The sequence below is a fragment of the Chromobacterium sinusclupearum genome, assembly GCF_002902845.1.
GTDB lineage: Bacteria > Pseudomonadota > Gammaproteobacteria > Burkholderiales > Chromobacteriaceae > Chromobacterium > Chromobacterium sinusclupearum.
Genome location: NZ_PPTF01000068.1, coordinates 59,525 through 113,879, shown reverse-complemented (window position 1 = coordinate 113,879; position 54,355 = coordinate 59,525). Strand labels below are relative to the sequence as shown.

The 54,355-nt window shown below is 62.9% G+C and carries 62 protein-coding genes (1 of these 62 only partly in view); 34 read left to right on the top strand and 28 right to left on the bottom strand.

Features of this window, described 5'->3' with window-relative positions; translation table 11 throughout:
• Nucleotides 1-622 carry the final stretch of an alanine/glycine:cation symporter family protein gene (locus C2134_RS14500; protein ID WP_103320865.1) on the top strand. The gene continues 794 nt to the left of window position 1, outside the view, so the window shows 622 of its 1,416 coding nt (coding positions 795-1,416); its start codon lies beyond the left edge, outside the window; the stop codon is at nt 620-622.
• A 33-nt stretch (nt 623-655) separates the two neighbouring features.
• Here C2134_RS14500 and C2134_RS21580 read toward each other — a convergent pair whose 3' ends face one another.
• Both C2134_RS21580 and hemN read right to left on the bottom strand, forming a co-directional pair.
• Nucleotides 656-2,671: a methyl-accepting chemotaxis protein gene (locus C2134_RS21580; protein WP_103320864.1), complete on the bottom strand. Its 2,016-nt coding sequence runs from the start codon at nt 2,669-2,671 to the stop codon at nt 656-658.
• A gap of 269 nt (nt 2,672-2,940) precedes the next feature.
• Nucleotides 2,941-4,347: an oxygen-independent coproporphyrinogen III oxidase gene (gene hemN / locus C2134_RS14490; RefSeq protein ID WP_103320863.1), complete on the bottom strand. Its 1,407-nt coding sequence runs from the start codon at nt 4,345-4,347 to the stop codon at nt 2,941-2,943.
• A 106-nt stretch (nt 4,348-4,453) separates the two neighbouring features.
• Between hemN and fnr the strand changes: the two genes are divergently transcribed.
• On the top strand, nt 4,454-5,200 hold the full coding sequence (fnr, locus tag C2134_RS14485; RefSeq protein WP_103320862.1) for a fumarate/nitrate reduction transcriptional regulator Fnr: 747 nt from the start codon (nt 4,454-4,456) through the stop codon (nt 5,198-5,200).
• Between the two features lie 79 nt (nt 5,201-5,279).
• Here fnr and mnmA read toward each other — a convergent pair whose 3' ends face one another.
• From mnmA to C2134_RS14470, 3 genes are read right to left on the bottom strand one after another with little or no spacing between them, the layout of a single operon-like run.
• Entirely contained in the window at nt 5,280-6,356 is a 1,077-nt protein-coding gene (gene mnmA, locus C2134_RS14480; RefSeq protein WP_103320861.1) for a tRNA 2-thiouridine(34) synthase MnmA, read from the bottom strand.
• Entirely contained in the window at nt 6,353-6,949 is a 597-nt protein-coding gene (locus C2134_RS14475) for a hypothetical protein (protein ID WP_103320860.1), read from the bottom strand. Before C2134_RS14475 ends, mnmA begins: the two co-directional genes overlap by 4 nt.
• 20 nt (nt 6,950-6,969) lie before the next feature.
• Nucleotides 6,970-7,437 carry an NUDIX hydrolase gene (locus tag C2134_RS14470; RefSeq protein ID WP_103320859.1) on the bottom strand — a complete coding sequence of 156 codons (468 nt, stop codon included), beginning with the start codon at nt 7,435-7,437 and terminating at the stop codon, nt 6,970-6,972.
• 59 nt (nt 7,438-7,496) lie between these two features.
• Here C2134_RS14470 and C2134_RS14465 point away from each other — a divergent pair, with 59 nt between their 5' ends.
• A complete protein-coding gene (locus tag C2134_RS14465) occupies nt 7,497-7,697 on the top strand; it encodes a (2Fe-2S)-binding protein (RefSeq protein ID WP_103320858.1) in 201 nt (66 codons plus the stop codon).
• Nucleotides 7,698-7,802: 105 nt separating this feature from the next.
• A complete protein-coding gene (gene bfr, locus C2134_RS14460) occupies nt 7,803-8,279 on the top strand; it encodes a bacterioferritin (protein WP_043624334.1) in 477 nt (158 codons plus the stop codon).
• A 66-nt stretch (nt 8,280-8,345) separates the two neighbouring features.
• Here the strand turns inward: bfr and C2134_RS14455 are convergent, their stop codons facing one another.
• Nucleotides 8,346-9,932, bottom strand: coding sequence for a YdgA family protein (locus tag C2134_RS14455; protein WP_233196463.1), 1,587 nt, complete (start codon nt 9,930-9,932; stop codon nt 8,346-8,348).
• Between the two features lie 160 nt (nt 9,933-10,092).
• On the opposite strand from C2134_RS14455, the gene C2134_RS14450 reads away from it, so the two are divergent.
• The 5 genes from C2134_RS14450 (at nt 10,093) to C2134_RS14430 (ending at nt 15,369) form a co-directional block, all read left to right on the top strand.
• Entirely contained in the window at nt 10,093-11,274 is a 1,182-nt protein-coding gene (locus C2134_RS14450) for a DesA family fatty acid desaturase (RefSeq protein WP_103320856.1), read from the top strand.
• A gap of 166 nt (nt 11,275-11,440) precedes the next feature.
• Nucleotides 11,441-12,277: a class I SAM-dependent methyltransferase gene (locus C2134_RS14445; protein ID WP_103320855.1), complete on the top strand. Its 837-nt coding sequence runs from the start codon at nt 11,441-11,443 to the stop codon at nt 12,275-12,277.
• 108 nt (nt 12,278-12,385) lie between these two features.
• The gene (locus tag C2134_RS14440; RefSeq protein WP_103320854.1) at nt 12,386-13,756 is read left to right on the top strand and encodes a pyridoxal-phosphate dependent enzyme; all 1,371 of its coding nucleotides are present in this window, start codon (nt 12,386-12,388) and stop codon (nt 13,754-13,756) included.
• Nucleotides 13,757-13,826: 70 nt separating this feature from the next.
• Nucleotides 13,827-14,969, top strand: coding sequence for a trans-sulfuration enzyme family protein (locus C2134_RS14435; protein WP_103320853.1), 1,143 nt, complete (start codon nt 13,827-13,829; stop codon nt 14,967-14,969).
• A 52-nt stretch (nt 14,970-15,021) separates the two neighbouring features.
• Nucleotides 15,022-15,369: a RidA family protein gene (locus tag C2134_RS14430; RefSeq protein ID WP_103320852.1), complete on the top strand. Its 348-nt coding sequence runs from the start codon at nt 15,022-15,024 to the stop codon at nt 15,367-15,369.
• A 108-nt stretch (nt 15,370-15,477) separates the two neighbouring features.
• Here the strand turns inward: C2134_RS14430 and C2134_RS14425 are convergent, their stop codons facing one another.
• Together C2134_RS14425 and C2134_RS14420 are read right to left on the bottom strand one after the other, a co-directional pair.
• Nucleotides 15,478-16,398 (bottom strand): DUF1853 family protein, encoded by a 921-nt coding sequence (locus C2134_RS14425; RefSeq protein ID WP_103320851.1) that lies wholly within the window; start codon nt 16,396-16,398, stop codon nt 15,478-15,480.
• Nucleotides 16,388-17,149, bottom strand: a complete 762-nt coding sequence (locus C2134_RS14420; RefSeq protein ID WP_071109336.1) for an RNA methyltransferase — start codon at nt 17,147-17,149, stop codon at nt 16,388-16,390. Before C2134_RS14420 ends, C2134_RS14425 begins: the two co-directional genes overlap by 11 nt.
• A gap of 145 nt (nt 17,150-17,294) precedes the next feature.
• On the opposite strand from C2134_RS14420, the gene C2134_RS14415 reads away from it, so the two are divergent.
• From C2134_RS14415 to C2134_RS14365, 11 genes are all read left to right on the top strand, one after another.
• Nucleotides 17,295-18,086 (top strand): inositol monophosphatase family protein, encoded by a 792-nt coding sequence (locus tag C2134_RS14415; protein WP_103320850.1) that lies wholly within the window; start codon nt 17,295-17,297, stop codon nt 18,084-18,086.
• A 135-nt stretch (nt 18,087-18,221) separates the two neighbouring features.
• The gene (locus tag C2134_RS14410; protein WP_103321007.1) at nt 18,222-19,700 is read left to right on the top strand and encodes a multicopper oxidase family protein; all 1,479 of its coding nucleotides are present in this window, start codon (nt 18,222-18,224) and stop codon (nt 19,698-19,700) included.
• Nucleotides 19,701-19,755: 55 nt separating this feature from the next.
• Complete coding sequence (locus tag C2134_RS14405; protein ID WP_103321006.1) at nt 19,756-20,082, top strand: metal-sensitive transcriptional regulator; 327 nt, start codon at nt 19,756-19,758, stop codon at nt 20,080-20,082.
• Between the two features lie 11 nt (nt 20,083-20,093).
• Nucleotides 20,094-20,537 (top strand): hypothetical protein, encoded by a 444-nt coding sequence (locus C2134_RS14400; RefSeq protein ID WP_103320849.1) that lies wholly within the window; start codon nt 20,094-20,096, stop codon nt 20,535-20,537.
• Entirely contained in the window at nt 20,534-20,839 is a 306-nt protein-coding gene (locus C2134_RS14395) for a hypothetical protein (protein WP_103320848.1), read from the top strand. Before C2134_RS14400 ends, C2134_RS14395 begins: the two co-directional genes overlap by 4 nt.
• Nucleotides 20,840-20,995: 156 nt before the next feature.
• The gene (gene rpsF, locus C2134_RS14390) at nt 20,996-21,370 is read left to right on the top strand and encodes a 30S ribosomal protein S6 (RefSeq protein ID WP_071109338.1); all 375 of its coding nucleotides are present in this window, start codon (nt 20,996-20,998) and stop codon (nt 21,368-21,370) included.
• 18 nt (nt 21,371-21,388) lie between these two features.
• Nucleotides 21,389-21,688, top strand: coding sequence for a primosomal replication protein N (gene priB, locus C2134_RS14385; RefSeq protein WP_071109339.1), 300 nt, complete (start codon nt 21,389-21,391; stop codon nt 21,686-21,688).
• Between the two features lie 5 nt (nt 21,689-21,693).
• Nucleotides 21,694-21,921: a 30S ribosomal protein S18 gene (gene rpsR, locus C2134_RS14380; RefSeq protein WP_011137185.1), complete on the top strand. Its 228-nt coding sequence runs from the start codon at nt 21,694-21,696 to the stop codon at nt 21,919-21,921.
• 22 nt (nt 21,922-21,943) lie between these two features.
• Nucleotides 21,944-22,393: a 50S ribosomal protein L9 gene (rplI, locus tag C2134_RS14375; RefSeq protein ID WP_043624291.1), complete on the top strand. Its 450-nt coding sequence runs from the start codon at nt 21,944-21,946 to the stop codon at nt 22,391-22,393.
• Between the two features lie 127 nt (nt 22,394-22,520).
• Nucleotides 22,521-23,429 (top strand): MarR family winged helix-turn-helix transcriptional regulator, encoded by a 909-nt coding sequence (locus tag C2134_RS14370; protein WP_103320847.1) that lies wholly within the window; start codon nt 22,521-22,523, stop codon nt 23,427-23,429.
• Between the two features lie 88 nt (nt 23,430-23,517).
• A complete protein-coding gene (locus C2134_RS14365; protein ID WP_103320846.1) occupies nt 23,518-24,828 on the top strand; it encodes an anaerobic C4-dicarboxylate transporter family protein in 1,311 nt (436 codons plus the stop codon).
• A gap of 1 nt (nt 24,829) precedes the next feature.
• Here the strand turns inward: C2134_RS14365 and C2134_RS14360 are convergent, their stop codons facing one another.
• The 3 genes from C2134_RS14360 to C2134_RS14350 form a co-directional block, all read right to left on the bottom strand.
• On the bottom strand, nt 24,830-25,159 hold the full coding sequence (locus tag C2134_RS14360) for a DUF2322 family protein (RefSeq protein WP_103320845.1): 330 nt from the start codon (nt 25,157-25,159) through the stop codon (nt 24,830-24,832).
• Between the two features lie 363 nt (nt 25,160-25,522).
• Nucleotides 25,523-26,074 (bottom strand): hydrolase, encoded by a 552-nt coding sequence (locus C2134_RS14355; RefSeq protein WP_103320844.1) that lies wholly within the window; start codon nt 26,072-26,074, stop codon nt 25,523-25,525.
• A gap of 78 nt (nt 26,075-26,152) precedes the next feature.
• Nucleotides 26,153-26,482, bottom strand: a complete 330-nt coding sequence (locus C2134_RS14350) for a DUF7709 family protein (protein ID WP_103320843.1) — start codon at nt 26,480-26,482, stop codon at nt 26,153-26,155.
• Between the two features lie 95 nt (nt 26,483-26,577).
• Here C2134_RS14350 and C2134_RS14345 point away from each other — a divergent pair, with 95 nt between their 5' ends.
• The 4 genes from C2134_RS14345 to C2134_RS14330 all read left to right on the top strand — a co-directional run bounded on the left by C2134_RS14345 (nt 26,578) and on the right by C2134_RS14330 (nt 28,936).
• The gene (locus tag C2134_RS14345) at nt 26,578-27,321 is read left to right on the top strand and encodes a helix-turn-helix transcriptional regulator (RefSeq protein ID WP_158248776.1); all 744 of its coding nucleotides are present in this window, start codon (nt 26,578-26,580) and stop codon (nt 27,319-27,321) included.
• 93 nt (nt 27,322-27,414) lie between these two features.
• Nucleotides 27,415-27,939, top strand: coding sequence for a GNAT family N-acetyltransferase (locus C2134_RS14340; RefSeq protein WP_103320841.1), 525 nt, complete (start codon nt 27,415-27,417; stop codon nt 27,937-27,939).
• The gene (locus C2134_RS14335; RefSeq protein WP_103320840.1) at nt 27,936-28,442 is read left to right on the top strand and encodes a GNAT family N-acetyltransferase; all 507 of its coding nucleotides are present in this window, start codon (nt 27,936-27,938) and stop codon (nt 28,440-28,442) included. The genes C2134_RS14340 and C2134_RS14335 overlap by 4 nt, the downstream gene beginning before the upstream one ends.
• On the top strand, nt 28,439-28,936 hold the full coding sequence (locus C2134_RS14330; RefSeq protein WP_103320839.1) for a GNAT family N-acetyltransferase: 498 nt from the start codon (nt 28,439-28,441) through the stop codon (nt 28,934-28,936). The genes C2134_RS14335 and C2134_RS14330 overlap by 4 nt, the downstream gene beginning before the upstream one ends.
• Before the next feature lie 126 nt (nt 28,937-29,062).
• Here the strand turns inward: C2134_RS14330 and C2134_RS21730 are convergent, their stop codons facing one another.
• Nucleotides 29,063-29,221, bottom strand: a complete 159-nt coding sequence (locus C2134_RS21730) for a hypothetical protein (RefSeq protein ID WP_199153156.1) — start codon at nt 29,219-29,221, stop codon at nt 29,063-29,065.
• Nucleotides 29,222-29,396: 175 nt separating this feature from the next.
• Between C2134_RS21730 and C2134_RS14325 the strand changes: the two genes are divergently transcribed.
• The gene (locus C2134_RS14325) at nt 29,397-30,296 is read left to right on the top strand and encodes a LysR family transcriptional regulator (protein WP_103320838.1); all 900 of its coding nucleotides are present in this window, start codon (nt 29,397-29,399) and stop codon (nt 30,294-30,296) included.
• A gap of 84 nt (nt 30,297-30,380) precedes the next feature.
• Here the strand turns inward: C2134_RS14325 and C2134_RS21725 are convergent, their stop codons facing one another.
• The 11 genes from C2134_RS21725 to purM all read right to left on the bottom strand — a co-directional run bounded on the left by C2134_RS21725 (nt 30,381) and on the right by purM (nt 40,523).
• Nucleotides 30,381-30,557 carry a hypothetical protein gene (locus C2134_RS21725; RefSeq protein ID WP_199153158.1) on the bottom strand — a complete coding sequence of 59 codons (177 nt, stop codon included), beginning with the start codon at nt 30,555-30,557 and terminating at the stop codon, nt 30,381-30,383.
• Nucleotides 30,558-30,760: 203 nt separating this feature from the next.
• Entirely contained in the window at nt 30,761-32,005 is a 1,245-nt protein-coding gene (locus tag C2134_RS14320; protein WP_439646997.1) for a uracil-xanthine permease family protein, read from the bottom strand.
• Nucleotides 32,006-32,041: 36 nt separating this feature from the next.
• Nucleotides 32,042-32,680, bottom strand: coding sequence for a hypothetical protein (locus tag C2134_RS14315; RefSeq protein WP_103321004.1), 639 nt, complete (start codon nt 32,678-32,680; stop codon nt 32,042-32,044).
• Nucleotides 32,681-32,756: 76 nt separating this feature from the next.
• Complete coding sequence (gene upp, locus C2134_RS14310) at nt 32,757-33,389, bottom strand: uracil phosphoribosyltransferase (RefSeq protein ID WP_103320837.1); 633 nt, start codon at nt 33,387-33,389, stop codon at nt 32,757-32,759.
• Nucleotides 33,390-33,507: 118 nt separating this feature from the next.
• Entirely contained in the window at nt 33,508-34,293 is a 786-nt protein-coding gene (locus C2134_RS14305; RefSeq protein WP_103320836.1) for an EAL domain-containing protein, read from the bottom strand.
• 164 nt (nt 34,294-34,457) lie between these two features.
• Nucleotides 34,458-34,769: a Grx4 family monothiol glutaredoxin gene (gene grxD, locus C2134_RS14300; RefSeq protein WP_103320835.1), complete on the bottom strand. Its 312-nt coding sequence runs from the start codon at nt 34,767-34,769 to the stop codon at nt 34,458-34,460.
• 68 nt (nt 34,770-34,837) lie between these two features.
• Nucleotides 34,838-36,166, bottom strand: a complete 1,329-nt coding sequence (locus C2134_RS14295; protein ID WP_158248775.1) for a chloride channel protein — start codon at nt 36,164-36,166, stop codon at nt 34,838-34,840.
• A 177-nt stretch (nt 36,167-36,343) separates the two neighbouring features.
• Complete coding sequence (locus C2134_RS14290; protein WP_199179951.1) at nt 36,344-37,603, bottom strand: RsmB/NOP family class I SAM-dependent RNA methyltransferase; 1,260 nt, start codon at nt 37,601-37,603, stop codon at nt 36,344-36,346.
• The gene (locus C2134_RS14285; protein ID WP_103320832.1) at nt 37,599-38,747 is read right to left on the bottom strand and encodes a DUF3108 domain-containing protein; all 1,149 of its coding nucleotides are present in this window, start codon (nt 38,745-38,747) and stop codon (nt 37,599-37,601) included. The genes C2134_RS14290 and C2134_RS14285 overlap by 5 nt, the downstream gene beginning before the upstream one ends.
• The gene (gene purN, locus C2134_RS14280; RefSeq protein ID WP_103320831.1) at nt 38,748-39,389 is read right to left on the bottom strand and encodes a phosphoribosylglycinamide formyltransferase; all 642 of its coding nucleotides are present in this window, start codon (nt 39,387-39,389) and stop codon (nt 38,748-38,750) included.
• Nucleotides 39,390-39,485: 96 nt separating this feature from the next.
• Complete coding sequence (gene purM, locus C2134_RS14275; protein ID WP_103320830.1) at nt 39,486-40,523, bottom strand: phosphoribosylformylglycinamidine cyclo-ligase; 1,038 nt, start codon at nt 40,521-40,523, stop codon at nt 39,486-39,488.
• Between the two features lie 238 nt (nt 40,524-40,761).
• Between purM and hda the strand changes: the two genes are divergently transcribed.
• From hda to C2134_RS14250, 5 genes are all read left to right on the top strand, one after another.
• Nucleotides 40,762-41,436, top strand: a complete 675-nt coding sequence (gene hda, locus C2134_RS14270; protein WP_103320829.1) for a DnaA regulatory inactivator Hda — start codon at nt 40,762-40,764, stop codon at nt 41,434-41,436.
• Nucleotides 41,433-42,122, top strand: coding sequence for a histidinol-phosphatase (locus tag C2134_RS14265; protein ID WP_103320828.1), 690 nt, complete (start codon nt 41,433-41,435; stop codon nt 42,120-42,122). Before hda ends, C2134_RS14265 begins: the two co-directional genes overlap by 4 nt.
• 311 nt (nt 42,123-42,433) lie before the next feature.
• Nucleotides 42,434-43,321, top strand: a complete 888-nt coding sequence (locus C2134_RS14260; RefSeq protein ID WP_103321003.1) for an ATP-binding protein — start codon at nt 42,434-42,436, stop codon at nt 43,319-43,321.
• Between the two features lie 78 nt (nt 43,322-43,399).
• Complete coding sequence (locus C2134_RS14255; RefSeq protein ID WP_103320827.1) at nt 43,400-44,332, top strand: Nudix family hydrolase; 933 nt, start codon at nt 43,400-43,402, stop codon at nt 44,330-44,332.
• Nucleotides 44,329-44,763, top strand: a complete 435-nt coding sequence (locus C2134_RS14250) for a hypothetical protein (RefSeq protein WP_103320826.1) — start codon at nt 44,329-44,331, stop codon at nt 44,761-44,763. Before C2134_RS14255 ends, C2134_RS14250 begins: the two co-directional genes overlap by 4 nt.
• A gap of 122 nt (nt 44,764-44,885) precedes the next feature.
• Here C2134_RS14250 and C2134_RS14245 read toward each other — a convergent pair whose 3' ends face one another.
• From C2134_RS14245 to apbC, 5 genes are all read right to left on the bottom strand, one after another.
• Nucleotides 44,886-46,121, bottom strand: coding sequence for a dicarboxylate/amino acid:cation symporter (locus C2134_RS14245; protein WP_103320825.1), 1,236 nt, complete (start codon nt 46,119-46,121; stop codon nt 44,886-44,888).
• A gap of 403 nt (nt 46,122-46,524) precedes the next feature.
• Entirely contained in the window at nt 46,525-46,803 is a 279-nt protein-coding gene (locus tag C2134_RS14240; RefSeq protein WP_233163873.1) for a barstar family protein, read from the bottom strand.
• Nucleotides 46,794-47,237 (bottom strand): ribonuclease domain-containing protein, encoded by a 444-nt coding sequence (locus C2134_RS14235; RefSeq protein ID WP_103320824.1) that lies wholly within the window; start codon nt 47,235-47,237, stop codon nt 46,794-46,796. Before C2134_RS14235 ends, C2134_RS14240 begins: the two co-directional genes overlap by 10 nt.
• A gap of 69 nt (nt 47,238-47,306) precedes the next feature.
• Entirely contained in the window at nt 47,307-48,086 is a 780-nt protein-coding gene (murI, locus tag C2134_RS14230; protein ID WP_103320823.1) for a glutamate racemase, read from the bottom strand.
• Nucleotides 48,087-48,094: 8 nt separating this feature from the next.
• Nucleotides 48,095-49,246, bottom strand: a complete 1,152-nt coding sequence (gene apbC, locus C2134_RS14225; RefSeq protein ID WP_103320822.1) for an iron-sulfur cluster carrier protein ApbC — start codon at nt 49,244-49,246, stop codon at nt 48,095-48,097.
• A 267-nt stretch (nt 49,247-49,513) separates the two neighbouring features.
• On the opposite strand from apbC, the gene C2134_RS14220 reads away from it, so the two are divergent.
• The 4 genes from C2134_RS14220 to C2134_RS14205 all read left to right on the top strand — a co-directional run bounded on the left by C2134_RS14220 (nt 49,514) and on the right by C2134_RS14205 (nt 54,276).
• On the top strand, nt 49,514-50,773 hold the full coding sequence (locus C2134_RS14220; protein ID WP_103320821.1) for an MFS transporter: 1,260 nt from the start codon (nt 49,514-49,516) through the stop codon (nt 50,771-50,773).
• A 133-nt stretch (nt 50,774-50,906) separates the two neighbouring features.
• A complete protein-coding gene (gene metG, locus C2134_RS14215) occupies nt 50,907-52,976 on the top strand; it encodes a methionine--tRNA ligase (protein WP_439646996.1) in 2,070 nt (689 codons plus the stop codon).
• A gap of 374 nt (nt 52,977-53,350) precedes the next feature.
• Complete coding sequence (locus C2134_RS14210; RefSeq protein ID WP_043624213.1) at nt 53,351-53,536, top strand: hypothetical protein; 186 nt, start codon at nt 53,351-53,353, stop codon at nt 53,534-53,536.
• Nucleotides 53,537-53,655: 119 nt separating this feature from the next.
• Nucleotides 53,656-54,276: a VC0807 family protein gene (locus C2134_RS14205; RefSeq protein ID WP_103320819.1), complete on the top strand. Its 621-nt coding sequence runs from the start codon at nt 53,656-53,658 to the stop codon at nt 54,274-54,276.
• Nucleotides 54,277-54,355 lie beyond the last annotated feature (79 nt).

Sequence of the window (54,355 nt, the reverse complement as noted above, 5' to 3'; positions counted from 1 at the left end):
GATGCTGGGCATCAAGCGCGGCTTGTTCTCCAATGAGGCGGGCATGGGCTCCGCGCCCAATGCCGCGGCTACGGCGGCGTCGCGCCACCCGGCCAGCCAGGGCGCGATCCAGATGTTCGGCGTGTTCATCGATACCATGGTGATCTGCACCGCCACCGCCGCCATCATTCTGCTGTCCGGCGTGCATGACCAGGGTTTGAGCGGCGTGGCGCTGACTCAAAAGGCCATCGAATCGCAATTCGGTCCGCTGGGCGTATCGTTCCTGGCGGTGGCGATGTTTTTGTTCGCCTTCACGTCCATTCTGGGGAATTACGCCTACGCCGAAGGCAATGTCGAGTTCATTCTCAACAGCAAGCGCGGTCTGCTGGCCTTTCGCTTGCTGGTGCTGGCGATGGTGCTGTTTGGCGCGCTGGCCAGCCTGCCGCTGGTGTGGGACATGGCCGATCTGGCGATGGGACTGATGGCGCTGATCAATCTGGCCGCCATCCTGTTGTTGTCGCGCTATTTCTTCATCGTGCTCGGCGATTACCAACGCCAGCTGAAGGCCGGCGTGGCGGTGCCGGAATTCAAGGCGGAACGCTACCCCGAGTTGGCCGACAAGGTGGAGAAGGGCATCTGGTAAGCCAAATCCCGCCGGCTTTTCGATTCGACGCGGCTACACGGTGAAGCGGCCGGCCACGCCGAGCAGCCGCGCCGAAATCGTCTGCAGCTCGCCGGCGGTTTCGGCGCTGGCCTTGACCGCCATCGTGTTCTGCTCGGACATCTTTGAGACCTGCTCCACATTCTGCGCCAGCGTCTGGCTGGCGTGGCTCTGTTCGCGCAGCGAATCGGTGATCTGATGGATGCTGGCCAGCACGTCGGTGATGCGTTGGCGTATTTCATTCATGCTGTTGCCGGCCGCCCGCGCGCGCTGCTGGCCGTCCATGATGGCGCGCATGCCCACCTGCATGCTCTGCGTGCCGCGTTGCGCCGTGCTCTGGATCTGGCTGACGATGTTGCTGATTTCGGTGGTGGACAGCGCGGTGCGTTCGGCCAGCTTGCGCACCTCGTCCGCCACTACGGCAAAGCCGCGTCCCATTTCGCCGGCTCGCGCCGCCTCGATCGCCGCATTCAGCGCCAATAGATTGGTCTGCTCCGCCACGTCGCGGATCACATCGACGATGCCGACGATGGATTCGGACTGTTTCCCCAACTCGCCTATCGTGTCCGACACCGTGGACACGTCGCGTACGATGCCGTCCATGCTGCTGCTGGTGGCGGCGATCACCTTGTCTCCCTCGCCGGACTCGTGGACGGCGTCTGTGGAGAGCCGATCCGCTTGTTCCGATTGTTCCGCGCAAACCGACAGACTGGTGCTCAGCTGCTCTATCGCGGCGGCCATGCTGGCGGCGGCCTCGTTCTGCTGGCAGCTGCTGGAGGTGATGCTTTGCGCGCTCTGCGCCATCAGGGATGCCGCGCCGTTGACTTCGTTGGCGGTGGAGATCAATTGGGATACGGTTTCCCGCAGCTGATTGCGCATGCTGCGGATGGTGGCGAGCAAGCTGGATTCGTCCTTGTCGCGCAACTGGATGCGGGTATCCAGCCGGCCGGAGGCGATCTGCTCGACGACTTCCTGCACGTAGAAGGGCTCGCCGCCCAGTTGCAGCGTGATCGACAGATACAGTTGCTGGAACAGGAAGATGGCCAGCAGCATGGCGGCGAAGCTGATGCCGATATAGGTGTCGCGCTGCAGGGCGGTGCGGTCTATCCGGGCTTGCAATAGATCGCTGAGCCTAGCCAGCCCGCTCGACATGTAGGCCGAGATGGCCTGGACGTTTTCGGCGGTATGGCCGGCGATCTTCAGCCCGCTGGCGCCGGTCTTGCCGGCGACGGCGTCGTCTATGCCCTGGCCCTGGTTTTTCAGGATGGCGGCCAGCTTGTCGCCCAAGGGCGCAAGATCGGCTTTCAATCCCGCGTTGTAGGCGAAGGCCTTGCCGACGTCGCTGACCAGGCCGTCGCTGGCTTCTCCGATCAGCGGGCGCAGTTCGACCAGCCTGTCTCGCTGTCCGGATTCCAGCGGATGATTGGCCTCTGCCAGCGCGGCGACGGCATGCGCTTCGCCCAGGTGGATCAGCAAGGTCGGCAGCTTGGAGGTCGCGGCATCCATCAGATAATAGGTATCGATGTCCGGGTCCAGCGTCAGGTTGGAGTTGTCGCTGATGGCGCCGATCAGGTTGTTCAGCTTGTCGTTGAAGGCGGCGTAGGCGGCAATCTGCTGCGCAGGCGCAGCATTGCCGGCGGCCTGCAAAGCGTTCCAGCCGGCAAGCGTGTCTTTCCAGGCGCTGTCGCTGTTCAGCGTGCCGCCAATCTGATCGTTGACCGTTTTCAAGGCCTGCCATTTGGTCTGCAGTTGCCGAGTCGCATCGCTCAGGCCGCTGCGGGCCTGGCTGTCGCCCAGCGCGGCGCGCACCGCCAGCTCTTGCTGCAACTGCACGGCGGCCAGGCAGGCGGTCAGCGGCTGCATATAAACGACGCCGATTTTTTCCTTGTTGGTGAACTCGATGTTGTCCTGATTGGTTCGATACAGGGCGTAGACCAAGTAGAGCAGCGCGAAGGCGAACAACAGTCCGATGACGGCAAAACGCTTGGGATAGCTGAGGCGTTGCATCAGCCGGACGATGGGGGTGGTCATGGCGATACTCCTTCCGTATTGCCCGCGCAGGAACGCTGGAGGGCAAAACGTGGCGGAATGAAGTTCCCTATCCTTGAACTGTATAAGTGGAATTGCTTAATGCAAGTCTAAATGATAGTGATTTACAGACGGGCAGCTATCGCATGGGAGACAGCATTGGATGGTGCAGGCCATGAAAGGACGGCGGCCGGCTGCGCGCGCCTTGCCGCTTGTGTTCCTGCAAGGCGCGCAGGCATGAAATCTCGCGCCGGAGGCGCGAGGGGGATCGATCAGATGGTTTTGGAATAACGGGCGTGGGTCTGCCGTTCGCGCAGATGCCGGTCAAAGATCATCGCGATATTGCGGATCAGGAAACGGCCCTTGGGCTCCACCATCAGGAAGTCGCCGTCGAAGGACAGCAGGCCCTGTTGCTGGAAAACCCGGATCTGCGGCATTTCTTCGGTGAAGTATTGGGCGAAATTGATGCCGTAAATTTCCTCGATGGCCTCCACCGACAGCGAGAAGCGGCACATCAGGCCCTGGATGATGGTGCGGCGCAGCACGTCGTCGTTGTCCAGCGTCAGGCCGCGCACCACCGGCAGCTTTTTCTGATCCAGCGCGGCGTAATAGCCTTCCAGCGTCTTGTCGTTCTGCGTGTAACAGGCGCCGATCTTGCCGATGGATGACACGCCGAATCCCAGCATGTCGCAGTCGGCGTGGGTGGAATAGCCCTGAAAGTTGCGTTGCAGCCGGCCCTGGCGCAAGGCGACGGCCAGCTCGTCGTCCGGCTTGGCGAAATGATCCATGCCGATGAACACATAGCCGGCATCGGTCAGCATCTTCACCGCGTCCTGCAGGATGTCCAGCTTGACGCCGGCAGGCGGCAGGTCGGCCTCATGGATGCGGCGCTGCGGCATGAATACCGTCGGCAGGTGGGCGTAGTTGTACAAGGCCAACCGGTCCGGATCGAGCGCCAGCGCGGTTTCCAGCGTGCGCAGCATCGATTCGCGCGTCTGCAGCGGCAGGCCGTAGATCAGGTCCAGGCTGACCGACTGGATGCCGGCCGCGCGTCCGGCCTCGATCACGGCGCGGGTTTCCTCTTCGCTCTGAACGCGGTTGACCGCCTTCTGCACGGCCGGCTCGAAGTCCTGCACGCCGACGCTGATGCGATTGAAGCCATATTCCGCCAGTTTTTGCATCGTTTCGCGCGAAACCTTGCGCGGATCGATCTCTATGGAATATTCTCCATCTGGCATGAATTCAAAATGGGTGGAGAGCATACCCATCAATCGTTCAAGCTGGGCATCGGACAGGAAGGTGGGGGTGCCGCCGCCAAAGTGCAGCTGGATGACTTTTTCGCGGCAACCGAGCTGCTCGGCCACCAGGCGGATTTCCTTCTCCAGATAGTCCAGATAGATGTCGGCCTTGCTCTTGTCCTTGGTGATGATCTTGTTGCAAGCGCAGTAGAAACAGACCGTGTTGCAAAACGGTATGTGCACGTAAAGCGATAAGGGCTTGCGGTTGGCGCCGATGCGGCGCTGCTTCAAGCGAAGCAGATAGTCGCTTTCGGAAAAATTGGATGTAAAGCGATCCGCGGTCGGGTACGATGTGTACCGCGGCCCTGAGCCATCCAGTCGTTCGATCAGCTCGCGATCAAACTCAAAATGAGCGGGAGAATAGGGATGGGTGGTTTTCATGTCGTTTTCTGATGGAAAAACTTCTGGTGTACTGGTAAATTTGCGGAAAACCCGTGAACTCAGTATTGATAAGGGTCAACCTTTACCGGCTTGCAGCCCATACAGCATGTCAGAACACAATCACATACCCCTGCATAGTTTAAAAGTCTCTTGCTCCAGCTGTAGTTTGCGCGAGCTGTGTCTCCCGGTTGGCCTCAATCGCGAGGAGATGAGCCAGCTCGATACGGTGATTCGGCAGAGCCGCCGTCTGAAGCGAGGCGAGTACCTGTTCCATAGCGGCGAGTCTTTCAAGTCGCTGTTCGCCGTGCGCACCGGCTTCTTCAAAACCTGCGTCGCCAGCCAGGACGGCCGCGAACAAGTCACCGGTTTCCAGATGTCCGGCGAGCTGATGGGTCTGGACGGCATTTCCACCGGCAACCACAGCTGCGACGCCATCGCGCTGGAGGACAGCGAGGTGTGCGAGCTGCCGTTCAACCGCATGGAGACGCTGAGCCGCGACATCCCCAGCCTGCAGCACCATTTCTACCGGCTGATGAGCCGCGAAATCGTGCGCGACCAGAACGTCATGCTGCTGCTGGGCAATATGAAGGCGGAGGAGCGCATTGCCGCCTTCCTGCTGAACCTGTCGCAGCGCCTGTCCACCCGCGGCTTCGCCGCCAACGATTTCATCCTGCGCATGAGCCGCGAGGAGATCGGCAGCTTCCTTGGCCTGAAGCTGGAGACCGTCAGCCGCACGCTGTCCAAGTTCCAACAGCAGGGCTGGATCGCCGTCGATCACAAGCATATCCAGCTGGTGAAAGTGGACGATCTGAAGAACCTGATCTCCGGCTGTTCCCACGCCAACGGCCACTGAGTCCGGCTTGAAGGAAAAGCGAAAGGCAGGTCATTGACCTGCCTTTTTCATGTCCGCGGATGATGGCCGACGCCAGGGCTTACTGGATGATGCCGCCGCCCAGGCAGATGTCGCCGTGGTACAGCACAGCCGATTGGCCTGGGGTGACAGCCCATTGCTTCTCCTGGAAGCGCAGGCTGGCCTGGCCATCGACAATGGAAGACAGCGAGCAGGCGGCATCGGCCATGCGATAGCGGTTCTTGGCGCTGTAGTCGCCTGGCGTCGGCGCGTCCGGCAGCGTCCAGCTCAGGTCGGCCATGGACAGCGTCGGCTTCAGCAGCAGCGGGTGGTCGTGGCCTTGCACCACGATCAGCTTGTTGCCCGGGATATCCTTGCCGGCGACGAACCACGGCTCGCCGTTGCCATCCTTGCTGCCGCCGATCGTCAGGCCCTTGCGCTGGCCCAGCGTGTAGTACATCAGGCCGATGTGCTCGCCCACGACTTTGCCGTCCGGCGTCACCATCTGGCCGGGCGAAGTGGGCAGGTAGCGCTGCAGGAACTCGCGGAACGGCCGCTCGCCGATGAAGCAGATGCCGGTGGAGTCTTTCTTGGCGGCGGTGGGCAGGCCGGCTTGTTCCGCCAGCTGGCGCACTTCGGTCTTCTTGATGTCGCCCAGCGGGAAGATGGCCTTCGCCAACTGATGCTGCTGCAAGCGGTACAGGAAGTAGCTCTGGTCCTTGGTGTGGTCCACCGCCTTCATCAGGTAATGGACGCCGTCCTGTTCCATCTTGCGCGCGTAGTGGCCGGTGGCGATGCAGTCGGCGCCGAGTTCCATCGCGTAGTCGAGGAAGGCCTTGAACTTGATCTCGGCGTTGCACAGCACGTCCGGATTCGGCGTGCGGCCGGCCGAGTATTCCTTGAGGAAGTACGAGAACACGCGGTCCTTGTATTCCTTGGCGAAGTTGACGATTTCCATGTCGATGCCGACGATGTCGGCCACGCTCATCGCGTCCAGCGCGTCCTGCTTGATGGAGCAGTATTCGTCGTCGTTGTCGTCTTCCCAGTTTTGCATGAACACGCCGATCACTTCATGGCCCTGCTGCTTCAAGAGCCAGGCCGTTACCGACGAATCCACGCCGCCGGACATGCCGACGACGATGCGTTTCTTACCCGTCACGGGGTGCTTCCTTCCTTGCTGTTGCTTGCCTGTTTGACAGGCTCGGGTACGGCCGGCGGCTCGTAACCCGTCATCCAAACTGAAAGGGGAACCACCACGGGCGGTTCCCCGAAATCCTTGAACCAAGTGTCCACCGCCCAGTCCTGATTGGCGGCGGTATCGTGCAGCACGCCGGTGTAGTGCAAGTCCAGAATATGCGGCGCGCGCCACTCAGGTGGCGCCGCATGGTGGAATTTCAACCAGCCCTGGCTATCCAGGTAGCGCAGAAAGGTGGTGACATTGCTGCTGTGGTCCACGCAATCCATCCGGCCTTCGGCCGGGCCGTCATGGAAATTGCCGCCTTTGTCCTGCCAGATCGGCATATCGCGCGCGGCGATGAAGTACAAGGCCTGAACCGCGTCTGCTACCGCCTCGCGCTCGTTTTGCGCCGTATCGGCCTGGAATAGCCGCGCCGCCAGCCAATCACGCTCCTCTGCGGATAGTTCGAAGGAGGCGTGCCTGGAACATCGGTAATGATAACAGATGTTTAGCGCATCGGCGAAGGCCTGGGGCAGGGCGAAAAAGAGCAATAAGGCCAGCAGGGCTTTGATCATAGGCGGTATCCGGTGGGCGCTCAGCGCAGGTCGCGTATCAATTCCAGCGGATACAGTATGCCATTAAGATAGTCGTCGATGCATTGCATCACCACCGGGCTGCGCAGCCGCTGGGACTGGGCGGCGATCTCCCCGCGCGTCAGCCAGTGCACGGCGACGATGCCCTCATCCAGTGCGACGGCGCTTTCGGGCGCGGCGGCGTCGCCGGCGAAGGCGAAGCGCAGATAGGTGATGTCGCTGCCGGCGCGGTCCGCCAGGTAAATGCCGACCAAGCCGCGCGGGGTGAAATGCCAGCCGCTTTCCTCGCGCGTTTCGCGGATGACGGCCTGCGGCAGGGTTTCGCCGCGCTCCAGATGGCCGGCAGGCTGATTGAGCCGCAACCCGTCCGGCGTTTCCTCCTCAATCATCAGAAAACGACCATCGCGCTCAACGATGGCGGCGACTGTGGCATTTGGCTTCCATACTCTATCGACGTTATTGACAATCATTCTTGTTTGTCTCTATGATGATGATAATTATTCTTGATTGTAAGCCAGAGGGGGCTTCCATGTACGTCTGCCTGTGCAACGCAGTGACCGACAGCCAGATCCGCCAAGCGGTGCATGGCGGCGCCACGCGCATGTGCGACCTGCGCCGCGAGCTCGGCATCGCTTCCGATTGCGGCAAGTGCGCCTGCATGGCCAATCAGATCCGCAAGGACGCCCAGATCGAACTGTCATCCTGCTCGGTGGCCCGCAACGCCGCCTGATTTCCTCCCGCCGCCGGCATTTCTCGCCGGCCATGCCGCTATCGCGCCTTGAGATGAAGCCTTGCTGTGCCATAATGCCTGGATGATTTCCCAGGAGGATAGGACATGCAAGGCGACAAGAAGGTCATCAAATACCTGAACCAGATTCTCAAGAACGAACTCACCGCCATCAATCAATATTTTCTGCACGCCCGCATGTACAAGAACTGGGGCCTGAAGAAACTCAACGAGCACGAATACGAAGAATCCATCGACGAGATGAAGCACGCCGACAAGCTGATCGAGCGCGTGCTGTTTCTGGAAGGGCTGCCGAATCTGCAGGATCTGGGCAAGCTGCACATCGGCGAAAACCCGAAGGAAATGCTGGAGTGCGACCTGAAGCTGGAGATGGACGCGCTGCCGCTGCTGCGCGAAGCCATCGCCTACTGCGAGACTTCCCAGGATTACGTCAGCCGCGATCTGCTGGAGGACATCCTGGAGAGCGAGGAAGAGCATGTGGACTGGCTGGAGACCCAGCTCGGCCTGATCGAGAAGGTGGGCTTGCAGAACTACCTGCAAAGCCAGATGGAAGACGCGTCCTGACCGATTGCGCGTAGAGATGAAAAAAGGGGCTGTCGCGAGACAGCCCCTTTTGCATGGATGGCACCGTTAGTTTTTGACCTTGGTCTCGGCCGCCGGCGCCGAAGCGTCGGCAGGCTCATCCTGCCAGGGCAGCGGCACTTTCTTCTGATGGATGGTCAGGCCCTGCGCGTTGTAGTTCAGATCGGTGGAGATCTGCCCCTTGTCCTCAACCAGATAGCCGTCGTTCTTCCATTGCGACAACTGGCTGTCCAGCAGGCTGCGCGCCAGGTCTTCCACTTCCTTCATATTCGGCTGCTCTTCCGCCGTGTGGTCCACCGTGAACAGATTGCGGGCCTGGGTCAGCACCAGGTCTTCCAGGGTCTGGCGCGGCAGGCTCAGCTTGGCTTCCGCCTCGATGCGCTTGGCCAGCAGCGTGATGTCGTTCAGGTCCGCGGGGGTCAGCCCGTTGATGCCCAGGCTGCCTTGCAGCTTGGCTTCGCCGGTCGGCATTTTCAGGTAGAACTCGTTGATCAGCAGCTTGGGATTGTTTTCCAAGAGCGGCACCGCGTTCTTCTTGATGGTGTCGACGTATTGCTTGCGCAGCACCGCCGGGTCCACGCCTTCAAACGGAATCGCGCTGATCGCCTTGTCCAGCTTTACCAGCGTCGGGCCGTGCAGGTGGTTGGCCGACACGTCGAGGCGCATCGGGCCATAGCGATGGTCGCTGATGTTCAGCTCGGCAAAGTTGACCTTGCCGCGCGTATTGACGAAGTCGTCCTGCTCGCTGGTGACGATTTGGTAGCTGAAATTTTTCAACACCACCGACGAAGGCTTGAATTCGCCGGACGGGTTGACGAACTCGCCGACGCGGACGCGCGTCATCAGGTAGATCAGCTCGTTGAGCTTGATGCTGTAGGGCACGCTCTCGTGCGAGGTCAGCTGCACATTGCCTATGGTCAGCTCGCTGGTGCCCAGTTTGACGCCGGTGCCGCCCAAGCGCATGTCGGAGGCGTAATGCACGCCGTCGAACGACACGCCGCCCTTGCTGGACGCTTCCAGCAGGAAGCCCGGCGACAGCGCCTCGGTCTTGTAGTCTTGGTAGTTATGCGAATAGTCGACCTTGAGGTCGAAGCCCTTCCACTTCATTTTCACGCCGGACAGCGCTTCTTCGTAGTCGAAGGCCGGCACGCTGACGTCAAGCAGGCCGCCGCCGCCAAAACCGATGCGGTTGACGATGGTGATCGGCTCCTTGTCGCCGAAGAAGGTCTTCAGCGTCTTGCGGGTGGCGTCGCTCATCGCGAACTCGGTGCGCACCAGCGCGCGCCCCGGGCGGAAGTCGAACGAACCCAAGCCTGGCAGCGGACCATGCTGGATATGGTTGGTGAACTTGATCGTGGCGTTCAGCAACGGCTTCATATTATCCGGCAGCATGTTTTCGTAAGGGCCGGACAGATGGCGGTTGAACACCAGTTCGGTGGTCTCGCTGGACGAGAACCAGCCGCGTTCGTAACTGTGCGATTTGACCTTGAACAGCGGCAAACCGGCAAGCATCCGGTATTGCTCCTGCAAGGTGTCTTCGGCCTTGACGCCGGCCCAATAGCTGGAACCCGCGTACAGGACAAACAGGCCGCCGATGGCGGCGCCGGCAATGATCAGCTGACGTTTTGGCAACACTAGTATTTTTCTGAACTAGGGTGAAATGAGGCTCTATGGTACACCAACAGCGGTTTGGATGGTGTGTTCGGCGGCGAGGGCGGGAAAAACGCTCTGACAGCGGCGCCGGCTGTGCTATAGAATAGAGCTTTACCTCTAAGTAATTGGATTGATTCAAGACATGAACTGGCTCAACGGTCTGATGGACCTTCCGTGGTGGGGCTATATCGTTGCCGCCCTGATCCTGACCCACATCACGATTGCCTCCGTCACCATTTTCCTGCATCGCCACCAGGCGCACCGCGCATTGGATCTGCATCCCATCGCCAGCCATTTTTTCCGCTTCTGGCTGTGGCTGACCACCGGCATGGTCACCAAGCAATGGGCCGCCATCCATCGCAAGCATCATGCCCGCTGCGAAACGCTGGAAGACCCGCATAGCCCGCAGGTGCTGGGCATCAAGAAAGTGCTGTGGGAAGGCGCCGAGCTGTACCGCGCCGCCTGCAAGGATCAGTCCATCATGGACAAGTTCGGCCACGGCACGCCGGATGACTGGCTGGAGCGCAACGTCTACAGCCGCCACAACGCCAAGGGCATCGTGCTGATGTTGATCATCGACCTGATCCTGTTCGGGCCGCTGGGTCTGACCATCTGGGCGGTGCAGATGGTGTGGATCCCGTTCTGGGCCGCCGGCGTCATCAATGGCCTGGGCCACTTCTGGGGCTACCGCAATTTCGAGAATGAAGACGCGTCCACCAACCTGGTGCCCTGGGGCATTTTGGTGGGCGGCGAAGAGCTGCACAACAACCACCACACCTTCGGCACCTCGGCCAAGCTGTCGTACAAGTGGTACGAGTTCGACATCGGCTGGATGTACATCCGCATCCTGGCGAGCCTGAAGCTGGCCACGGTGCGCAAGGTGGCGCCGCAACTGGCGCAGGATCCGTCGCGGCCGCAGCTGGATCTGGAGCATCTGCAGGCCATCATCGCCAACCGCTACGCCATCGCCTCCCGCTACGCGCGCGAGCTGAAGGCGGAATACCGCGCGGAGCTGGCCAAGCTGAGCCTGCCGGAGCTACCGCAGGTCAACTTGAAGCGCAAGATGAAGGTATGGCTGAAGCAGGACGCGAAGGACATGCCGGAAGCCGAGCGCGCGCAACTGGCCAAGGTTCTGGAGCAAAGCCAGGTGTTGGCCACCATCTACACGATGCGGCAGGAGCTGACGCGTCTGTGGGAGCGCTCCAGCCTGAGCCGCGAGCAACTGCTGCAGGAGTTGCAGGACTGGTGCAGCCGCGCCGAGGCCTCCGGCATCGCCGCGCTGCAGCGCTTCTCCCAGAACCTGAGGCAGACCGCGCTGGCCTGATCCCGACGGTCGCCGCGATCAAACCCGCATCGAATCGATGCGGGTTTTTTCTTGCCTGCGCGCGGTTAGAGTTTTTCTCTATATTCAAATTTCTAATAAAATTTGTTTTTCAAATAGCCGTGAGAAATATAATGTGGGCCTGTTGCTTATCCGAGCGAGGTCATCGATGAGTGCATTGCAACTGGCGGAAGCGCCGCAGGATCAGCCGTACATCCATGGCTTTTCCGCCACAGAACAGGCGCGGCTGGTGCGCCAGGCCCGATTTTTCGAGGCCATGGTGTACCGCGACGTCGACTTTTCCGGCGGCGGCCGGCTGCTGGAGGTCGGTTGCGGCGTCGGCGCGCAAACTGAAATCCTGCTGCGCCGCTTTCCGGACCTGAACATAACCGGCATCGACTTCAGCCAACGCCAGCTGGCGGTGGCGCGGCAAAGGCTGCAGGGCAGCCCGTTCCAGGAGCGAGCCACGCTGCTGCACATGGACGCAGAGGACATGGATTTCGCGCCGGCCAGCTTCGACGGCGCCTTTCTGTGCTGGATTCTGGAACACGTGCATGCGCCGGAGCGGGTGCTGGCCGAGGCGCGGCGCGTGCTCAAGCCCGGCGCCCGCTTGTACGCGACCGAAGCGATGAACGCCACTTTCTTCATGGCGCCGTACTCGGCGCGGCTGCAGCAATACTGGCTGGCCTTCAATGACCATCAGCTGGCAGTCGGCGGCGATCCCTTCGTCGGCGCCAAGCTGGGCAATATGCTGCTGCGGCTGGGCTTCCGCGACGTGGAAACGCGGGTCAAGACCTGGCATCTGGACAGCCGCGAGCCGCACCGCCGCCAGTTGGTGCTGGACTATTGGACCGAGCTGCTGCTGTCGGCGGCGGATCAACTGATCGAATCGGGCCGAGTGGACGCGCAACTGGTCGAGGAAATGACGCGCGAGCTGCGTCAACTGCGCAGCGATCCGGAGCTGGTGTTTTTCTACAGCTTCATGCAAGCCAGCGCGGTGGTGTAAAGCCTTGCTATACCTGGGTAGAAAGATGGCGAAGAAGTAGAAAATTTTTTGCTTTTTATATAACTAAAAATTACTAAAAGTAATTTTAAAATAGCCTGGAGTGTTGAAATGAAAGATATGTCGGTTTTGTCGCTGATCGGCAATACCCCGCTGGTGAAGGTAAGCCATCTGGACACCGGCCCCTGCGAGTTGTACCTGAAGCTGGAAAGCCAGAATCCGGGCGGCTCGATCAAGGACCGCATCGCGCTGACGATGATAGAGGCGGCCGAGCGCGACGGCCTGCTGCAGCCCGGCGGCGCCATCATCGAAGCCACCGCCGGCAACACCGGCTTGGGCCTGGCCCTGGTGGCGGCGCAGAAGGGTTATCCCTTGACGCTGGTGGTGCCGGACAAGATGAGCCGCGAGAAGATTCTGCACCTGCAGGCGTTGGGCGCCCGAGTGGTGCTGACCCGCTCCGACGTGGGCAAGGGCCATCCGGAGTATTACCAAGACCTGGCGGCGCGCATCGCCAGCGAAACGCCCGGCGCCTACTACATCGACCAATTCAACAATCCGGCCAACCCGCTGGCGCATGAGACTACTACCGGCCCGGAGATCTGGCGCCAGATGGACGGCAAGGTGGACGCGGTGGTGGTGGGCGTGGGCTCCAGCGGCACGCTGACCGGCCTGAGCCGCTTCTTCCGCGCCCGCTCTCCCGATACCGCCTTCGTGCTGGCCGATCCGGTGGGTTCGGTGCTGGCGGACTATGTCGAAACCGGCAGCTATGGCCAGGCCGGCAGCTGGTTGATCGAAGGCATAGGCGAAGACTTCATCCCGCCGCAGACCGACCTCTCCCTGGTGCGGCGCGCCTTCCGCATCAGCGATCAGGAAAGCTTCGATACCGCGCAGCAGCTGCTGCGCGCCGAGGGCATCCTGGCCGGCTCCTCGTCCGGCGCCTTGCTGGCAGGGGCTTTGCGCTATTGCCGCGAGCAGACGGTACCCAAGCGGGTGGTGACGCTGGTGTGCGACAGCGGCAACAAGTACCTGTCCAAGATGTATAACCGCGACTGGCTGGTGGACCAGGGCATGCTGCGCCTGCCGCAGCTGGGCGGCCTGACCGATCTGATCGTCCGCCGCCATCAGGACGGCAGCACCGTATCATGCCATCCGGACGAGCCGCTGAACGTGGCTTACCAGCGCATGCGCCTGCACGATGTGTCGCAGATGCCGGTGCTGGAGGACGACCGGGTGGTCGGCGTGCTGGACGAGTGGGATTTGCTGCTGTCGGTGAACGGCGAGCCGGACAACTTCCGCCAGACCGTGCGCAGCGCGATGAGCGACCATGTGCAGACGCTGTCGCCGCATGCCTCGCTGCAGGATTTGCTGCAGGTGTTCAACGACGGCCATATCGCCTTGATCGTGGACAACGGCCGCTATCTGGGCCTGATCACCCAGGCCGATCTGCTGTCCTTCTGGCGGCGTCAGCCCCGCGCGGCCTGAGCGCCCCCCATGACACGGCCCGCCGACTGGGCCGGAACGATTCCCATAAATAGCATCGAGAGGATCAACCATGACGGATTTCCACACCCTGGCCGTGACCGCCGGCGCCCATGAAGACGCATTCGGCGCGGTGATGCCGCCGATCTACGCCACGTCCACCTACCGCCAGAGCGCGCCGGGCGAGCATACCGGCTATGAATACTCGCGTTCGCAGAACCCGACGCGCGAGGCGCTGGAGCGCGCCGTGGCCGAGCTGGAAGGCGGCCTGCGCGGCTACGCCTTCGGCTCCGGCCTGGCCGCCATCTCCACCGTGTTGGAGCTGCTGCCGGCCGGCAGCCACCTGATCGCGGTCAACGATCTGTATGGCGGCACCTATCGCCTGTTCGAGAAGGTGCGCAAGCTCAGCGCCAATCTGGAGGTGACTTACGTCGCGTCCGCCGACAGCGCCGCGCTGCAGGCCGCCATCCGCCCGAATACCAAGATGATCTGGGTGGAAACGCCGTCCAATCCGCTGAACCAACTGGTCGATTTGCAAGCTGTCGCCGCCATCGCCCGCGGCCATGGCCTGATCGGCGTGGTCGACAATACCTTCGCTTCGCCGGTCAACCAGCGGCCGCTGGATTTCGGCTTCGACATCGTGGTCCATTCCGCCACCAAATACCTGAACGGCCATTCCGACGTGGTGGCCGGCGTGGCGGTGGTCAGCCGCGACAAACCCGAGCTGGCCGAACAACTGGCCTTCCTGCACAACGCCGTCGGCGCCATTCTGGACGCCTTCCCCAGCTTCCTGGTGCTGCGCGGGCTGCGCACGCTGGCCTTGCGCGTGGAGCAGCACAACCGCAATGCGCTGGCCATCGCGCGCTGGCTGGAGGCGCAGCCGTGGGTGGAGCAGGTGCTGTATCCGGGGCTGGAAAGCCATCCGCAGCATGAGCTGGCGCGCGGGCAGATGCAGGGCTACGGCGGCATCGTGTCGTTCTATCTGAAGGGCGATGTGAAAGCCTTCCTGTCGCGGCTGAAACTGTTCACGCTGGCGGAAAGCCTGGGCGGGGTGGAAAGCCTGGTCTGCCTGCCGGCGGCGATGACGCACGCGTCGATTCCGGCTGAGCGCCGCGCCGCGCTCGGCATCCACGACAACCTGATCCGGCTGTCGGTGGGCGTGGAGGGCGAGGCGGCGCTGATCGCGGATCTGGCCCAGGCCCAGCGGGACAGCTGAGCGCTTTGCCGTTAGAATCGACGGCGATAACCCACCGCATATGGAGAACGATATGAGCATCTACCGTCACAAGCAGGGCGCCCGCCTGGCCGAGGCCGTGGTCAGCAATGGCCTGATCTTCCTGGCTGGCCAAGTGCCGGAAAACACCGAGGCCGACGCCCGCGCCCAGACCGAGAACGTGCTGGCTCAGATCGACGCCCTGCTGGCGGAACTGGACTCCGACAAGACCAAGATCGTCGATGTCACCATTTTCCTGGCCAGCCTGGCCGATTACGAAGCGATGAACGCCGCCTGGGATGCCTGGGTGCCGGCCGGCCACGTGCCCGCCCGCGCCACGGTGGAGGCCAAGCTGGCCAATCCGGCCTGGAAGGTTGAGATCAAGCTGGTCGCCGCGCGCTGATCGCACCTGGCTTGGACAAAGCCCGCCGCCGCAAGGCCGCGGGCTTTTTTGCGCGCTGGGCATCCATTCGGATCGATATCTCTCATCGCGTGGCAACACGGCGGCCTGTCATTGCGCGGACAAGGCGGCGATGCGTGCTTGCAATTCGGCCAGGCGGTCTGGATCGGGCCATGCGGCCGGCGTGACGAAGCCGCGCGCCACTTCGCGCCAGCTGCCATCCGCCGCCGCTTGCAGTTCCGCCACCAATTGCGGCGCCGGATGGAGCTGCAGCCTCGCGCGCAGGTCGCTTTCGTCGTGCGTGTCATCCGCGCCTAATCTGGCCGGCGCCAGCCATGACAGGCGCGGCAGCCAGGCCCAGCGCGAGTCGGCATGGCGTCTCGGCCAGGGCAGCGCCAAGGGCGCGTGCCAGCCGCGCAACTGATCCGCGGTCAGCGGCGCCGATGGCGGCGGGTCCGCCGGGTAGAAGAACCAGCCAGTCAGGCGCGCGCCGACGAGGCAGCCGGCAAAGCCGTCCGGCAAGCGGGCGGCGGCGGCCGGGTGGCGGCTCAGTTCCAGTTGCGTTGCGAGCTTGTTCGATTTCAAGCACCAGGCGTCGCGCAAGCCGGGGCCGATCAGCCCATCCGGGCCCGCGCCCAGCTGCAGGTAGAACTTGCTGGTGGTTTCCAGATGCCAAGGCTCGCCATCCAGCCAAAGCAGGAAGTCGAATTCGCCCAGCGTGCGCCGTTCATTGTTGCAGACCGTCAGGTTTTCCGCGGCAAGGCGGATGTGCGGCGAGTGGCGGAACCAGAAGGAAAGTAGCTTTTCGGCATAGTGGCCCAGCCGTTTGCTGGGGCGGGCCGCCAGCCAGGCCAGCAGCGGCGCCGGGTTTTGGTCCAGCGCGCGCAGCAGCGCCGGGCCGTCTGGTCCCAGCAAGCGCGATGGCGGCAGGTCGGCGCCGCAGCGCCACGGAGAAGGGGAGGTCAGCAGGAAGGCCAGGTCGCGCACCGAAGGGTGCGCGTAAGGCAGATCGAAGGCAGGCTCAGTCGCCATGGCCGGAGGCTTTGCCGGCGACGCGCTGCACTTGTTTGTAGAAGCCGCGCAGGATGTCGATTTCCTCGCGCAGCAGGCCGGCGCGATGGAACATGGTGCGCATCCGGCGCATCAGCCGTTCGCCGTTGCGGCGTTCGAAGTAGCCGATTTCGCCCATTGCCTGCTCCAGATGTCCGCACATGCCGTCCACCTCGCCCTGGGTGGCGGTTTCGCCGTCGGCGCGCAGGTATTCCACGTCTACGCCGGTGTGGCTGAACAGCTCGTAAGTCATCACCTGCACCGCCATCGCCAGGTTCAGCGAGAAATAGTCGGGGTTGCCGGGGATGGTGACCAGCCGGTTGCATTGCTCCACTTCCTCGATCGACAGGCCGAAGGTCTCGTTGCCGAACACCAGGGCCACCTGCTCGCCGTCGCGGGCGCGGGCGATCAGCTCCGGCGTGGTCTGGCGCGGCGTGGACAACGGGGTGGTCAGTTCGCGGCGGCGGCTGGTCAGCGCGCAGGCCACGGTGACGTCGGCCAGCGCTTCGGCCAGCGACGATACCACGGTGGCGCGCTCCAGCAGGTCGACTGCGCCGGAGGCCAGGGTGTTGGCCTCATCGCTGGGAAATACCTTCGGCTCCACCAGGTAGAGCCGGCTCAAACCCATGGTTTTCATCGCGCGGGCGGCCGATCCGATATTGCCCGGATGGTTGGGCCTGGCCAGCACCACGCGGATGTTTTTCAGAAAATCAGGTACTTGGGGTTTATTCATTGGCGTTTTCACATTAAAATAGCGGGCAAATACCAAAAGCCCGCGCCCACGCGTCGGGTTTTTTTGTTCCTTAACCCAGATTGTTACCGGCGGGTGTCGCGTCATAGACGGGCATCCGCCCATTGTTCAAGTGTAGAGGCCGTCAATGCATCCGATGCTCAATGTCGCGGTTAAAGCCGCTCGTCGCGCAGGCAGTGTTATCCAGCGCGCGTCGCTTAATCTCGATACCATCCGCGTAGAGAAGAAAAAGCACAATGACTTTGTGACCGAGGTGGATCGCGCTGCCGAAGAAGCGATCATCCAAACCATTCTCGAAGCTTATCCGAAGCACGCGATTCTAGCAGAAGAGTCCGGCGCCAAAGGCGTGGGTTCTTCTGAATACGAATGGATCATCGACCCGATCGACGGCACCACCAACTTCCTGCACGGCCACCAGCAGTATTCGATCTCGATCGCGCTGGCGCACAAGGGCCAGATCCAGCAGGCCGTGGTCTACGACCCGAGCCGCAATGATCTGTTCACCGCCTCGCGCGGCGTCGGCGCCTTCCTCAACGACCGCCGCATCCGCGTGTCCAAGCGCTTCATGATGAACGAGTGCGTGATTTCCACCGGCTTCCCGGTGGCCGACCAGAGCTATCTCGACCAGTACCTGGGCATGCTGAAGGACGTGATAGCCAAAACCGCCGGCGTGCGTCGCGAAGGCTCCGCCGCGCTGGACCTGTGCAATGTGGCCTGCGGCCGCGTCGAGGGCTTCTTCGAGCTGAACCTGAAGCCATGGGACATCGCGGCCGGCAGCCTGATCGTGCAAGAGGCGGGCGGCATCGTCACCGACTTCACCGGCGAACAAGGTTGGCTGGAGTCCGGCGACATCGTGGCCGGCAGCCCGAAAGTCCTGGCCCAGTTGCTGCAGCTGCTGACCCCGCACGTCGCCAAGTAAGCAAACATCTTTCCCAAAACGGCAAGCTCAGGCTTGCCGTTTTTTTTATGCCTGCACGGTTGTGGCGCGGAACCGCTGGCATCGTTGGCGCTCTATGTGCAATATACCTATGTGGGGTATCAATGGGAGCGAATGATGCAACGACGTCGGTTGATGCAATGGGGCGCCGCGCTGGCGCTGTCGCCATGGATGATCCGCTCCGCGCGGGCCGATACGGCTCAGGCGGCGCATGGCGCGGAGTTGGCTGGGGCCAGCATGCCTGGAGCCCAGGCTCTGGGCATGCCGAGCGGCGGCGCGCTGCCGGAGGGGCTGCGTTTGCCGCTGGAGCGCAAGGACGGCGTCTGGCAGGGTTGTTTGACCGCGGCGCCGCTGAACCTGCCCCTGCTGCCGGGAGGGAAGCCAACGGCTTTCTGGGCCTATAACGACAGCGTGCCGGGGCCGGCTATCGAGTTGTTTGAAGGCGAGACGCTGGCGTTGCGCTTCGAAAACCGTCTGCCCCAGCCGACCACCGTGCATTGGCACGGCCTGCCGATTCCGGCCGACCAGGATGGCAATCCGCATGACGCGGTGCAACCGGGACAGGCGCGCGAATACCGTTTCACGCTGCCGCCAGGCAGTGCCGGCACGTATTGGTACCATCCGCATCCTCATGGCCATACGGCGGAGCAGGTGTATCGCGGCCTGGCGGGTGTGTTCGTGGTGAAAAGCCGCAGTGATCCCTTGGCTCACCTGCCGGAGCGCTGGCTGGTGTTGTCCGATCTGAAGCTGGATGGCGATGGGCAGATCGCCGCCAATAGCGAAGCCGACCGGATGGATGGCCGCGAAGGGCAGTTCGTGCTGGTTAACGGCGCATGGCAGCCCAGGATGACGCTGGGCATGGGCGAGCGCCAGCGGTGGCGGGTGTGGAACGCCACCAGCGCGCGGGTGCTGAAGCTGGCGCTGCCCGCGCATGAAGTCTGGCTGGTCGGCACCGATGGCGGCCTGATCGAACGGCCGCGACGCATGGAATATGTATTGCTGCCGCCCGGCGCGCGGGTGGAGCTGGCGGTGACCGGCCGCTTCGCGCCGGGCAGACCATCCGGATTGCTGGCGTTGCCGTACGCCCGCGGCAAGATGATGGGGCCGGAGCAGGACAAGGCCTTGCCGCTGCTGGGCATCGAGGCGGGCGCGGCCGTGGCCACCGCCGCGTTGCCGCGTCGCCTGGGCAGGGTGGCGGCTTTGCCCAAGCCAGCGGTCCGGCGGCGCGTGGCGTTCAGCGAGGATATGGCCAATCCGGCGGCCATGTTCCTGATCAATGGCCAGACCTTTGACATGGACCGCGTGGATTTCATCGGCAAGGTGGGCCAGGTGGAAGAATGGGAGATTGATAATCAGGCCGATATGGATCATCCCTTCCACCTGCATGGCACCCAGTTCCAGGTGACCGAGCGGCATGATGGCAAAGGCTGGAAGAAGGAGCCGTATCTGGCCTGGCGCGACGTCGTCAACGTGCCGCCGGAGCAGAAGGTGAGGCTGCGCTTCCGCCAGGAGTTGCCTGGGCCGAGGATGTTTCACTGCCATATTCTGGAGCACGAAGACGCCGGCATGATGGGCGTGCTCGATGTGCGCGCCTGATGCCGGGCGGCACGAGAATCGGCGATAATGCCGCATTGACTGATCGGGACCGATGATGACCGACTCCACCCATACAAAAGATGATTGCTGCCACGAACACGCGCCTGCCGAACGCACGGTGGTGCAGCCGGGCAAGGCCGCCTTGTTGAAGCGGCTGGCGCGGATAGAGGGACAGGTGCGCGGCATCAGCGGCATGATCGAATCGGATCGCTACTGCGTGGACGTGCTGACCCAGGTGGCGGCGGTGAAGTCGGCGCTGGACGCGGTGGCGCTGCAGTTGCTGGAAAACCACATGAAGGGCTGCGTCTCCCGTGCCATGCAGCAGGGCGACGCCACCGGCATGGTGACCGAGCTGATAGACGTGGTGAAGAAGATCCGATAGGAGGCATCAGCATGGCTGTTTTGGAGCGAATAGCGTATGAGCAGTTGAATGCCAGGCAGAAAGAGAACTACAACTTTCAAAAATTGGCGGCAGTTCTTGCTGATTACGGGTTCAATTGCCTGCGCCTGACCGATGATTGGAAGGGAGCAGATTTCATCGCTTGCCATGTCGATGGACAGACTTTTCTCAGGGTGCAGCTGAAAGGGCGCTTGTCTTTCGATCGCAAGTACCAGGGGAAAAATATCCACATGGCTTTTCCGGATGGAGGGCATTTCTACCTTTATCCCCATGACGATGTGCTGGAGAAGGCTTTGGTGCTGGGGTTGATGAAAGGCACCGACTCTTGGGAGAGTGAGGGGGCTTATCACTTCCCTAAGCTGAGTCAAGCGCTACTCGACCTGCTGCGGCCTTATCGTCTCGAATGCGTACCCTATCCTCAGGACAGTGATAAATGAGAGTACAACTCGCCATCGCGGCGTTGATACTGGCCGGCGCCGCCCAAGCCGCGCCGATTCCGTTTGCGACTTATATCCGGCTGCACAATGGCATGCAGGAAGCCGAGCTGATTTCCAAGGCCGGCGCGCCGGATTACGCCAGCGACGGCCCGCAGACTAAAAGCTTGAGCGGCAATGGCACGGTGACGGTGGACAGCACGCGCGTCCTCACCTGGCTGGCTAACGACCAGTTGCCTTACACCACCACGGTCACCGTGAAAAACGGCGTGGTGACGGATATCAGCCGCAGCAAAAAGTTGTAAATGCGCATCGGCCACGGCGCCGGCCGAACACATATCCGCAAAATCTACCGACTGATGTTTGCCTAGCTGCGGCAAAGTGCGTAGAATGCTGCGGTTTACTACCTTGCCTTTTGCAACCGCATGGCAAAAGGCTACGAATAGCCAAAAGGAGTTCGCATGCGTCACTACGAAATCGTGTTCATCGTGCACCCGGACCAGTCCGAACAGGTTCCGGCCATGATCGAGCGCTACAAGGGCATGGTTCTGGCCGCTGAAGGCAAGATCCACCGTCTGGAAGACTGGGGCCGCCGTCAACTGGCTTACCCGATCCAAAAGCTGCACAAAGCTCACTACGTTCTGATGAACGTTGAGTGCCAGTCGGAAACCCTGGCCGAGATCGAGCACGCCTTCAAGTTCAACGACGCCGTTCTGCGTCACCTCAGCATCAAGCTGGATCGCGCCATCACCGACGCGTCCCCGATGATGAAGGACGAAAAGGCGAAGAACCTGCTGGACGCCCAGCCGGCCGCCGAGACTGAAGCTTCTGCCTAATAGGCAGAGGTAACGGTCTTGCAGAATCGTCTGCTACTGACCGTCACGGTTGAGCGCGAAGATGCGCTGAGATACACCCCCGCCGGCTTGCCGGTGCTGGAGATGTGGCTCAAGCATCAGTCCCGGCAAAGCGCCGGGGGCTTCGAGCGTGATGTGGCCTGCGATATACAGGCCGTATGGATAGGCGAAGACGCCCGGAAACATGCCGGGAAGCTGGCGGGGCAGGTGATGAATGTCACCGGATTCCTGGGCCAGCGCAGTCTGCGCAATCCGCGGTTGGTACTCAATATCGAATATGTTGAATTTGTAAAAGGTTAGTCAAAATGGCTCGTCAACTCTTCAAGCGCAAGAAGTTCTGCCGCTTCACGGCAGAAGGCATCAAGGAAATCGACTACAAGTCCGTTGATCTCCTGAAGGATTTCATCGCCGAAAACGGCAAAATCATCCCGGCTCGCATCACCGGCACCAAGGCCCGCTACCAGCGTCAGCTGACCACCGCTATCAAGCGTGCTCGCTTCCTGGCCTTCCTGCCGTACACCGACCAGCACTAAGACCGGGAAAGGAACTTAAGAGATGCAAATCATTCTGCTCGAAAAAGTTGCCAACCTGGGTCAACTGGGTGACGTGGTGAATGTGAAGAACGGCTTCGCCCGTAACTTCCTGATCCCGCAAGGCAAAGCCAAGCGCGCTACCGAATCGAACCTGAAAGAGTTCGAAGCTCGTCGCGCCGATCTGGAAGCCAAGCAAGCCGCTATCCTGGCCGACGCCAAGGTACGCGCCGAGAAGCTGAACGAAGCCGTGATCACCATCGCCCAGAAGGCGGGTGTGGACGGTCGTCTGTTCGGCTCCGTGACCAACGTTGACGTTGCTGAAGCGGTTACCGCTTTCGGCGTCGAAATCAAGCGTCACGAAGTTCGCCTGCCGAACGGCCCGTTCAAGGCCATCGGCGAATACGACATCGAGATCGCCCTGCACCACGACGTGGTTGCTCCGATCAAGGTGGTTGTGGTCGGCGAAGCTTAATTCCTGTTTCAGGAAGCTTAGCGAAAAGCCCGCTTCGGCGGGCTTTTTCACGTTCATTGAAAATTTGGTTGCGTAATGCAACTAAATGCCTTTATGGTTGCGTTGTGCAACTATTATGGGTGGAGCCATGGATGAGCGTGAACTGCGCGGCCTGTCGCGCGATATCGTCAGGGAGCTGGGCATGCTGGCCGGCCGTTGCGGCGACGTCGAGCTGAGTCCGGTGGAGGCGCATCTGTTGATCGAGCTGGAGGCCGGGCCGGCCAGCAATCAGCAGCTGGCGGACCGGCTGCGCGTGGACAAGTCCAATAGCAGCCGGCCGCTGCAGCGCTTGGCGGAGCGCGGCCTGATCGCCTGGCGCGATTGTCCGGCCGATGGCCGCAGCAAGCTGGCTGACTTGACCGGTGCCGGCCGCGACTGGCTGCGGCGGCTGCACGCGGCGATGGACGCAGACATGGCGCAGGTGCTGCTGCAGCTGGACGAGGCGGAGCGGGCAAGGCTGGAAGAGGGGCTGCGGCTGTACCGGCGCGCCCTGCAGCATGCCGGCAGGCAGCAGGGCTATGTCATCCGGCCGCTGGCGGCGGCGGACAATGGCGCGCTGGCGGCGCTGATTCGGCAGGTGTCGGCGGAATACGGGCTGGGCCAAGGGTGCGGCTTCATGGACCCGCAGCTGGACGCGCTGTTTTCGGTGTATAACCGCGTCGATTCGCGCTATCTGGTGATTGTCGGCCCGGATAGCCGGCTGCTGGGCGGCGGCGGCATCGCGCCGCTGGCCGGCGGAGAAAAAGGCGTGTGCGAACTGCAGAAAATGTACTTCGACGCTGCGCTGCGCGGGCGCGGCTTGGGCCGGCGCCTGCTGCGGCAGCTGTTGGCCAAGGCCAGGGCGCTGGGTTATCGCCAGTGCTATCTGGAAACCACGGCGGCGCTGGCCGAGGCTATTTGCCTGTATGAAGCCGAGGGCTTTGTCCGGCTGCCGGCGCATTGGGGCGCGACAGGCCATGATGCCGCTTGCGAGATCGCGATGGCGCGCGCCTTGTGAGCGGCATATAAGCCAGCCCTGATCCTGGACAAGCCGCCGTTCCGTTTATCTTGCGACAATCGGGTTCTGTGATAAGGGGAGCGGCATCATGGTTTACCTGCAACTTCTAGTCGTGCTTGGGGCGATTTTCCTTGGCGTGCGGATGGGCGGCATCGGCCTGGGGGTGACCGGCGGCGCCGGCCTGTTCATCCTGACTTTCGTCTTCGGCCTCAAGCCTGGGCATGCGCCGATAGACGTCATTCTGATCATCATCTCGGTCATCACCGCGTCGGCGGCGTTGCAGTCGGCCAAGGGGCTGGACTACATGGTGGAGGTGGCGGCGCGCTTCCTTAGGCGCAATCCGCGGCATATCGTGCTGCTGGCGCCGCTGGTGGGCTGGCTGTCCACCTTTCTCGCCGGCACCGGCTTCATCGCCTTGGCGCTGATGCCCATCGTGGTGGAAGTGGCGGAGAAGACCGGCATCCGCCCGGAACGGCCGCTGGCCGGGCTGACCGTGGCCTCGCAAAACGCCATCGTCGCCTGTCCGGTGTCGGCCGCCACCGTGGCGTTGGCCACGGTGCTGGCGCCGCATGGCGTTGCCCTGACCGACATCATCATGATCAGCATTCCGGCGACGTTGTTGGGTGCCTTGGCCGGCGGCCTGGCGATGCTGCGCTATGGTTGCGAGTTGGCCGATGATCCGGTGTACAGGCAACGGCTGGCAGCCGGCATGATCTCGCGGCCGCAAAGCGCCGATGCGGCCGACCTGCCGCGCGGCGCGGCCTGGTCGGTGTACGGCTTCCTGTTTACCGTCGCGCTGATCGTGTTGCTGGCGGCCATGCCGCAGCTGCGGCCGGCCTGGCCCGGCGCCAAGGGCATGGAGTCGGTGGCGATGGTGGATGTGATCCAGATGTGCATGCTGAGCTATTCCGCGCTGGCGGTGCTGCTGTGCAAGGCTGATTTGCAGGCCATGGTGTCCGGCAGCATGTTCCGTTCCGGCGCGGTGGCGGCGGTGACCATCCTGGGCGCGGCCTGGATGAGCGATACCTTCATCCAGGGCAATCTGCCGCTGTTCAAGCACAATATCGTCAGCATCATCGAAGCCGCCCCCTGGCTGTTCGCCTTCGCGGTGTTCATCATGGCTGTGATCCTGTTCAGCCAGGGCGCCACCACCAAGGTGATGATGCCGCTGGGCGTGTCGCTGGGCATCGCCGCGCCGGTGTTGATCGCCATCTATCCGGCGGTGGTGGGGGTGTATGTGCTGCCCAGTTATCCCAGCCTGATCGCGGCGGTGGAGATGGATTACACCGGCACCACGCGCATTGGCCGTTGGGTATTCAACCACAGCTTCATCGTGCCGGGGCTGGTCAGCACCACGGTGTCGATTGCCGCGGGTTTTGCGCTGATGGCGCTGCGTTGATTCAGTCTTCCGCTTTCAGCACCACGCGGGCGCGCAGGCCCGGCGCGCCGTGTTCGGCAATGGCCAGCAGGCGGTCGATATTGGGATGGCTGCCGGGCTGGCTGCGCGCGGCGGCGGTATGTTCGGCAAACAATTCCAGCCCTTCGCGCGCCGCCTTGCGGTCGATATGGCCGTGGCGCTTCACCAGCGCATGGTAGACGCGCAGCGAGCCCGCGGTGCCCGGGCGGTTTTCCAGCCGGTGCAGCGCCTCGCCTTCCGGGCTGAGCAGCACGATGGCGTCGATGCCATCGGTGGCGGGCAGGGTTTGCAGCAGATCCTGGAACGAAGTCATGGGCATTCTCCTTGTTATGTGTGCTTTGCTTTTCCTGTTTAGGATAAGGGCAAAAGATGACAGTTCCAGTGCAGACGTGTCAGTTATCTGACAGGAAATATTAATTTCTGTTTCATTTTGGTGCCATGTCATGAATCTTTGCACCATTCAGGTGCTTATTTGCTGTGAGATGGCGTAATGCGCCCGTCAAAACAGCGATTTTGAGCATGCAAAAGCTGGCACGCTGTTTGCTTAGTATTGGGCAAGCTAGTGAGCAGGACCGCAAGGTCCGCGCGCCGGTCTGCAAAGGGGAGGATGAGAGCGGCAAAGCCGCCATTGGACGGGGTTGTCGAAGAGGTAAGCTTCGACAACCCCGATTCATTTTCAGGGCTGCTCGCCCACCAGATAGCGCTGGCTCATCTGCTTGAAATGCTCGCTGCCGGATTGTTCCAGCAGTTCGAACAGCACCATTTCCCGGCTGACGATCACTGCGCCGCCCGCGCGCATTCGGCCAACCGCCAGCTCGATGTCGGACGGTTTGCGGCTGGAGATGGCATCGGCCGCCACAAACACTTGCTTGCCGATAGCCAGCAACTGCAACACCGTCTGCAGCACGCAAACATGGGCCTCCATGCCGCATACGATGATCTGCTGCCTTTCCATCAGCGCCGGCGGCAGACACTCTGCCGCCACGCAGGAAAAGTGCAGCTTATCCACTACCTGCGCTTGCGGCGCGGCTTCGCGCAGCACCGCCAGCGTGCCGCCCAGGCCGCGCGGGTATTGCTCGGAAAACACGATGGGCAGGCCGTGGTCGCGCGCCACGGCAATCAGCCAGCGGCTGCGCGCCAGCAGTCCATCCGCATCGTGCACCGCCGGCAGCAGCTTGTCCTGGATGTCCACCACCAGCAGGCCGGCGTTCTGTTTTTGCATCAGCATGATCCACTCCAGTCGATTTGAAGCTACAGCTTAACGCCAAATACCTCAGGAGTGGGCCGGGATGGACTGCGAGTAGGCTTATGTATTGGCGGCCTGTTCGTTCAGCCAGTCGCGCGCCAGCTCTCCGACCAGGCGGCGCCCGGGATTGTCGCCGCGCATCCATTCCTCAGGCGGGAACAGATCGAACAGGCCCACCTTGAACAAGGTCGGCACCGCCAGCGCCAATTGTCGTTCCACTTCGCCGCGCTCGCCCTGGTTGTAGGCGGCAAGGTTGACCAGCATGGTTGCTACGGTGCCGGTTTGCACCAGGCTGCCGTCGCGCAGTTTCACTGCGGGCAGCGTTTCGCCATCGGCGACGATTTTGTGGTTGATCGAGGAAAGTTCTTCGGTGTGTGCGATGTGGTTCATGTCGAGCTCCTTGGGTGGAATGAGCCCTCAGTATCGCGCTGGCGCGAATGGCCTGCTTTAAATATAGTGCCAATATATATCCAAAAAGAGCCAATATGGAGCAAGCCATTCTGTCCGGATTGACCATGACCGAGTTGCGGCATGGCGTCGGCGATCACACCGAGCGCCATGCCCACGCCGCGGGACAGCTGACCTGGGTGCGCGAGGGCGCGCTGGAATTGGAGGCGGAAACGGAACGCATCCTGCTGGCTGCGGACTGCGTCGGCTGGCTTCCTCCAGGGATGCCGCATGGCGCGCATTACCATGGGGCCTTGCGTGGCTGGAGCCTGCAATTGGATGCGGCGTGGCTGCCATCTGCTCCATCCGGTTTGCGGGTATGGCAGGCGACGCCGTTGTTGCAAGGGCTCTTCCTGCGCTTGGGCGACTGGCCGCGGCTGGCTGACGATGAGGCGGCCCGCCGCTTGCTTGGCGTGCTGGCGGACGAGCTGGCCTGGGCCGAGCCATACCCGGCGGCGCTGGCCTGGCCAAGCCATCCGGCGCTGCGCAAATTGGCGCAGGCTTTGCAGAGCGAGCCGGCGCTGGATTGGGATTTGCAGCGCTGGGCCGAGCATATCGGCATGTCGCGCCGCAGCCTGATCCGCCACTTTCGCGCCGAAACCGGCATGGGCGTGGCCGAGTGGCGCGAGCGGCTGCGTATGTTGCGGGCGCAGGCGCTGCTGGCGGAAGGGCGATCAGTCAGTTACTGCGCGATGGAACTGGGTTATGCCGGCAGCAGCGCCTTCATCGTCGCCTTTCGCCGCTGTTTCGGCCAGACGCCGGGTAGGTTCTTGTCCGCATAAAAATTATATTGCAATGCACAATAATTATTTGGCATGATGGTATGCCGGGCCTGGCGGCGATCCCGCCGGCGCCCATCAACTCAGGAGACCACCATGTCCCAAGCCCATTCCTATTCCATCCGCGCCAGCGAGCCTTCCGACGCGGCGGCCCTCCACCGCATCAAGACCCTGCCCGGCGTCTACCCTGGCACCTTGCAGCTGCCTTACCAGCCGCTATCCGCCACGGAAAAACAGCTATTGGAACAGCCTGCGCATGTGCATGCGCTTGTCGCTTGCAACGAGGCGGGCGACGTGGTGGGCTGGGGTGGCTTGGTCGGCAACGACAGGGCGCGCACCCGTCACGCCGCGAGCCTGTTCATGCTGGTGGACCAGGACTGGCAGGGCAGGGGCGTGGGCTCGACCCTCATGCGGGCGGTGCTGGATCTGGCCGACAACTGGCTGGGCCTGATCCGCATCGAGCTGAAAGTCGTGCACGACAACGCCCCCGCCATCGCGCTGTACGAAAAATTCGGCTTCGAATACGAAGGGCGGCTCAAACGCGAAACGCTGCGCGCCGGCAAGCTGGAGGACGTGCTGGTGATGTCGCGGCTGCACTGGCCGAGGAGGGCGGAATCATGAACGGCATCACCATACGTCATGCTGAAGTTGAAGATGCCGAGGCCATCCATGGGATGATGAGCGATGTTCGTACCTTCGGCACCATGCTGGGTTTGCCCTATCCCTGTTTGCACACTCGGCGGCAGCGCATGGCCAAGCGCGATGCGAGCCGCGTCGAATTGCTGGCGGTATCGCCGACGGGCGAATTGGCTGGCTCCGTCATGCTGTTGCCCCATGACAAGCCCAGGCTGGCGGGCGCGGCGGAGCTGGGCATCGGCGTGGCAGCAAACTGGCAGGGACAAGGCGTAGGCAAGCTGCTGATGCAAGAGGCGATGGCGCTGGCGGACAACTGGCTGGGTTTGCGCCGCATCGAACTGACGGTGTTCGCCGACAACGCGCGCGCGCAGGCATTGTACCGCCGCTTCGGTTTTGAGCGCGAAGCCAGGCTGCGCGCCTACGCGCTGCGCGACGGGGTCTGTCACGACGTGCTGGCGATGGCGCGGCTGAGGGAGGGCGGTTTATGAGCGACTATCGAATTCGCCATGCCGAGCTGGATGACGCGGCCGCCTTGCGCGAGCTGATGGCGGACGCGAGCGTGGTGCGCAACACGCTGCAGATGCCGCACCCCTCGCTGAGCCATTGGCAGAAGAACATTCAGCGCCTGCTGGGCGAGGGGCGTTATCAGTTGGTATGCGTGGATGCGGCCGGCAAGCTGTTGGGCCATGGCGGCTTGTGGCGCTTGGAGGGAGAGCGGCAAAGGCATGGCGCCGGCTTGGGCATTGCGGTGCGCCGGGAATGGCAAGGCAAGGGCGTAGGCAGCGCCCTGATGGCGGCGCTGATGGACTTGGCGGACAACTGGCTGGGCTTGCAACGCATCGAGCTGGGCGTGTATCCGGACAACGCCGCCGCCATCGCGCTGTATCGCAAATTCGGCTTCGAAACCGAGGCCAGGCTGCGCGCCCATTCGCTGCGCGAAGGCGAGTATTGGGACACGTTGCTGATGGCGAGGGCGGTTTAGCATCAAGGCGTGCTGCGCGATCTGAGGCTGGCTAGGCTCTCGCTTTGGGTGCTCCTGCATCTTGCGCTAGCAGAAAAAAGCCGCGCGTTCCTCATGGAGCGCGCGGCTTTTGTTGGCTTGGGGCGCTTACTTTTGCGCCGGAGCCTGGACTTGGCTGGTCTGCGCAGTTTGGCCGTTCATGCGGTCGCGCATGGCTTTCATATTGTCGTAGCCGTCGCTGCCGGCTACGGCGGCGCCGGACAGCAGGATCAGGGACAGGGCGGCGATGGCGGTTTGCTTCAGCATGGTGGTTTCCTTTTTGATGTGTGTCCAGCAAACGGTTATGCATCAAAATTACTGATGCTGATTCTGTGGTTTTGCTGGTTTGCTCTTGACGGAATTCATTCTATGGTCAAGTTGTCTGCGATAAAATCGGAAAGAATCGAAGCAGGCTGTCAAAATTACTGAATGAAGTGGCTAGATGAAACTGACATTGGAAGCGTTGCAGGTGCTGGATGCGATCGAACAGCACGGCAGTTTCGCCGCAGCTGCGGAGGCCTTGTTCAAGGTGCCGTCGGCCTTGACCTATACCGTGCAGAAGCTGGAGCAGGGCTTGGGCGTGGCCATCTACGACCGCAGCGGGCATCGCGCCAGGCTGACGCCGGCCGGCGAGCGTCTGCTGAAGGATGGACGCCATCTGTTGGACGCGGCGCGGCAACTGGAGTTGCGCGTCAGCAAGCAGGCGCAGGGCTGGGAGGATACCTTGCGCATCGTGGTGGGCGATCTGGTCGATTTCTCGAACTTGCTGCCGGCCATCGCGGACTTCGACAAGTTGGAATCGGCTACCCGCTTGTATTTCATCCGCGAGAGCTTTGGCGGCATCTGGGACGCGCTGTACGACGACCGCGCCGATCTGGTGATAGGCGCGCCGAATCAGCCGCCGCCGGGCGATTACTTCACCCGCAATATTGGCGACTACGACTTTGTCCTGGTGGTGGCGAAGGATCATCCCCTGGCCCGGGCGCCGGAGCCGGTGCCGCCGCATGTGCTGCGACGCCACCGCGCGGTGGCCGTTGGCGACACCTCTCGTCGCTTGCCGGCCCGCACCGGCGGTTTGCTGGAAGGACAGCCGGTATTGACGGTGCATGGCAGCCAGGCCAAGCTGCAGGCCATTTTGGCCGGCCTCGGCAGCGGCCATTTGCCGCGCTCGCATGTGCAGGCTTATCTGGAAAGCGGCCAACTGGTGGAGAAGGCCGAGGAGGAGAGCGGCAGTTTCCCGCCGATGTGCTTCGCCTGGAAACAGGAACAACCGGGCCGCGCCTTGCAGTGGTTCATCCAGCGGCTGGAGCGGGCTGTGACGAAGGGCGAGCTGCGCGTTTAGGGCTGCTGACGTTTGCTCTGGCGCTTGGCCGTGCCGAGTGGAAATTGACGCCCGCCATGGATGGGGCAGGCGTCCGGGCATGGCTCAGCTGTTGGAAGCCATGGAGTTGACTTGCGGGATCATTGGCGCCGGTTGGCCGTGCAACTGGGCGTTCATCCTGCCGCGCATCGCCCACATATTGGAGAGCCCTTCGCTGCCGGCCATGGCGGAGCCGGAAAGAAGAAGCAGGGTGAGCGCGCTGATGAAGATGGTTTTCAACATGGCTTTTTCCTTATTGCTTGAGTGGAATCCGGCCGTGTCAAGCCGCTGTGGGCAGGTGATGCTTGGTTGGGCAGCAGTTTGGCTCCGGTCAACTGCGCCGCGGCCACCTTGTAGCTGCGGCGCTGATTGACAGTGTAGATCGCGTCATGTCGTTTGACATGAGGATAGTTGTAAATGATTTTTAAAATCATGCGCTTGGGGCGCTAGATGTCCTGCCCTTCGACTATCCCATCATGCGCCGCGGCTTGGCGCGGCAGAATCAGGTTCAGAATGATGGCCAGCAAGGAGCACAGGCCCACGCCGGCCAGGGCGAAGTCGCCCAGCTTCAGCGTCAGGCCGCCGATGCCGGCGGTCAGCACCACCGAGATGATCACCAGATTGCGCGGCTCCATCAGGTCCACCTTGGCTTCGATCAGCGTCTTCAGGCCGATGGAGGCGATGGTGCCGAACAGCAGCACCATGATGCCGCCCATCACCGGCATCGGGATCGATTGCAACAGCGCGTTGAACTTGCCGAAGAAGGCCATGCAGATGGCGAACACCGCCGCCCAGGTCATGGTCACCGGGTTGAAGTTGCGGGTGATCATCACTGCGCCGGTCACTTCGGCATAGGTGGTGACCGGCGGGCCGCCGATCAGGCCGGCCACGCATACGCCCAGGCCGTCGCCGGCCAGCGTGCGGTGCAGGCCCGGCGTCTTGGTGTAGTCCTTGCCAGTCACGCCGCCGATGGCCATCACGCCGCCGATGTGCTCGATGGCCGGGGCGATGGCCACCGGCAGCATGAAGGCGGCCGCTGCCCAGTTGATTTCCGGGCTGTGGAAGGCGGGCATGGCGAACCATGGCGCGGCGGCCAGCTTGGCGAAGTCCACCGCGCCCATGAAGCCGGCGGCAATGTAGCCGACGGTGACGCCGGCCAGGATCGGCACCAGCTTGAACATGCCGCGCGCGTAGATGGAGACGACGATGGTGGTGGTCAGCGAAATGGCTGCCAGCATCAGCGAAGTCTCATACGGCAGCACCTGCTTGCCGCCAGCCTGGCCCATGGCCATGCCGGAAGCGGCGGTGGCCACCGACAGGCCGATGATCATGATCACCGGGCCGATCACCACCGGCGGCAGCAGCTTGTTCACCAGCGCCATGCCGCGCCAGCGCACGATGGCGGCGAACACGAAGTACATGAAGCCGGCGGCGAACAGGCCGAACATGGTCGCGCCCGGTCCCCAGGTGTGCATGGAGTAAATGATGGGGCCGATGAAGGCGAAAGAGGAGCCGAGGAAGATCGGCACCTGGCGCCCGGTGCAGGCCTGGAACAGTAGGGTGCCGATGCCGGCGCCGAGCAGGGCCATGGCCGGATTCAGGCCGGTGAGCAGCGGCACCAGCACCAGCGCGCCGAAGGCGACGAACAGGATCTGGGCGCCGGACACCGCCAGCTTCAATTGTTGAATCATCATTCTTCCTTGTTTTCGTTTTGTAATCTTGTCGATTTAAACCGCGCAGTACATCACGGCCTGCGCCAGGGTGTTGTCCACGTCGGCGGCCACCGCGCTGTGGCGGCGGAAGTCCAGCACCATGTCCTGCACCGCGCGGTAGCATTCAAAGTTGGGGCGGGACTGGTAATGCAGGTCCACGCCCAGCCGCGCCGCCACTTTCTTGATGGTGGTCGGCTTGATGCAGACGTGGCGCTGCGGATCGAAGCAGGCCAGGAAGCAGGTCACGATGGGCCATTTGGCGGCGTTGGCTTTCGGGTCGTTGCGCGCAAGGGATAGCGTATCGATGTAGGCGGCGAAACTGTCCGGGCCGAAGTCGTGCAGCACGTCGCGCAAGGCCTGGACGAAGGGCTGGTTCAGATCGCGAAAATCCATGTAATTTCGGAAGGCGATCTTCTCGAAGGTGCTGACGGTGGTGGCTAGCGAGATGATCTGGCGGCAGGCCTGAGTGGCGTCGGCCAGCTTGCCGCTGGCCAGCGCGGCGTCCAGCTTGTCGCGGGTCAGCTCGCGCTGGCACAGCGCCTCGGCCTTGGCGTAGCTCTTGTGCTTGCGCGCCAGGGCGATCCAGTCCGGGTCTTGAAAACCGCCTGGAAAGCGGACGAGGAAGTCGGCGTCGATTGCGGCGTAGCGGTCCATGGTCTTCATCCTTGCGGGCTTGCAAAAAAGCCGCCGGCTGCATAGGCAACGGGCGGCTTGGTAAATGGCATGGCGATCAGGCTTGCTTGGTGCCGAAGATCTTGTCGCCGGCGTCGCCCAGGCCCGGAATGATGTAGCCGTGCTCGTTCAGATGGCTGTCGAGCGAGGCGGCGTAGATCTGCACGTCGGGATGCGCGTCGTTGACGGTCTTGACGCCTTCCGGCGCGGCCACCATCACCACGGCCTTGATGTGCTTGCAGCCATTGCGCTTCAGGAGGTCGATGGTGGCGACCAGCGAGCCGCCGGTGGCCAGCATCGGGTCGATGATCAGGGCGATGCGCTCGTCCAGGTTGCCGACGAATTTTTCAAAGTAGGACACCGGCTCCAGCGTTTCTTCATTGCGGGCCAGGCCCACCACGCTAATCTTGGCCGACGGAACCAGGTCCAGCACGCCGTCCAGCATGCCGATGCCGGCGCGCAGGATCGGCACCACAGTGACTTTCTTGCCCTTGATCTGCTTGACGTCGATCTTGCCGCACCAGCCGTCTATGGTGACGCTTTCCAGCTCGAAATCGCGGGTGGCTTCATAGGCGAGCAGCCGCGCCAGTTCCTGGGTCAGCTGGCGGAACTTCATGGTGCTGGTGTCGGCTTCGCGCAGCAGGCCCAGCTTGTGCTGAACCAGCGGATGATCAACGATGGTGATATTCAATTTCGGCTCCCTACCTTGGCAAAAAGCTGCTTGCCGCTAACGGCAAACAGCTTTCGGAATATATGACAGCGGCAGCCGCAGGGCTGCCGTGGGGGTATGGGTGCGTATTGTAGCGCGCTTAGCCGCTCGAAATCCACTCGGAAAATTCGGAAGGCGACATCGGCGGGGCAAACAGATAGCCCTGCGCCGCGTTGCAACCGAGTGCCGCCAGCGCGGCGCACTCGCTCTCGTTCTCCACGCCTATTGCGACCACGGCGGCGTTGCGGCGGCGGGCCTGGCTCAGGATGGCGGACAGCGCTGCGCGCGGTTGGTGATGGCTTGCTAGGTTTTGCGCGCAGCCGCGCGCCAGTTTCAGCACGCTGGCTGCGGGCGGCAGCCAGCCGTCGTCGGGGCTGAAATCATCGGCGGCCACGCCGAAGCCGGCCGCGTGCAGCGCCGGCAGCATGAATCCCGCCGCGGCCTGGTGGCTGCGCAGCATGCGGCTGTTGAACTCCAGAATCAGGCAGGAGGCCGGCAAGTTCAGGATGCGCAGTTGTTGCAGCAGGCGCGATGGCAGCTCCGGATCGAGCAGCGATTCCGCGCCCAGATTGACCGAGACGGGCAGGTCGAATCCCTGGCGGCGCCAGTCCAGACAGGAATACAGCGATTTTTCCAGCATCAGCTCCGTCAGCTGGCGCAGCATGCCGCGCGCTTCCAGCGCGGGGACGAAGCTGGCCGGCGGCAGGATGCCGAGCGCCGGGTGGCGCCAGCGGGCCAGCGCTTCTGCCGCGATCACGCGGCGGCTGGGCAGTTCGACTATCGCTTGGAACCAGGGCAGTAGTTGATCGTTGGCCAGCGCGCGCCAGATGTCTTCTAGCGACGGGGTTTGCGCGGGCCGCCGCTCCAGGGCTGGCGTGCAATTCATGGTGGGGTGGTCGCGGTGGGCCGCGTTGTCATGTGTTGGTAAATATCGGGATATTCTAAGATAGCCGTCTTCTGACGGAAATGGCCATTCAGCCAGGGCAAAAAACTTGCCATAAATAGAAAAACCCGGCAGGCGCCGGGTTGTGATCTGGATCGAAAAGCGAATTACAGGTCTTTCAGCAGTTCCTGCAGCTCGCCGTTCTGGTACATCTCGTACATGATGTCCGAACCGCCGATGAATTCGCCCTTGACGTACAGCTGCGGGATGGTCGGCCAGTTGGAGTAGTCCTTGATGCCCTGGCGGATGTCCGGGTCGCGCAGCACGTCCACGGTCAGGAAATTGTCCACGCCACAGGCTTTCAGGATCTGCACTGCGCGCGAGGAGAAGCCGCACTGCGGAAACTGGGCGGAGCCCTTCATGAACAGGACCACCTGATTGTCGGTGACGGTCTGCTGGATATCTTGTTGAATCGACATGTTTTGCAATCCTTGCTTGGGGGCGGTCAGGGGCCGCCGGAAATACCCGATCTTTTCAATCAGTTATTCTACGTGCGGGCCGGTGGCTGGTCAATTTGCCCGGCCTTGGCATGCCACTGCGGCAGGAACAACCGCACCTGGCCTTCGTACAGCGCGCGCCGCGTCAGCAGCCGTGACACCGACGCCGCCAGCAGCGCGGTGGCCATCAGCGGAATCAGCATATCGGAACTGTCGGTCATTTCCATCACGATGACGAAACCGGTCATCGGCGCCCGCGTCATGCCGGCGAAGAAGCCCACCATGCCCAGCAGCACCACCATGGCCTGCGGCAAGAAGGGCAGCAGTTGGGACATATTCAGGCCGAAACCGGCGCCGACGGCCAGCGACGGCGCGAACATGCCGCCGGGTACCGCGCTGATATGGCTGATGAACATGGAGATCAGCTTCAGGATGCCATAGTCCTGCAGCCCGGCGCCGTGGCCTTCGATGATGTCGCGGGCGCGGAAGTAGCCGGTGCCGAAGGTGCTGCCCTGGCTGGCGATGCCGATGACGGCCAGCGCCAGGCCGCAGCCCGCGGCGAACAGGATAGGTTGCTTGGCGCGCCAGCCATGTAACGGTCCGGGCAGGCGCTGCGACAGCGCCAGCAGCACGCGACAGGCCAGGCCGCCGATGATGCCGCCCAGCACGCCGCATAAGGGCACCGCCAGCCAGGCCTGCTTGCTCTCCATCGCCACATGAACGATGCCGAAATAACTGTAATTGCCGTTGATGGCGAAGGTGGTGAGACCGGCGACGATCACCGACAGCAGGATGGTGGAGCCGGCGCGCATGTCGAAAATGCGGCCCATCTCCTCGATGGCGAACATGATGCCGGCCAGCGGCGCGTTGAATGCGGCCGCCACGCCGGCGGCGGCGCCGGCCAGGATGAAGCTGCGCGCGGCGCCTTCATGGCGCTGCGCCGCCTTGCGGTTCAAGGAATACTTGATCGCCGCGCCCACCTGGACGATGGGGCCTTCGTAGCCGAATGTCGCGCCGGAGCTGATGCCCAGCAAGGTCAGCACCACTTTGCCGAAGGCCGCGCGCAGCGTGAAGCAGTATTCGCGCAATTTTTCCATGCCCGGCTCCAGCGCCGCGATGGACTGCGGGATGCCGCCGCCGGCCGAACCGGGAAAGAAGCGGTGCATGATCCAGATCGCCAGCGCCAGCCCGGCCGGGGTGATCAGCAGGCTCCAATACGGCGAGGCGTCGTAAGCTTTGAAGAACAGATCGTGGGACAGGTGGCTGCCGAGGGCGAACACATAGGCCACCAGGCCGATCAGGATGGCCGCGATCCACACCGGGACCTGGCGCCGCCATTGCGCGGCGGACAGGTAAAGATAACGCAGACGACGCTGCATCTGCTGTCGTTTGGTGCGGCGTGGAAGATAATCCTGCATTGGATGGCGGCTCCAGGCATAAAACAAACCCGGCGGCTGCCGGGTTTTAATCATAAACCGCTAATATACTCCTAAGCGGTCGCGCTTGCGAGCTTGTTTTCTCGCGCCAAAGCCGAGCCAACTACCCGCATGGCGGCGTCAAGCCTGGGCCGGAACGCGCTGCAGCACGGCGGCGAAGAAGCCGTCGGTATTATGCAAATGCGGTTTCAGTTCCAGATAGTCGCCGCATTGCAGCGGGATTTTCTGTTCCGCCAGCACTTCATCCATTTTCACCAAGCTGAAATCCGGATGCTCGGCCAGGAAGGCTTCGACGATGCGCTGGTTTTCCTGCGGCAGCAGGCTGCAGGTGGCGTAGACCAGACGGCCGCCTTCTTTCACCAGCCGCGAGGCGGAAGCGAGGATGGAGGTCTGCTTGGCGTTCAGTTCGGCCACGCTGTCCGGGCTTTGGCGGAATTTCAGGTCCGGATTGCGGCGCAGCGTGCCCAGGCCGGAGCAGGGCGCGTCCACCAGTACGCGGTCGGCCTTGCCGGCCAGCCGCTTCACCTTTGCGTCGTTTTCGTGCGCCAGCAGTTGCGGATGCACGTTGGACAGGCCGGAGCGGGCCTGGCGCGGCTTGAAGTTGGCAAGGCGCTTCTCTGATACATCAAACGCATACAGGCGGCCACTGGATGACATCTGCGCGCCCAAGAGCAGCGTCTTGCCGCCGGCGCCGGCGCAGAAGTCCACCACCATTTCGCCGCGGCGCGCGCCGGTGATCAGGCCCAGGAGCTGGCTGCCTTCGTCCTGCACTTCAAACGCGCCGGATTTGAACAGCTCGTGCTTGGACAGCGCCGGCTTGTCCTTGAGGCGGATGCCGATGGGCGAGTAAGGCGTGGCTTCGCAGTGGATGCCTTCGGCGTTGAGGCGGTCCAGCAGCTCTTCGCGCTTCATCTTCAGCGTGTTGACGCGCAAGTCCAGCGGCGCCATGGACATCAGGCCCTGGCCCAAGGCTTCCACAGCCGCCGGTTCCTGCTCGCCCAGGCGTTCGATCACCCATTGCGGCAGCTCGGCGCGAATTTCCAGGCTGTCTTCCAGCGCCTTGCCCTTGACCGTGCCCAGCCATTCGCGCTCGCCGGCGCTGGTGGCTTCGGACAACTCCTTGACGTTCAGCTTGTTGAACTTCATCAGGGCGACCAGCGCCAGTCGGCGCGGCGTGGCTTTTTCCGGCGCGATCAGCGCGCGCAGCTGGATCAGTCGGCGCAAGGCGCCGAAAGCCGTTTCGGCGATCAGATGGCGGTCGGCGCTGCCCAGCTTGTTGTGCTCGCGGAAGTACGCGGACAGCACGGCGTCCGCCGGGCGGTCGAAGCGGGTCATCTGGCCGATGACGGTTTCCAGGTGTTTCAGTTGACTATGACTAATGTGCATTCTTGTTCCGTATCGTCGGTTGCGGCGGCAGTTCCCACTGCCGCTTGCCGTTCACTTCTATGCGGATCGCTTTAAGCTCGATCCGTTTGTCTTTGTCGGCGCGCAGGATGCGCACCGGCAGATTGGCGAAATCCGGCGCCAGCCAGAACTCGGTGACGTCGCCGTCACCCTCCGCCCTGAACACGATGACGCGCATCTTGCCGTCGCCAGTGTCGTAATCGAAGGCGCCGGCAGGCGCCATCGGATATTCGTAAACCTTTTTGGCCGTGGTGATCTGGATCGGCGCGCGGCCCAGATCGCCGCCCTTCAGCGCCAGCTGGAAGGCCAGGCTGAACGCGTCCTGCGCGCCGTTTTTCAGCGCCAGCTGCTTGCCCGCGCTGTCGCCGTAGCGCAGCAGCCCGGCGTCGTAGTCAAAGCGCGCGCTGTCTTTCAGCTGGCCGCCGCGGAAAGCCTGCAGGGTGTCCGGCCGCAGGCCGTGGCTGTCTATCTGCCCCTGTGAAAGATAGCGCAGCTTGGGGCCGATGAAAGGATTGACTGAGATGTCCAGCTGGTAGCGGCCATCTCCCTGCAGCCATTCCAAGTCTCCAAAACCTACCATCGCCTGGCCCCAGAAGCCCTGGTAGCGAATCCGCGCCGCCACCGGGAATTTGCGCATCGCGGTATCGGGATGGATGAAGCCGGCGCTGGGCGAGGTGTCGGACTGCGCCACGCGCGCCGGCTGGCTTGCCGGCTCGCTCGCCGCCTGGTGGCGGGCGGGATGCTCGGCGGGCGGCAGTTCGTCAACCGGCTCCGAGCTGGCTTGCGCAACCAAGGTTTCCTGGGCCGGCGCGGAGGCATCCGCGGTTTCCTCGGCCGCTTGCGAGGCCTGGGTTTTCTTGCGCCGTTTCGGCGCGGGCTTCTCTGTCGGCTTGGGCGGCGTCTTGGCCGCCGCGGGGCGCAGTTGGACGCCGGCCTGGCTCGGTTTCAGCGGCGCCGGCGTGTCCAGCTGCATCGCCTGCATCTTGATGTCAATTTTTTCCAGCTTCGGCGTTTCTTCCGGCTGCAGGCTGAGCGCGGGCAGCAAGTCCGAGCCTAGCAGCATCAGATGCAGCAGCAGGGACAGGACCAGGGCGATCAGTAGCAGGCGGAAACGAGTCATTTAGACCTTGGCATTGGGTGCGGGCGATAGCAGGCTGGCGGCGGCGCTCGGGCCGCTGGCCACCTTGCCGCCTTCGATGGCGATGTCGCCGGCGACGAAGCGGCGCACCGCTTCCGGGTACAGCTGGTGTTCCAGCTTCAGCACGCGGGCGGCCAGGCTGTCCGGGGTGTCGTCGTCCAGCACGTTGACGACGCCCTGCGACACGATGGGACCGTGGTCCAGCTCGGCAGTGACGAAGTGTACCGTGCATCCGGCCAGTTTGCAGCCCATTTCCAGCGCGCGCTCATGGGTGTGCAGGCCGGGAAAGGCCGGCAGCAGCGAGGGATGGATGTTCAGCATGCGGCCTTCGTAGCGGCGGGTGAACCCAGCCGTCAGGATGCGCATGAAGCCGGCCAGCACCACCAGATCGGGCGCGTGGGCGTCGATGGCTTCGGCCAGCGCGGCGTCGAAGGCTTCGCGGCTGGGGTAGGCCTTGTGGTCCAGCGCCACGGCGGCGATGCCGCGTTCGGCGGCCCAGGCCAGGCCGGCCGCGTCGGGGCGGTTGGCGATCACCGCCGCCACGCGGGCGCCGGGAATGGCGGCGTTGACGATGGCCTGCATATTGGAGCCGCGGCCGGAAATCAGGATGACGATGTTTTTCATATGCCGTTGGGTATCGGTATTCGGTTGGGCATCCGCCAAATGACAAGCGCCGCCGGCGGGGCCAGCGGCGCGCAAAAGGCTGCTTGTGGCTAAGCCTTAGGCGATCTGGGTCTGGTGCTCGTCGCCGACGCGGGTGCGCACCTGGCCGATGCGGTACACGGTTTCGCCGGCCTCGCGCAGCAGCGCGGCGGCCTGTTCGGCGTGCTGCTGCGCCACCACCACCACCATGCCGATGCCGCAGTTGAAGGTGCGGTACATTTCCTGGATGTCCACATTGCCTTCGCGCTGCAGCCACTGGAACAGCTTGGGCAGCGGCCAGCTGGCGGCGTCGATCTGCGCCACGGTGTTTTCCGGCAGCACGCGCGGGGTGTTCTCGGTGATGCCGCCGCCGGTGATGTGGGCCATGCCCTTGACCGGCAGCGCCTCCATCAGCTTGAGCAGCGGCTTGACGTAGATGCGGGTCGGGGCGATCACGGCGTCGCGTAGCGTCTTGCCGTCTTCGAACGGCGCGTCGAGATCCGGCTGGGCGCGGTCGATGATCTTGCGCACCAGGCTGTAGCCATTGGAGTGCACGCCGTTGGAGGCCAGGCCCAGCACGACGTCGCCGGGCGCGATGTCGCGGCCGGAAATCACCTTGCTCTTTTCCACCACGCCGACGGCGAAGCCGGCCAGGTCGTATTCGCCGGCCGGGTACATGCCCGGCATTTCGGCGGTTTCGCCGCCGGTCAGCGCGCAGCCGGCTTGTTCGCAACCGGCGGCGATGCCTTTGATCACCTCGGTGGCCTGCGCCACGTCCAGCTTGCCGCAGGCGAAATAGTCCAGGAAGAACAGCGGTTCGGCGCCCTGCACCAGGATGTCGTTGACGCTCATCGCCACCAGGTCGATGCCCACGGTGTCATGGCGGTTCCAGTCGAAAGCCAGCTTGAGCTTGGTGCCGACGCCGTCGGTGCCGGAAACCAGCACCGGCTCTTTATACTTCTTGGAGATTTCCACCAGTGCGCCGAAACCGCCGATGCCGCCGAGTACCTCCGGGCGCATGGTGCGCTTGGCAAAAGGCTTGATGTTTTCGACCAGCGCGTCGCCTGCGTCGATGTCAACGCCGGCATCACGGTAACTGAGGGACGTGGTATTCAAGATAATCTCGCTTTCTGCAAACTTGAAATATTTTTACATCAAGCTTTCGCCGGTGCGAAAGCACTGTATTTTAACTGAAAAATGGCAAAAAGGCTGGCAAACAGACAGCAATGTGGACGGATTCGCCCGATTTGAATTTGTCATGAATTTTGCCGGATAAAATGGCGGTTCCACCGATGGGCCGTATCGTCGTAAAATCGTACTTATTGATGTCAGCACGCAACGCCGCACCGTAAACTTGGACCAGCTCGTACTCGATCTCACGCCTACGCCGCTGCCGGCCTTCGACAATTTCCTGGCCGAGCGCAACCGCGAGGTGATCACCGCCCTGACCGCCACCGAAGGCGAACGCTTCATCTATCTATGGGGCGAGCCCGGTTGCGGCAAAACGCATCTGTTGCAGGCCTGGATTGCCCACGCCGAGCGGCTGGGCCGCGCCGCCATCTACCTGGATGGCAAGGGCGACCATCTGCCGGATTTCGCGCGAGAGGCCAGCTTCATCGCCGTGGACCATGTGGAGGATCTAGCGCCGGACGACCAGATCATGCTGTTCTCCTTCTACAACTCCTTGAAGGAGGGCGGCGAGGGCCGCCTGCTGATGGCCGGGCGCAAGCCGCCGCTGGCGCTGTCGGTACGCGACGATCTGCGCACCCGCCTCGGCTGGGGCCTGGTGCTGGAAGTGAAGGCCTTGTCCGACGACGACAAGCTGGCGGCCCTGCGCAGCCACGCCGCCAACCGGCAGCTGTCGATTCCGGACGACGTCTACCGTTATCTGCTTACCCATTGGCGGCGCGACCTGACCAGCCTGATCGCGATGATAGACATGCTGGACCGCTACTCGCTGGCGCTGCGGCGCCCGATCACCGTGCCGCTGGTGAAAAACGTTTTGCAAACCGCTACCCCGGAATCATGACCACTTCCACCGCCAAACGCAGGCTTGCCCTGTTCGACCTCGACCACACCCTGATCGCCGGAGACTCCGACTTCGAATGGCCGCGCTTCCTGATCAAGCGCGGCATTCTGGACGCCGCCGAGTACGACGAGCGCAACAGCTACTTCTACCGCCAATACCAGAACGGCACGCTGGACATGAACGAGTATCTGGCGTTCATCCTGGCGCCGCTGACCCGCTTTTCGCGGCCGCAGTTGGACGAGCTGCACGCCGACTATCTGGAAAACCACATCAAACCGCTGATCCCGAACAAGGCCCGCGAGCGCCTCGCCGCCCACCGCGCCGAGGGCGACCAGATCGTGATCATCACCGCCACCAACCGCTTCATCACCGGCCCGATCGCGCATGAACTGGGCGTGGAGCACCTGATCGCCATCGAGCTGGAAGAAGACGCGGCAGGCAACTTCACCGGCCGCCCCACCGGCGTGCTGAGCTTCAAGGAAGGCAAGATCACCCGCATCGAGCAGTGGCTGGCCGAGCGCGGCGAGGGCTGGGACAGCTATGGCGAAAGCTTCTTCTACAGCGACTCGCACAATGACCTGCCGCTGATGAAGCTGGTGGACCACCCGGTGGCGGTGGACGCCGACGACAAGCTGCGGGCCTATGCCGAGGAGCATGGCTGGCTGGTGATCTCGCTGCGCGATTGAGCTTTTCTGGCTGTTTGTAAAGCGTAGGGCGGGCAGATGTGTAGGGCGGGCAGGCCACAGGCCTTGCCCGCGTTTTTGCTTTGATGCCAGGCGAGTGGCTATGGCGTCGCGCCGCCGCCATCATGGTCGATGCGGGCAAGGCCCAAGGGCCTGCCCGCCCTGCGGGGTTGGTGAGGCGCAGGATGGGCAAGTCGTGATTTGCCCGCGCTTTTGCTTTGATGGCCAGGCGAGTGGCTATGGCGTCGCGCCGCCGCAATCATGGACGACGCGGGCAAGGCCCAAAGGCCTGCCCGCCCTACGGGGATGTCGAAATGGATGCTTTTCAGGATTTCTTGCGCCGCGCCGAGGCGGTGCTGGCCAGGCTAGAGCCGATGCTGCCGCCGCCGCGGCGCGAGCCGGACTGGAGCGCCTGGGCCTTCCGCTGGCACCGCCAGGGGCTGGCCGGCTGGCTGGAGGCGGTGCATGAGCCGCATACGGTGGCGGTGGACCAGTTGGCCAACGTCGACGCGCAGCGCGAGCAGCTGCTGGCCAATACCCGCCAGTTCGTCGCCGGCTTGCCGGCCAATAATGCGCTGCTGACCGGCGCGCGCGGCACCGGCAAGTCGTCGCTGGTGAAGTGCTTGTTGCCGCTGTTCGGCAAGCAGGGCTTGCGGCTGATCGAAATCGACCGCGAGCATCTGGCCGATCTGCCGCAACTGGTGGAGTGGCTGGCTGGGCGGCCGGAACGCTTCATCCTGTATTGCGACGACCTGTCCTTCGAGCACGGCGATGCCGGCTACAAGGCCTTGAAGAGCGCGCTGGACGGCGGCCTGGCGCGGCGTTGCGACAATCTGCTGGTGTACGCCACCTCCAACCGCCGCCATCTGCTGCCGGAGGCGATGAGCGAAAACCGCGAGGGCTGGCTCAAGGATGGCGAGATCCATCCCGGCGAGGCGATAGAGGAGAAAGTCTCGTTGTCCGACCGCTTCGGCCTGTGGCTGTCCTTTTATCCGTTTGACCAGGATGCGTATCTGGCGGCGGTCAAGTCGTGGCTGGGGCATTTCGGCCTGAAATACGGCAACAAGGCCGAACGCGCGGCCTTGCAGTGGAGCCTGACGCGAGGCAGCCGCTCCGGCCGCGTGGCCTGGCAGTTCGCTTGCCATTGGGCGGGCAGTGAGGGGCTGGCGAAGGAAGCGGCAAAAGGGAAAAGTAAGAATTGACAGGGCTTGAGCAGATGGCTGGCCGCAAAATGGCCAAGCTGCTATGTTGGCGGCCTCGGCACAGTAAAGCAGGATGGCATGAGCAATAAGATAATCGACGTGGTGGCCGGCGCGCTGATGCGGCCGGACGGCAGTTTCATGCTGGGCAGCCGCCCGGAAGGCAAACCCTACGCCGGCTACTGGGAGTTTCCCGGCGGCAAGGTGGAGCCGGGCGAGGGGCATTTCCAGGCGTTGCGGCGGGAATTCGCCGAGGAAATGGGGATCGAGGTGACGTCCGCCACGCCATGGCTGACCAAGATCCACCATTACGAACACGCCTCGGTCTATCTGCGTTTCTTCCGCATTTGGCGCTGGATGGGCGAGCCGCAGCCGCACGAGGGCCAGGCCTTCGCCTGGCAGACGCCGGGACAACTGACGGTGGCGCCGATGCTGCCGGCCAATGGGCCTATCCTGAAATCGCTGGAGCTGCCGGACGCTTACGCCATCACCTGCGCGCATGAGATGGGCGTGGAGGCGCAACTGGCCGCGCTGGCGGAAAAGCGCTGGGGCTTGGTGCAGGTGCGCGAGCCGCAGATGAGCCGAGATGAGCTGGCTGACTTCGTCGCCCGCGCCGCCGCTATTGTCCATGGTTATGACGGCCGGCTGGTGGTCAATGCCGATCCGGCTTGGTGCGCGGATTGGCCGGTGGACGGCGTGCATCTGAACGGCGCGCGCTTGCATGGCCTGCGCGCAAGGCCGGATTTCAGCTGGGTGGGGGCGTCGCTGCATAATCGCGACGATCTGGCCAAGGCCGGCGAGCTGGGCCTCGACTACGCTCTGCTGGGCCATGTGGCGGCCACCGCCAGCCATCCGGGCGAGACGCCGCTTGGCTGGGATGGCTTCGCCGCCTGTCTGGCCGGCGAAGTGCCGGTGCCGGTGTATGCCTTGGGCGGCCTGTCGCTGGGCGATCTGGATGCGGCGCGAAAACAGGGCGCGCATGGCGTGGCCTTGATGCGGGGGGCGTGGCGATGACGGCCAGGCAGCGCAAGCTGCTGATCCTGGGTGTGGCGCTGATTGCGTTCGGCGCCATCAAGGCCAGCCTGATTTTCTGGTATTTGAACCACAAGCCGGCGGCGCAGGCGGCGCAGCGTTTAACTTGCGATCCCTCGCGCGGCAGCTGCGCCTTGCCGGGCGGCGGCGGTTTGCGTTTCGACAGCGCGCCCGAACATGGCAAGCCGTTTGTGGTTAGGCTGCAGGGCACGGCGGCGGCCGCGCCGCCGACGGCGGACTTCACCATGCCGGACATGGACATGGGATTCAACCGTTATACCTTCGTCCGCGATGGCACCGACTGGAAGGCAACGGTGACGCTGCCGATGTGCGTCAGCGGCAGCCGCGCCTGGCTGGTTGAAGTCCGCCACGGCAAGGATGCTTATCAGCTGCCCTTCCAGGTGGTGCATTAGGCTTCTGCCTATGCCGGCAAGCGCCGGCGCAATCCATCTTTCAGCCATAAAAAATGCCGTTCACTCCAGGAAGTGAACGGCATGGCTGCCTTGGCAGCGGCGTCGCTAAGCGCAAAGCGCGCTTAGTGGCGCTTCAACTCGCCTTCCCACTTGGCGACCACGGCGGTGGCGATGGAGTTGCCCACCACGTTGGTGGCGGAGCGGCCCATGTCCAGGAAGTGGTCGATGCCCAGCAACAACAGCAGGCCGGCTTCCGGGATGTTGAACTGCGCCAGCGTGGCGGCGATCACCACCAGCGAGGCGCGCGGCACGCCGGCCATGCCCTTGGACGTCAGCATCAGGATCAGCAGCATGGAGATTTCCTGCGCCAGCGTCAGGTCGATGCCGTAAGCCTGTGCGATGAAGATGACCGCGAAGGTGCAGTACATCATGGAGCCGTCCAGGTTGAACGAGTAGCCCATCGGCAGCACGAAGCTGGCGATCTTGTTGGACACGCCGAAGCGTTCCAGCTGTTCCAGGGTCTTCGGATAGGCGGCTTCGGAGCTGGCGGTGGTGAACGACAGCAGCAGCGGCTCCTTGATCATGCCCATCAGGTGCAAGAGGCGCGGGCCGACGATCAGCACGCCGACGGCGATCAACAGCGCCCACAGGATGCCGATGGACAGGTAGAACTGGGCCATGAACTTGCCGTAGGTGCCGAGGATGGACAGGCCTTCCTTGGCCACGGTGGCGGCAATGGCGCCGAACACCGCCAGCGGGGCGAAGTTCATCACATAGCTGGTGACCTTCAGCATGACGTGGGCGACGACGTCGATGACGTCGATCAGCGCCTTGGCGCGATCGCCCAGCGCGGCCATCGCGCTGCCGAAGAAGACCGAGAAGATCACGATTTGCAGGATTTCGTTGTTGGCCATCGCCTCGAACACGCTCTTGGGAATGGCGTGGGTGACGAAGTCCTTCAGCGAAAGGGCGCCGGCCTTGATGCCGGAGTCGGCGTGCAGGTCAGGCAGCGGCAGATTCAGCGCCACGCCCGGCTTCAGGATGTTGACCATGATCAGGCCCAGGGTCAGCGAGACCAGCGAGGCGCCGATGAACCAGCCCATGGTTTTGCCGCCGATGCGGCCCACCGATTTGGCGTCGCCCATTTTGGCGATGCCGACCACCAGGGTGGAGATTACCAGCGGGGCGATGATCATCTTGATCAGCCGCAGGAAGATATCGGTGAGGATGGACATGCCGTCGACGAAGGATTTGATCGCGGCGGCGTCGTCACCAGCGTGTTGACGGAAGAGATAGCCCACCAGGATGCCCAGCAGCATCCCGACCAGGATCAAGGCCGTGAGTTTTTTTGACTTCATTGAGTTGTTCCTGCCTTTTGAGACGATTCAAAACGAGCGTAGCGTTTTCGTAACATGACATTCGTGTGGCGGGGTAGTTACGAATGCGCGCCGGAGGGTAGGCTTGCTGCGCCATATTCGGCCGGAGGCATTATTGTTTTTAGCCCGCGATTGCGGGATTGGCGCCTGTTTTGTCAGACAGGCGGGGCCGGCCGAAGGGAAGCGATTATAGTGCGTTAGTCGAAACTTGTCTTGGCAGGATTTCAGTAATTGCTTTTCACATTCGAATGTGCTTTGCGTTTTTTCATGCCTTCGGATTTTTATGGCTTTCCGAAAAATGATTTTTGGGTTTTTTGGCGTCTTTTGCGCAATAAAAAGGGCAGCGCGAGCTGCCCGTGTAGTGTGTCGACAACATCGCCGACGCTCAGTGGTGGATGTCCAGCGTAATGTCCCCACGCTCTTCCGCCACGGTTTCCAGGATTTCCAGAATGGTGGCGTAGGTGTCGGCGCCTAAAGCCTTTTGCGCCTCGGCCGTATCGCGCCAAACCAGCTCGAACGGACCAGCCACGTCGTTGGCCAGGCTGTCATACAGGGCGTCCAGATTACGGCCGAAATGGCCAGGCAGCTTCAGCTGCCGGCTGAGTTCGTCGAACAATTGATCCAGGCTGCGGATGTGATGCAGTTCGCACACGGTTAGCGGCATGGCGCCACCTCGATGAAGTTGTTGTAGTGATCGACGCTGACATAGCGCAGGCCTTGCTTGCTGAATACCAGCCGGTAGGCGCCGCGCTTGCCTCCTTTATAGTTCAGGTCGGCCTCCTGCCACTTGCCGGCCGGCAGCCGCTTTTCGTAATTGCCGAAGCGGTCGCCGCCGATGGACTTGCCCTTCAGCGCCGGCACGCTCCACAGGCTGCGGCCAGGCTTCCAGCCGGCGTCCTGCGCCTGGCGCTTGGTGACGAACTTGTCCGGCAGGCGGCCGTCGCGGTTCAGGCTGAGCAGAGCGTCGCTGAGCTCAGCCGTGTCGAGCTTGTTGCCGCTTTGGCGATTGGCCTGGGCGGCGGCGTCGGTGCAGGACGGCTGGGCCAGCGCCGGCAGGCTGAAGGCTGCCAGCAAGAGCAGTAGAGATGTGGTTTTCACGATTTTGTCCGGTGGCGAAGGGAAACGGCATGATTCTAGCCTGCTGCCTGTAGCTTGGGCAGAGCCCAGTCAGGCCAGCGGCACGGATTCCACCGGGAAGGGCTGGCCTATCAGTTGCGGCAGGCGCAAGGCCATTTCGCCGGCGTCTTCCGCCGTGGTGATGAAGCGGCAGTAGCCATCGGCCTGGCTGTCGAAGCCGTGCTGGCGGATCAATTCGCCGACGCGGCGGGCAATGGCCTCGGCCGGATCGTACAGCCGGATCGCGTCGCCGGTGACTTCGCGGATCAGCGGCTCCAGGAAAGGATAGTGGGTGCAGCCCAGGGCGATGTGGTCGATGTTTTCGCCCATCAGCGGCTCCACCACGCGGCGAACCAGCGCGCGGGTGCGTTCGCCGGACAGCTCGCCGGCTTCGACTTGCTCCACCCAGCCGTGGCCGGCGCGGCGCAGCACGTCCACGTCGCCGGCATGCGCGTCCAGCAGCGTTTTGACGCGGTCGCTGGCCAGCGTGTATTCGGTGGCCAGCACGGCGATGCGGCCGGTGCGGCTCATCGCCGCCGCCGGTTTGATCGCCGGTTCGATGCCGACGATGGGCAGCGTGAATTCCTCGCGCATCGCGGTGATGGCGGCGGTGGTGGCGGTATTGCAGGCCACCACCAGGATGGTGGCACCCTGGCTGATCAGGTAGCGGCCCACGGTCAGCGCGCGGTCTATGATTTCCTCGCGGCTGCGCGGGCCGTACGGACAATAGGCCTGGTCGGCCAGATAGGTGATCGGCCAGCCGGGCAGGGCGGCGCGCACCGCGCGCCATACCGACAGCCCGCCCAGGCCGGAGTCGTACATCGCAATCATGTTGCCGCTCAGTTGTTCTGGATGACGATCTTGGGGAACTTGCCGGAGAAGTCCTGGGCCTTTTCGCCCACCTTGACCGCCACGCGGCGGGCGATGGCGCGGTACAGCTCGGCCGGCTTGCCGGCAGGGTCGGCCGCCACGCTGGGCTTGCCCTCGTCCGCCGCCAGGCGGATGGCCAGGTCCAGCGGCAAGGAACCCAGCAGCTCCACGCCGAAGTCCTGCGCCATTTTCGCCGCGCCGCCTTCGCCGAAGATGTGCTCGGCGTGGCCGCAGTGGGAGCAGATGTGGATGGCCATGTTTTCCACCAGGCCCAGAATCGGCACGCCCACCTTCTGGAACATGGTGACGCCCTTGCGCGCGTCCAGCAGCGCGATGTCCTGCGGCGTGGTGACGATCAGCGCGCCGGTGACGGGCACTTTTTGCGACAGCGTCAGCTGGATGTCGCCGGTGCCCGGCGGCATGTCGATGACCAGATAGTCCAGATCGTCCCAGCGGGTGTCGTTGAGCAACTGCTGCAGCGCCTGGCTGACCATCGGGCCGCGCCATACCATGGCTTGGTCTGGGTCAACCAGATAGCCGATGGACATGGTCTGCACGCCGTGATTGGACAGCGGGATCAGCTTGCCGTCCACCGCTTCCGGCTTTTGGCCTTGCAGGCCCATCATCAACGGTTGCGACGGGCCGTAGATGTCGGCGTCCAGCAGGCCGACGCGCGCGCCCTCGGCGGACAGCGCCAAAGCCAGGTTGGCCGCGGTGGTGGACTTGCCGACGCCGCCCTTGCCGGAGGCGACGGCGATCACGTTTTTCACGCCCGGCAACAGCGGCACGCCGCGCTGGGCGGAGTGGCTGACAATCTGGCTGGAGACCTTGACTGTGACGGCGCGGCCCGCCGCCAGCGGCGCCAGCACCTGTTCAAACTGCTGGCGGATCAGGTCGAACTGGCTCTTGGCCGGATAGCCCAGCACCACGTCCAGGCTGATTTCGGCGTCGCCGCATTGCAGGTTTTTGACATTCTTGGCCGCGATATAGCTCTTGCCGGTGTTGGCGTCGAGCAGCGGCTTCAGGGTATCCAGGATCTGGGTTTCGAGCTGTGCCATGGTTTCGTTCTGCTTGGCCGCGTCGGCTTGGCCGCCGAATAGCCGGGTGAGTTTGGAGAACATGCTGGGTACGCGATGGATGTTTGCGCGTATTTTACGCCGGATTGCGGCATCGTGCGCGGGGTATCGCGCCAGCGCGCCTCGTTGCATCCGGGCGCGAAACGGAAGGATGCCGCTCGGAAGCGGCTGATGTCTATCAGTTTTTTTTGATATAAACCGGCTGCTGGCGTAAAATGGCCGGTTTTCCCGGCGCGGTGCTAGCGCCCCCAAGGCTCGGCCCCGTCAGGCCGCGGGCCCTGTTCTTTGTCAAAGAAAGGCATTTCCCGCTTTATGCAGTCCAAACACGCCAAACTCACCTGGTCCAACCTGCTGTTCCCGCTGGCCCTGGTGCTATTCGAATTCGCCGTCTACATCTGCAACGATATGGTGCAGCCGGCCATGCTCTCCGTCACCCGCGAATTTCTGGTGGACGCCTCCTGGGCGCCGGCTTCGATGACCGCCTTTCTGGCCGGCGGCGCGCTGCTGGCCTGGCTGACCGGCCCGCTGTCCGACCGCATCGGCCGCCGTCCGGTGCTGCTGTTCGGCGTGGCTTACTTCACCGTGATGTGCCTGGCCACTTATCTGGTCAGCTCCATCGAAGCCTTCATCGCGCTGCGCCTGCTGCAGGGCATAGGCCTGTGCTTCATCAATGCCGTCGGCTATGCCTCGCTGCAGGAGTCGTTCGAGGAAACCGCCGCCGTGCGCGTGACGGCGCTGATGGCCAATGTGGCGCTGATCGCGCCGCTGGTCGGCCCGCTGGCCGGCGCGGCCCTGATCGAGCTGGCGCCGTGGCGCAGCGGCTTCCTGTTCATCGCGGCGCTGTCGCTGCTGGCTTTGCTTGGCCTGTTTTTCCGCATGCCGGAAACCGTTCAGCCCAGCCATGAAAAGCTGCCGCTGTCCCGCATGGGCCGCGACTATATGAAAGTGTTCGGCCATCGCCGCTTTGTGCTGTCCGCGCTGTGCATTCCGTTGTTGGCGCTGCCGCTGATGGGCTGGATCGCGCTGTCGCCGGTGCTGCTGGTGCGCGATCTGGGCATGAGCACGGTGGAGTACGGCCTGATGCAGATCCCGGTGTTCGGCGGCCTGATCGCCGGCAACCTGGCTTTGGCCGTGATCGCCGACCGCTGGCCGCTGGGCCGCTCCGCGCTGGTGGGCATGTGGCCCATCGTTGGCGGCCTGGCCGTGATGGCTGCCGGCGTGGCGTTCTCGTCCGTGCCGCAATACTGGATGGTGGCCGGCATGAGCCTGATGGCCTTCGGCGAGGGCATGGCCTTCGGCGTGCTGTACCGCTTTGCGCTGATGTCGTGCGACGCGGCCGGCCGCGGCACGATTTCCGCCAGCATGAGCATGCTGTCGATGGCCGGCTACGCGGTGGGCATCGAGCTGTTCCGCCAGGTTTACCAGGCGACAGGCTTGGGCGGCTATACCGTGCTGGCGCTGTGCTTCTCGCTGCTTTATGTGATGCTGGGCCGCAAGATGGTCGGCATCGCCATGGCCGAGCGCGCCGCGCCGGCCGAGCCGCAGGGCGTGCTGGCCAGCCAAGGCGCCTGATCTTTATCATCGCCATGTTCACAAGCCCGGCCGCCCAGCGTTCCGGGCTTGTGCTTTTGATAGGGCGTCGTCGGCGTTGGCCGCCCGCGCGTTCTGTCTCTATAATCGATCGCTTGAAATTGCCAATCAGGGAATGATCCGAATGACCAAACGCAAGATTCTGGTGACCAGCGCGCTGCCTTACGCCAACGCGGGGCTGCACCTGGGCCACATGCTGGAGCAGATTCAGACCGACATCTGGGTGCGCTTCCAGAAGATGCGCGGACACGAATGCTACTATGTGTGCGCCGACGACACCCACGGCGCGCCCATCATGCTGGCCGCCGAGAAGCGCGGCATCACTCCCGAGCAGCTGGTGAACGAGGTGCGCGAGCTGCACCTTGCCGATTCGCAGGGCTTCCTGATCGGCCACGACAACTACTACAGCACCAACAGCCCGGAAAACAAGGCGCTGGCGGAGCAGGTCTACCTGGCGCTGAAGGCCGACGACAAGATCGCCTGCCGCACCATCGAACAGCTGTTCGACCCGGAAAAGCAGATGTTCCTGCCGGACCGTTTCGTCAAGGGCGAGTGCCCGAAATGTTCCGCCAAGGATCAATACGGCGACAACTGTGAAGTGTGCGGTGCCACCTATGCGCCGACCGAGCTGAAGAATCCGTACTCGGCGGTGTCCGGCGCCAAGCCGGTGCTGAAGACTTCCGAGCACTACTTCTTCCGTCTGGGCGAGTGCGCCGACTTCCTCAAGCAGTGGACCAGCGGCAGCAGCAAGCGCAGCGACGGCGTGGAGCAGCCGCACCTGCAGCCGGAATCCCTGAACAAGATGAACGAGTGGATAGGCGGCGGCCTGCAGGATTGGGACATCAGCCGCGACGCGCCGTACTTCGGCTTCGAGATTCCGGGCGCGCCGGGCAAGTACTTCTACGTCTGGCTGGACGCGCCCATCGGCTACATGGCCAGCTTCAAGAATCTGTGCGAGCGCCTGAACCTGAACTTCGACGAGTGGTTCGCCAAGGACAGCCAGACCGAGATGTATCACTTCATCGGCAAGGACATCCTGTACTTCCACGCGCTGTTCTGGCCGGCGATGCTGAACTACTCCGGGCTGCGCGCGCCGACCGGCGTGTTCGCCCACGGCTTCCTGACCGTGGACGGCCAGAAGATGTCCAAGTCGCGCGGCACCTTCATTCAGGCCAAGAGCTATCTGGACTGTGGCCTGAACCCGGAATGGATGCGCTACTACATCGCCGCCAAGCTGAACGGCCGCATCGAGGACATCGACCTCAACCTGAACGACTTCGTGGCGCGGGTGAACTCCGATCTGGTGGGCAAGTTCGTCAACATCGCCAGCCGCTCCGCCGGCTTCATCGCCAAGCGCTTTGATGGCCAGCTGGCCGCCAGCGTGGCCGACATGGACATCCTGGCCAAGCTGCAAGCCGCCGCCGACGAGCTGGCCGCCGCCTTCGAGGCGCGCGAATACGCCAAGGCGCTGCGCGACGTGATGGCGCTGGCCGACGTGGTGAACGGCTACGTGGACGCCAACAAGCCGTGGGAGCTGGCCAAGCAGGAAGGCCAGGACGCGCGGCTGCAGGAAGTCTGCACCGTGCTGATCAACGCCTTCCGCCTGCTGACCATCTACCTGAAGCCGGTGCTGCCCAAGCTGGCCGAAGGCGTGGAAGCCTTCCTCGACGTGGCGCCGCTATCCTGGAGCGACGCGCAAACCCTGCTGCTGGGCAAGAAGATCCAAGCCTACCAGCACCTGATGCAGCGCATCGACCCGGCGCTGATCGACAAACTGATAGAAGCGAACAAACAGAATATGCAAGCTACCCAAGATACCCCGGCAGCAGCCGCCCACGAACCACTGGCCGAAACCATCAAGATCGACGACTTCGCCAAGCTGGACCTGCGCGTCGGCAAGGTGTTGGAATGCAATTTCGTCGAAGGCTCGGACAAACTGCTGCAGTTCACCGTCGACCTGGGCTTTGAAAAGCGCAACATCTTCTCCGGCATCCGCAAGGCGTATCAGGAGCCGGAAAAGCTGGTGGGCCGCCACGTGATCGTGGTCGCCAATCTGGCAGAACGCAAAATGCGCTTCGGCGTGTCGCAAGGCATGATCGTCTGCGCTTCCGGCGTGGACGACAGCGAAGGCCTGTTCCTGCTGGACGTGGATGCCGGCGTGAAGCCTGGCATGCGCGTCGGCTGACCAATCTCAGCTAGCGCTTTTGATCTGGATCATGGTAAATAAGTAGCATTACCAGTTAAGTTAATCCAGCTTGGCTAACGCGGCCCCAGCGACCATATTGGTAGCTGGGGTTTTGCTTTCTGATAAGCAGCGCTCCCGCGCTGCTTGAGACTGTCCATGTCTGCCTCCCACGGCGCCTGAATCCAGGCGCGCGGCAATTCAAGGCATGCGGGATCAAGATGCGGAGGGCAGGGCCTTAACGGTGCTGTCATCGTGGCCTGCTACTGTCGGTCTGTGCCGGCAAGCTGTCGGTACGGGAACTTTCCTCAGCCGATAGTGACTAAAAAACCTAAATATGCGCTTGTTTTGTTTAAAAAAAGAATAAGGAAACCATAATGAAGATTTCGCAACTGAAACCCGGCTACAAGGTGTTCGAATACAAAGACAGCGGTGGCGTTGTCCACTACGAAGTGGTCAGCATCCGCCAGGTCGGCAAGATGTTCGAAGTGACGTTCCGGTCTGCGCTGGGCATGGCCAGCGCGATGTATCCCGCCAATGGGTTCATCCAGGCCGCAGCCTGATATCGTGTTCGGCCCCGCGTGGGCAAAAGGAAAACCAGCCCCGCTCTCGCGGGGCTTCGCTTTTGTTGACGCCGGCATGGAAAAACGGCAATTTGACGGTTTTAGCCTAAGGGGTTGCCATGGCGCGCCGAAGCCGATTGCTGCTGGAGTTGATCGTCAATTTCCTGCTGCCCTGGTTGTGTTATCGCTGGGGCAAGCCGCACTGGGGCGAAATGGGCGGCTTATTGCTGTCCGCCGTTCCGCCCTTGTTGTGGAGCGGCTGGGAGCTGTGGCGCGATCGTCGGGTCGATGCGCTGAGCATGATGGTCTTGCTGGGCATCGCATTGTCTCTGGTGGCCATGGCGCTGGGCGGGAGCGAGAAAATGCTGTTGCTGCGCGAGTCGCTGCTGTCCGGCTTGTTCGGCGTGGCTTTTCTGTTGTCGCTGCTATTGCCCAGGCCGCTGGTGTTTTACCTGGCGCGCGCCACGATTGAGCGTCAGCATGAGGAGGGCCGGGCGCATTGCGAACGGTTGTGGCAACAGGCGCAGTTCCGGCGCGGCATGCGCGCGATGACGGCTTTGTGGGGATGCGGCCTGGTATTGGAGATGCTGCTGCGCAGCTGGCTGGCCTGGCATTGGCCGGTGGAGCGTTCGATTCTGGTGTTGCCGTGGATCAGTTATGCCGTGTATGGCGGCCTGATGGCGGTGACGTGGTTGCTGCGCCGCCGCATGGGGGATCGGCAAGCGGCATGGGCGGCATAGCGGGCAGGCTTGGCACTGCTTATCCAATACGGGTATACTGGCTGCCTTCTCTTAAGTGACTAGACAAAAAAAGAGGGCC

Excerpts from the sequence above, each read along its gene's own strand:
- C2134_RS21580 (WP_103320864.1), bottom strand. The coding sequence starts at position 2,671 with ATGACCACCCCCATCGTCCGGCTGATGCAACGCCTCAGCTATCCCAAG.
- hemN (WP_103320863.1), bottom strand. The coding sequence starts at position 4,347 with ATGAAAACCACCCATCCCTATTCTCCCGCTCATTTTGAGTTTGATCGC.
- fnr (WP_103320862.1), top strand. The coding sequence starts at position 4,454 with ATGTCAGAACACAATCACATACCCCTGCATAGTTTAAAAGTCTCTTGC.
- C2134_RS14475 (WP_103320860.1), bottom strand. The coding sequence starts at position 6,949 with ATGATCAAAGCCCTGCTGGCCTTATTGCTCTTTTTCGCCCTGCCCCAG.
- C2134_RS14470 (WP_103320859.1), bottom strand. The coding sequence starts at position 7,437 with ATGATTGTCAATAACGTCGATAGAGTATGGAAGCCAAATGCCACAGTC.
- C2134_RS14465 (WP_103320858.1), top strand. The coding sequence starts at position 7,497 with ATGTACGTCTGCCTGTGCAACGCAGTGACCGACAGCCAGATCCGCCAA.
- bfr (WP_043624334.1), top strand. The coding sequence starts at position 7,803 with ATGCAAGGCGACAAGAAGGTCATCAAATACCTGAACCAGATTCTCAAG.
- C2134_RS14450 (WP_103320856.1), top strand. The coding sequence starts at position 10,093 with ATGAACTGGCTCAACGGTCTGATGGACCTTCCGTGGTGGGGCTATATC.
- C2134_RS14445 (WP_103320855.1), top strand. The coding sequence starts at position 11,441 with ATGAGTGCATTGCAACTGGCGGAAGCGCCGCAGGATCAGCCGTACATC.
- C2134_RS14440 (WP_103320854.1), top strand. The coding sequence starts at position 12,386 with ATGAAAGATATGTCGGTTTTGTCGCTGATCGGCAATACCCCGCTGGTG.
- C2134_RS14435 (WP_103320853.1), top strand. The coding sequence starts at position 13,827 with ATGACGGATTTCCACACCCTGGCCGTGACCGCCGGCGCCCATGAAGAC.
- C2134_RS14430 (WP_103320852.1), top strand. The coding sequence starts at position 15,022 with ATGAGCATCTACCGTCACAAGCAGGGCGCCCGCCTGGCCGAGGCCGTG.
- C2134_RS14425 (WP_103320851.1), bottom strand. The coding sequence starts at position 16,398 with ATGGCGACTGAGCCTGCCTTCGATCTGCCTTACGCGCACCCTTCGGTG.
- C2134_RS14420 (WP_071109336.1), bottom strand. The coding sequence starts at position 17,149 with ATGAATAAACCCCAAGTACCTGATTTTCTGAAAAACATCCGCGTGGTG.
- C2134_RS14415 (WP_103320850.1), top strand. The coding sequence starts at position 17,295 with ATGCATCCGATGCTCAATGTCGCGGTTAAAGCCGCTCGTCGCGCAGGC.
- C2134_RS14410 (WP_103321007.1), top strand. The coding sequence starts at position 18,222 with ATGCAACGACGTCGGTTGATGCAATGGGGCGCCGCGCTGGCGCTGTCG.
- C2134_RS14405 (WP_103321006.1), top strand. The coding sequence starts at position 19,756 with ATGACCGACTCCACCCATACAAAAGATGATTGCTGCCACGAACACGCG.
- C2134_RS14400 (WP_103320849.1), top strand. The coding sequence starts at position 20,094 with ATGGCTGTTTTGGAGCGAATAGCGTATGAGCAGTTGAATGCCAGGCAG.
- C2134_RS14395 (WP_103320848.1), top strand. The coding sequence starts at position 20,534 with ATGAGAGTACAACTCGCCATCGCGGCGTTGATACTGGCCGGCGCCGCC.
- rpsF (WP_071109338.1), top strand. The coding sequence starts at position 20,996 with ATGCGTCACTACGAAATCGTGTTCATCGTGCACCCGGACCAGTCCGAA.
- rpsR (WP_011137185.1), top strand. The coding sequence starts at position 21,694 with ATGGCTCGTCAACTCTTCAAGCGCAAGAAGTTCTGCCGCTTCACGGCA.
- rplI (WP_043624291.1), top strand. The coding sequence starts at position 21,944 with ATGCAAATCATTCTGCTCGAAAAAGTTGCCAACCTGGGTCAACTGGGT.
- C2134_RS14370 (WP_103320847.1), top strand. The coding sequence starts at position 22,521 with ATGGATGAGCGTGAACTGCGCGGCCTGTCGCGCGATATCGTCAGGGAG.
- C2134_RS14365 (WP_103320846.1), top strand. The coding sequence starts at position 23,518 with ATGGTTTACCTGCAACTTCTAGTCGTGCTTGGGGCGATTTTCCTTGGC.
- C2134_RS14360 (WP_103320845.1), bottom strand. The coding sequence starts at position 25,159 with ATGACTTCGTTCCAGGATCTGCTGCAAACCCTGCCCGCCACCGATGGC.
- C2134_RS14355 (WP_103320844.1), bottom strand. The coding sequence starts at position 26,074 with ATGCTGATGCAAAAACAGAACGCCGGCCTGCTGGTGGTGGACATCCAG.
- C2134_RS14350 (WP_103320843.1), bottom strand. The coding sequence starts at position 26,482 with ATGAACCACATCGCACACACCGAAGAACTTTCCTCGATCAACCACAAA.
- C2134_RS14345 (WP_158248776.1), top strand. The coding sequence starts at position 26,578 with ATGGAGCAAGCCATTCTGTCCGGATTGACCATGACCGAGTTGCGGCAT.
- C2134_RS14340 (WP_103320841.1), top strand. The coding sequence starts at position 27,415 with ATGTCCCAAGCCCATTCCTATTCCATCCGCGCCAGCGAGCCTTCCGAC.
- C2134_RS14335 (WP_103320840.1), top strand. The coding sequence starts at position 27,936 with ATGAACGGCATCACCATACGTCATGCTGAAGTTGAAGATGCCGAGGCC.
- C2134_RS14330 (WP_103320839.1), top strand. The coding sequence starts at position 28,439 with ATGAGCGACTATCGAATTCGCCATGCCGAGCTGGATGACGCGGCCGCC.
- C2134_RS21730 (WP_199153156.1), bottom strand. The coding sequence starts at position 29,221 with ATGCTGAAGCAAACCGCCATCGCCGCCCTGTCCCTGATCCTGCTGTCC.
- C2134_RS14325 (WP_103320838.1), top strand. The coding sequence starts at position 29,397 with ATGAAACTGACATTGGAAGCGTTGCAGGTGCTGGATGCGATCGAACAG.
- C2134_RS21725 (WP_199153158.1), bottom strand. The coding sequence starts at position 30,557 with ATGTTGAAAACCATCTTCATCAGCGCGCTCACCCTGCTTCTTCTTTCC.
- C2134_RS14320 (WP_439646997.1), bottom strand. The coding sequence starts at position 32,005 with ATGATTCAACAATTGAAGCTGGCGGTGTCCGGCGCCCAGATCCTGTTC.
- C2134_RS14315 (WP_103321004.1), bottom strand. The coding sequence starts at position 32,680 with ATGGACCGCTACGCCGCAATCGACGCCGACTTCCTCGTCCGCTTTCCA.
- C2134_RS14305 (WP_103320836.1), bottom strand. The coding sequence starts at position 34,293 with ATGAATTGCACGCCAGCCCTGGAGCGGCGGCCCGCGCAAACCCCGTCG.
- grxD (WP_103320835.1), bottom strand. The coding sequence starts at position 34,769 with ATGTCGATTCAACAAGATATCCAGCAGACCGTCACCGACAATCAGGTG.
- C2134_RS14295 (WP_158248775.1), bottom strand. The coding sequence starts at position 36,166 with ATGCAGCGTCGTCTGCGTTATCTTTACCTGTCCGCCGCGCAATGGCGG.
- C2134_RS14285 (WP_103320832.1), bottom strand. The coding sequence starts at position 38,747 with ATGACTCGTTTCCGCCTGCTACTGATCGCCCTGGTCCTGTCCCTGCTG.
- purN (WP_103320831.1), bottom strand. The coding sequence starts at position 39,389 with ATGAAAAACATCGTCATCCTGATTTCCGGCCGCGGCTCCAATATGCAG.
- C2134_RS14265 (WP_103320828.1), top strand. The coding sequence starts at position 41,433 with ATGACCACTTCCACCGCCAAACGCAGGCTTGCCCTGTTCGACCTCGAC.
- C2134_RS14260 (WP_103321003.1), top strand. The coding sequence starts at position 42,434 with ATGGATGCTTTTCAGGATTTCTTGCGCCGCGCCGAGGCGGTGCTGGCC.
- C2134_RS14255 (WP_103320827.1), top strand. The coding sequence starts at position 43,400 with ATGAGCAATAAGATAATCGACGTGGTGGCCGGCGCGCTGATGCGGCCG.
- C2134_RS14250 (WP_103320826.1), top strand. The coding sequence starts at position 44,329 with ATGACGGCCAGGCAGCGCAAGCTGCTGATCCTGGGTGTGGCGCTGATT.
- C2134_RS14245 (WP_103320825.1), bottom strand. The coding sequence starts at position 46,121 with ATGAAGTCAAAAAAACTCACGGCCTTGATCCTGGTCGGGATGCTGCTG.
- C2134_RS14240 (WP_233163873.1), bottom strand. The coding sequence starts at position 46,803 with ATGCCGCTAACCGTGTGCGAACTGCATCACATCCGCAGCCTGGATCAA.
- murI (WP_103320823.1), bottom strand. The coding sequence starts at position 48,086 with ATGATTGCGATGTACGACTCCGGCCTGGGCGGGCTGTCGGTATGGCGC.
- apbC (WP_103320822.1), bottom strand. The coding sequence starts at position 49,246 with ATGTTCTCCAAACTCACCCGGCTATTCGGCGGCCAAGCCGACGCGGCC.
- C2134_RS14220 (WP_103320821.1), top strand. The coding sequence starts at position 49,514 with ATGCAGTCCAAACACGCCAAACTCACCTGGTCCAACCTGCTGTTCCCG.
- metG (WP_439646996.1), top strand. The coding sequence starts at position 50,907 with ATGATCCGAATGACCAAACGCAAGATTCTGGTGACCAGCGCGCTGCCT.
- C2134_RS14210 (WP_043624213.1), top strand. The coding sequence starts at position 53,351 with ATGAAGATTTCGCAACTGAAACCCGGCTACAAGGTGTTCGAATACAAA.
- C2134_RS14205 (WP_103320819.1), top strand. The coding sequence starts at position 53,656 with ATGGCGCGCCGAAGCCGATTGCTGCTGGAGTTGATCGTCAATTTCCTG.